Below are 53839 nucleotides of genomic sequence, written 5' to 3' on the forward strand. Positions count from 1 at the left end.
CACGCCGAGCGAGCCGCGCACCGCCACCACAGTGCCCAGGTGTTCGCCACCTGACGGAGCGTTCGACAGCGCCGCGGCACCGGCGGTTCCGCCGTCGACCGCGCGCCGCGAGTACACGTACGTGCGGGATGACACCCCGCCCGAGCCATCCGTCGCGGCGGACAGTGTCCACCCGGACAGGACTGTGGGGATCGTCGCATCCCAGGTGGTGATGATCCAGACCAGCAGATCCCCGGCCTGCACCCCAGATGGCGGGACCGCCGACAGTGAAGCCGTCGTGGTCGAGGCGGCGAGCGCACCAACATACGTCGGCACCACGCCGGGAAGCGCCTGAACGGTCGGCGGACGTGCCTGCCACGTGCCGACCGCTCGGTCTGCGGCGGTGTTCGCGCTCCATGACGTTTGCTCACCGCCGGGGAACACCCCATCGCCGGGGAACGTCGCGTTGCTGGGGTAGGGGGCGACCGACACCATCGGCTGATGCACCCGCCACACGCCCGCCGCGCGCGGAACCCGTAGGCCCTCGCCCGAGACGACCGGGCGATGCCCGGCGAGCGAGCTGTCAGCGCGAGTCGGGGTGACCTCCGCGCCGCCGGTGACGGTCGGCGCGTACGCCTGCCCGAACCCGCGAGACTGCGACACTGGCTCCGGGAACGCCTCGGCCAGCAGCTCTGGCGGGCGGGCCACCCACGCGGACGCGGCACGCCCGGCGAGGATCGTCCCATCGGACAGGAACCCGACATTCGCCGGCGCGATCGCCGACCCGGACCATGCTGCGCGGGAGACGAACACGTTCGCGTCCGCTGTCACCACCGGGACATGCCCTGACTCGACCAGCGAGGCCCGCGGTGGTGTGACCGTCGATCCTGCCGAGGCGGCGAGCACGTTGTGTGCGTGCCCGTAGCCTTGCGCCTTCTTGGCGACCGTGGCGGCATCCGCACGCATACCAGGGACGAACGCCTTCCCGGCTGATCGGGCGCGGGTGACGGTGACGATCTGTGACACCGTGCCGTCCCACACCAGCTTGTCGCCGAGGAACACGCGCGTGACGTGGTGTGTGCCGAGCCGGATCGCGGTCACCGCCCGACCGCGCTTGTAGATGCCCGCCACGGCCACCTCCTATCTCAGGGTCGAGCAGGTCAGGATGCAGTCAGGCCGATGATGCCGTTGGAGTCCCACGTGATCTGGAACGTGCCCGCCGTCGTGGACACGGGTCCGCCGAAGTCGATGTAGCAGATCAGCGGCCTGGTCTGGTCGGTTCCGGGGGAGGCGTCGTAGACGACCGCGTAGTAGGCGGTGACCGTCGATGCCGGCCAGGTGACGTTGTCGGCCTTCAGGTTCAATGTGTTCGAGGCCGCGTCGTAGGCGAGGGAGACGTTCGCCAGGGTCGCCCCGCCGGCGGTGTACCCGGTGCCCGACACCTCGCCGGTGACCGAGTTTTTGTACTGGTGGGTGTCCTGGTCCGGGGTGTAGCTGTTGCCGACCAGCATCATCTTCAGCGTGTCGGTGGTGAGGTTGAGTTCCTTGTTCGCCATCGACTTGGCGAACAGGCCGTACAGCTTGGCGGTGGATGCCATGGGTTGCCTCCTCGGGCATGACAAGGCCCACCTCGCTCGAGGTGGGCCTTCGGTAGATGGGTGGGTCAGGCGGTGGGGTCGACGATGAAGTAGAGGCTGTCCGGATCGGGTGTCGTGATCGCCGCGTACTCGGTCGAGGTGAGTGCCTGGCCGCGGGCGATGCCGCCGCCATCGCGGATCCACCCGGTGCCGGGCGGCAGCGCCGCGGGGAGTGCGGCGTCGATCAGCGGCCACAGCCGGATCGGCGCCGTCGACTCGGGGATCACGACGTCGTAGGCGTGGGGTCCGATCTGTACCCGCGCTGGGCCCGGGTCGAGGTCGGTGGTCGTCAGCAGCCCGGCGACGACCAAGAACGAGTGCCGCCTGGTGGTCACGGTGCCGGTGTGGGTGTCGTTCTCCCGCAACACCGTTGTCCAGAACGTCACCGTGCCGGTTTCAGGAACGCCAGCCAGGTCGGCGATCCGCTCCGAGATGATCGTCACGCGATCACCCGGCCGAACTGGAACAGCGCCACGTAGCGGAGGATCTTCCACATCACAAACACATCAGGTCTCCGATCAGCTGAGGGTGCCGCCGTCGGGAACGGTCGGCTGGTAGTTGACGTGGTTGACGTCGCGGGACCAGCGCGACGCGTAGAGGCCGGACTTCTCCGTGCCGCCGAGGAACTTCCCGAACGAGTCGGAGAACAACGAGTTGGGCTGGGCCACGCTGGTCCACTGCGCCGAGACCCGCACATAGCACCAGTGGTTCGGGGCGTCGGGATCGTCCTCGGGCGGCATCTCCGGCACCACGAAAGTGGTGCTGAACGCGTTCGATTGCGACCTGGTCGGCGAGCCGCCAGAGTCCTTCGCCCACCAGTTCGTCACTGCCGAGGTGCCCTGGAACACCTTCGGGGAGAACACATTCCCTTGGGAGTCAAGGACCTCGATCGTGTACGACGGGGTGACTGTCTTCTCGTAGTCGTAGGTGTGGACGATCATCGGCCCACCGGGGTACAGCGGCTCGAGTGTGACCTGTCTGGTGAACGCCTGGTAGCGCAGCGACAGAAGAGCATCGACCCGCCACAGACCGCCGGCCTTCAAGCACAGCCGTCCGTGGTACTGGTCCTCACTGACGATGCTCACGTGCTTGGTCGGGCCGACCTGCCGGTCGAACGGCATGACGACCATCGACCCATGCGGCAGCTGCCAGTTCCGGCCCATCACCGCGCACCCATAGCCGGAGACGTTCTTGAGCAGGTCGGTGCGGCCATTCAGCGCGAGCTGGCCGTCCTTCATGTTGGCGATCGACGACCGGTACTGCTCGCGCCATTCGCGGAATGAACCGGCCGCGGCCTCGTACGCGGTTCGCCCGGGCCGCGTCATCAGCTCCTCAGCTGAGGCCTCGGTGATGTCCTGCCCGTATCGGGACCCAACCACCCACGCACCGTCCGGGGCGTGACCACCCGGGGTGGTCATGTCAGCGTCCCGCCGTCAGGGACGGTCGGCAGCACCAACGCATTGTCTACGCCGACCGACCACTTGTTCACCGACAGCGCGCTGCGGGTGGTGCCGCCGTAGATCCATGCGCCGGACTGCTGGTGCTTCAGCTCGAGGTGCACGGAGTAGTTCGGACCCGGCAACACGAATGTGTGGGAGAAGGCCGCCGTCTCGGCGCCGGCCGACGTGATGACGATGTCGAATGTCTTGCGGGAGAACTCGTATCCGCCGTTCATCACCACGATCGACAGCTGCGCCAACACGTACGTCGTCGACCCGAACCATGAGGCCGGCGGCGGGTAGAACGTCACGTGGGCATCCGCTCGCCACAAGCCCTGCGAACCGAACACAATCCCAGCACCGGAGTACGGGCTGGCACCGACGTTCGGCCCGAGTTGCGTGTCGAACGGCAACACGATCCAACGCCCGCCCGGCACGTTCCAGTTCCGCGACATGAACAGGCAGCAGTAGCCTTGCGCGCCCTCGAGCAGATCGACCCGGTCACCCAGGCCGATCTGCCCGTCGCGGACGGCGTCGAGATCGGCAGCGAACTTGTCGATCTCGCCTTTCCAGTGGTCGTCGGCTGACTCGTAGCCGGGCGCGCCCTGGCCGCGGATCATCGCCTTCGCCGACGCTTCGGTGATGTCCTGCCCGTACCGGCTGCCGTACTGCCACGCCCCATCTGGTGCCGCACCGCCTGGTGTGGTCATCGGCTACACCTCCTGGGCGTCCTTCAAGGCGCGGATCTCATCGAGGGCCTTGTCCAGCTGGCTGCGCACGCCGGCGAGTTCACGCGCGTATGCCTCGGCGCGAGTGCGTTCCTCGTCGCGTTGCCTGGTCAGCTCCTGCCGTTGCGCGGCGATCTCGGCGGTGAGGCCGTCGATCCGGTCGAGCAGGATCCCGACACGCTCGTCGTGGAGCAGCCGTGCGTCGGCTTCGATGCGGATTTGCCGTTGGATTCGTCGGTCGTGCCGGTTCACCCACCACTCCCATCCGGGCGAGACGATGGCCGCGAGTTTGCGGCTGCCGATCGCGATCAGCAGGACCGCGATGACGAGCACCGCGGCCCAGATGACGATGGGATGGTGGGTGGCCTCGTCGGGGACGAGCTGGTCCTCACCCACCGGTCACCGACCGAGTTGCTGCTCGAGTTCGCGGCGCGCAGCATCGACCGCGGCGGCGCCCAGGTTGACCGCCACGGTCGCGCGCGGGAACTGAGCGGTCATCTTCTGCCGGATTCGATCCTCGAGCTGGTACAGGTCCAGGCCCGGGTCGACGTTGACCGTGTGAATGGCCGGGGGCTGCATGGTGGGTGCGGGCTGTGCGGCCTTGACCGCGGTGGTGATCACGTGCGCGAGACCGTCTTCGGACAGCGGGGCCGGTTTCGGGCCGCGGTCCACGTGTAGACCGGCGACGATGAGGCTTGCTGCTCCGAGGATGGATGCGGTGGCGGCGAGCAGCTGGTCGGTCTGGTCGGCGGTGACCAGACCGAATCCGCCGGCGACCGCGAGCACCGCGGACAGGACACCGTAGGTGGCCTGGCGGATGGCTGGCCACTTCGCGATGAGGGTGTTCACTGGCAGTCCTCCTGACGGGCGATTGCCGCGTTTGCCCAGTACATGGCCTCTTCGACCTTGGTGAGTGCCAGGGCCTTCTCACGGCCAACGGGCACCTTCGCCTCGAGGAACAATGCGAGCGCTTTGCAGCCCTCGCGGATGCTCTCGTGCGCCGCCCGCCGGTCCGCGGTCGCCGCGGGATGGAAGTCGAACCGGTTCTCGATGTCGCTCACGCCGTCACTCCCAGCTTCTTGGCGATCTCGGCGACGGTCCGCTCGGTGCGGTAGGTGGCGGCGTCGGCGCACTGCACGAACGTCGGCAGGTCGAACTGTGCGGGCGGGGCCCCGTCGGTGGGCTTGATGAGCGAGGGCCGCGGTGCGCAGAGTGCGGCGTGGATCGCGCGGGTTTTATCGAGCAGTTCGCGCTGCTCGGCGTCGGACAGGGCCATCAGTGGACCTCCTGGTGTGGGGGATGAGGTGGTGCCGATACCGCACGCGGCGGCAAACCCGGCGGGGTCGAGGCCGTTGGCGGCGTTCATGTCGCAGTTCCCGAACGGCGGCGCGCCCTCGGGTAGGCCTCCGCCGTAGCCCTGGCCGTCGGTGTACTGGTGCGCGACCATGCCCGGGTAGTCGGGTTGCTGTCCGTATCCGGCGACGACCAGGCGGATGCCGTCGGGCTTGGTGCGCCACAGGGTGTTCAGGTCGTAGGTGTTGCCGTAGCCGATGACCCGCCGCTTGTCGCCGAGCCAGTCGGCGATGGCCCAGTAGGCCTTGTTGATTCCGTCGGACTGGTCGCCACTGATCTGCCCGCCCCACGACTCGACGTCGATCATCACGGCCATCCGCGAATGCGGGACACCGACGTTGGCCTTGAGAGCGTCGACGGTCTCCTGCCAGTTCGGGCGCCACACGAAGTACACGATGAAGAACTCGAGCCTGCCCGAGTCGCACGCGGCCTCGCACCAGTTCAGGTTCTGCCACCAGTTCCGATCCCGGTAGGTGCCATCGTTCGACCGGATGCACAGCACCCGGTGCGGGTAGGAGTCGTTGACCGGTGCCTGCCATTCGGAGACGTCGGCGTAGAGGGTGTCTGTCACGGGAGTGGTCCTTCCAGGATCATTCGGCTGGCCATTTGCGGAGGATCTGGTCGCGATGCTTGCCGGTCATCTCCACCGCCAACACCCGGCGCCGCTCCTGCTCACCGGCCGCCATGAGGTAGCCGTTGACGGTCGAGGGGGAGTGATCGGTCGGGTTGAACTGGTCGCGTGGCGGCATAGCGACCTTCGCGAGATCGACGGCCGGCGGCTTGTCCTTCACCACGCCGGTGTAGCGGAGTTGTTCGGCGACGACCTCTTGCTCATGGGCGGTGTACTCGGCCATGTTCGGGATCGGCGGCGGCTCCGGGTCGTCGTCGTTGATCGGCACCCACGACCCGGACGCGTTCAGCGCGTGCTGCTGGCCCCGCCACGGCGCCCGGTACTTGATTTTCTGCTCGGGCAGCTGGGAGACGTGGATCATCCCGTTCTCGTCCGCGAGCTTCGCCAACGATGGTCCGTGCACGAACGCAAGGTCGTGGAAGTGCTTCGACCAGTCACCGCGGGTGTCGTGGTGCATCGTCATCCCTTGACCGGGACCGAACGGCAGCGCGACGAGCGCCCACTGGAAGGCGTCGCGCGGATCGTCCGGGTCGCACGTATCGAGGGTGGGAAGGCGTTGTGCCACTACATCACTCCTAGGTCGTGGAGCATGCCCATGAAGTCCTGGGCGACGGAGAACAACTTGATGACGGGGTCCTCGAATTGCCGCGCGCCGACGGTGATCTTCCATGTCGGGCAGGTGTCTCGATCCCACGCCAGCACGAGTTCGGAGACCCGGTCGACGAAGATCTGGCCGGGCATCTCTCGCACGGTCGTGCCGATGCGGTCGCCGAGGAAGAAGTGACCATGGCCGCGTTCACCGATCCGCCACGGACACCCGTCGACGACGGTGACGGTGTGGCTGGTCGTTCCCCGGGTCTGCCACATGCCGGTGCGCATCGCGAGGAGCCACGACAGCGTGTAGGCGCGGTCCCCGCCGGGTGCGATGCCTTCGTGGTAGTGCGACCAGCCGAGATCCCTTGCGCGGCCGGTGTCCTTCCACTTACCCCACGCGGCGACCGTGTCCCAGTACAGGGGCTTCAAGACCGCGTCCACTGCGGGCCCGATCTGGGATTGGCCGAACAGGGAACCGAGGAACCCACCGATGCCGATGATCGCGGCCGAGATGGCCTCGTTGACGCCCGGCGCGGACTTACCGCCGGCGACCATGCCGACGTCGGTCGCGGGTTTGATCGAGAACTGCGCGGACTGGATGCCGGTGTGTTCGCCGTCACGGAAGACGACCGCGGGCATCGACGGGATCGTGCCCTTGAACCCGGGTTGCCGGTACTGGTCCGGGATGTTCGGATCCGGCACCGTCTCAACGGTTTCGGTCATGCCGTCGCCGCCGATGTTGATCAGCTCACGGATCAGCCCACCGAACAGGTCGCCACCGAACGATGTGCCGGTGTTCCACGCGGACTTGTCGACCAGGTCGAACACCAGGCAGCCAGGCCGGAGGTTCGCGCCCGGCCACGGCGGCGGGTCACCGGCGAGGTAGCGGCGCGCCTCCCACGACAACTGGGCGTCCGCAGCGGTGTGCTGCGACGTCTCGTGCATCGTCTTGAACCGTGAGTGCACGATCGCCGGCACCGACCGGTCTGGTTCGGTGTCGGGCTTGACGACCATCGACCAGGTGGACTGGTCGAAGTTGAACCAGCCGTTCGGGTTCATCGGGTCGTCGGGCAGCATCCACAGCGACGCCTCGAGCCGCATGATGTTGACCAGCAGCGTCGTCTTCAGCGCCCACTTCGCCGGCCCGAACAGCACCCACAGCTTCGGGAACTGAATCTCCGCCGGCAGGAACGGATTCGACCACACGAGGATGTGCTTGAGTTCCTCGTAGTCGTGCTTAAACAGGATCCGGACGACACGTTCGCCCTTGTCGTTGTGGACGATCAGGCATTCGTCCATCCGGCCCGACCAGCGGGCCCCGTCCTTGTCGACGGTGATGTGGATGTTCGTGGTCTTGCGTGCCTTGACCTGGTACGCCCACTTCGCGAGGAAGTAGTCGACTGGCATTTCGAGCGCGCCGGTCCCGGTCTCGTTGTCGAGGAGCTGGAAGTTCGCCGAGTTCTCCCGCTTGCAGATCCCGCGGAGGTTCCAGTCGCCGTCCCACAGCCGTACCAGCGGCGGCACGATCCGGGACGCCTGGTCGCCGCGCAGCTGCTCGGTGATCTGCTCGAACGCGGCATCGAAGTCGACCTGAGGGTCGAGTACCGGCGCCGTCATGACTGCAGCCCCCACGGCCGCGACCACGGCCGCCGGCACCGCACCTGCACGGACCACCCGGCCGGTGCGTTCGATACGCCCACGGGCACCTGCACCTCCGGTGTGTACGGCGGGAGCGGGTACACGAACGCGATGCCGCCCATCTGCGCCCACAGCGGCTCACCGGAGTTCGGCTTGCCGAGCCTGCCGTCGGCGGCCTGCAGGAACGTCACGACCTGCCCGTCGATCGCCTCCGGGTCGGTGTCGACGAGGATGCGTTGACCCGCGATCGACGGGGCCGGCATCCAGATCTGCCGCTCGGCATCCTCGTCGGCCCGCTCGAACTCGTCGCTACCCCAGGAGAAGTCGGGCAGCAGCGTCTTCGCGCCGGGAACCGACTGCGGTTGCCACACCAGCCAGATCGGGTTGTCCGTCGGGTTCGACACCGGGATCGTGTCGATCTCCACCTTGTGGCCGGTCTCCGACGATGCGTCGACCGGCTGGGTGTCCGTCTTCGACGTCCACGTGGCGGTGACGTCGTCCTCCCACCACCAGGGGTTGTAGGCGCGGACCGTCATGGTGACCTGCCCGTACTCGTTCAGACGAGGGTCACGGGCAGGTTTGAACCGCGGCTGCTCCGACAGGCGCACCCGCAGGAACCGGCGCGACTCCTCCGTGGTGATCCACAGCTTGCAGTCGTGGTCGTACGACCACGCCTTGCGCCACTCGGAGTCGGCGAACTCCCACGACACCTGCTTGCTGCCGAACACGTTGACACCGAACACGATGTCGCGGTGCAGAATCCGCTTTCCGCCGTAGCTCGCACCGGTCTGGAACGCCGCCGCCAACAGGATCGTCTTCACCGGCGCGTCGTAGAGGCCGTCCGGATCGGTCGCCAACTCCACACCCCGGTTGCCCATGCCCAGGCCCGAGAGCGTGAACATGGTGCCGTCCACGCCCTCGAGCTCAATCAGTGCAGCCTTGCCCACCACGTCACCCCCTCCTCGGCGCGAACGTCAGCGCGTCTTGCTTCTGTCGGGTGCGTTCCTTGCGGATCGCCTCATCCATGTCCGCGACGTGGTAGTGGACGTGCTCCTCCACCGCCCGTTGCGGCGACGCCGCTGTGGCCTGCTGGGGAACCGACACGCGCGCGGCGAGGACCCCGCCGGCCGCCATCTGCGCGGATCCGGAGTTGATCGCCTCGAGGAGCGGCATGTTCGCGCGCGCGGCGAGCGCGTTGACGACGAACTCACCGTTCGACAGCAGCGCCGGGATCGAATCCGACGTGCCCGTCCCGGGTCCGATGACCGGGCCGCCGGTCGCATAGCCGGCGGTGGTCGGCCACACCCCGGCAATGCCGCGGCCCCCGAACTTCGGATCCGAGATGACGTAGTTCGCGGCGGCGTAGATGTTCGCCGCCGGGTCCCGCTGGTCATCCGGGTACTGCGTCGACCGGTACGACTCGAACGTCGACCGGATCACCTGCAGCAGGCCGACCGATGGGTCGGCGGCCACTGCGTTGCTGTCGGTGTTGTTCTGCGCGTTCGGGTCACCCGAGGACTCGATCTGGATCTGCCCGATCACCGCGTTCACGGTCGGCTTGTCGCTGTTCCACCCGGCCTGCTCGAACACCGACTGGACCAGGCCACGCCACTGCTCGGCCCCACCGGCGGGGTCGTACTTGACGACCCCGGCCTCCGACGGGTCGGGGGTAGCGGCGCCGAGCTTTGGTGCCTCGTGCGGCGTCCACGCCCCGCCACCACTTGGTAGTGCTGGCGCGGTGCCGGCCTTCGGGAGCAGCGGTGCCGCGCCGGGCGCGTACTGGCCCGACCCGCTGTCCTTCGGTGCCGGCGGCGGGGTGCGGTACTTGCCCTGCAGTAGCCCCGCACCGAGTTGCACGATCGGCGGCACCTCATCGTTGACGCCGACCGTGCCGAGCGCATCGGAGATCTGGCCCGTCACGAACGCCTTCGCCGCGTTCCCAAACGCATCCGAGATCGACCCCGACAGGTCCGGACCGCCCGTATCCGTTCCAGTACCGGCACCAGCAGTGGTGGGACTGGTGGACGGGTATCCGCCCGGTGCCGGCGTGTATCCGCCGGACGGCATCGACACCTGAGAACCGCCGGTGCCGCCGTAGTTCCCCGGGGAGGGAACACCCTTGAGCCCGGCGACACCGCCGTCGCCGCCGGTGTCCGGCGGACTCCACAGGTTCCGCGGCAGGAAGTAGTGCAGCTCGAATTGCGGATCGTCCGCGCCCGCAGCGCCCGGGCCGTAGTGCACGCCCGCGCCCGACGACTCGACGTTGACACCGGCTAATGTGCCGGCCATATGCGAGTTCGGGCCGCCACCACCGCGGTGGATGCCGATCGACCAGCCGTCCTTGTCGCTGCCCTCCTGGAACCCGAGCTGCGGGAAGTCCGACTCGGTGTTGAACAGCCGCACGCCGGGGTCGCGGTCGAGTAGCGCGGCGGTGACACCCGAGGTGTAGAGCGAGCAGTCGACACCGCCGTTCGCGCCGCCGTAGTCGTAGTCCTCACCATCGTGGGACTGCGCATACGCCTGCGCCCGCGATAGTGCGACCCGGCCGCCGTCGGCGAACCGGTTGCTGTTCAATGCCTCGAGCAGCGGCAGGTTCCGGGACGTCGCGGCTGCGTTGACGACGAACTCGCCGTTCGACAGCAGCGCCGGGATCACATCGTCTCGCGGGCCGCCAGGGCCCACGATCTTCCCGCCCGACGCCTTCTTGTTCGCCCAGTCGACCAGCGCGTTACCGAGGTCGTGGGCCTTGTCCGAGCCGGGGATGAACCCGGGCACCTTCTTCAGCAGGCCACCGACCGTGCGGACTGCGTTACGGATCGTGTTGAGGATCCCGTCCCAAATCCGGCCGATGGTGTCGGCCACGGAGTGCATCACCGAACCGACACCGGTCATCCCGTCCTTGAGGGCGTCCCACGCTGGCTTGATGACGCGATTCCACGCTAGGTCGATCGCCGACGAGATCTTGTCCCACACCGGCTTGACGACGTTGTCGTACAGCCACGAGAACACCGGGCCGACGCCGTTCGTCAGGAAATCCTTGAGCGCCCGCAGTGTCGGCATGACGACCTTGTCGATCGCCCACGAGATCAGGTCTGCGAGCTTCTGCGCCACCGTCGCGACGATGTCGCCGAGTTTCTCAATGACCGGGATCAGGATCGGCATCAGCAGGTTCACCAGCTGGGTGAAAATCTGGATCGCCGTCACCACGACCGGGAACAGCGACTGGATGATCTGGACCAGCGGCGGCAGCAGCTTCATCGCGAGGTCCAGGATCGGCGGCAGAAGCGGCATCAGCGCGGTCAGCAGCTGCGCGAACAGCGGACCGATCTGCACCAGCAGCGGCGAAAGCGCCTGCAGCGCTTGCACAAGCACCTGCGCGAGGACCTGCGCCACCTGCCCGATGATGGGGATCAGCACCGCGAGGACGGGCTGCAGCGCGTTCGCGAACTGCTCGATCACCGGCTGCAGGGCCTGCGCGATCGTCGTCAGCGCCGGCGCCAGGGCCTCGACCAGCTTCCCGATCAGCTCACCGGCCAGCGGCAGCAGCGGGGAGATCGCGTCGACGATCGACACGATCGCCTGGGCGAGCGGCCCGATCGCCGGCGTCAGCGCGACAATGGCGTCACCGAGCGCGGTGCCGATGATCTGCAGCATGTCCGACAGCGGCGGGATCAGCGGCATCAGCGCGGTGCCGAGTGCCGTCAGCAGCTCGCCGATCACCGGCAGCACCGGAGCGAGACCGGAAGCCAGCGAGGAGATCAGCTGAGCCAGCACCGGCATGACGGGTGTGAGGGTGTCGGCCAGCGACGCGCCGAGTGTCCCCAACGCCGGCGCCATCGTCTGCAGCGCGCCGCCGAGCGACGCGAACAGCGGCCCCAGCGACGGCAGCACCTGCCCGCCGAGGTCGGTCAGCGCGGTGACCACACCGGTCAGCAGCGGCGCCATACCTTGCAGCGCCTGGTCCACCCCGGCAGTGAGCTGCGCGAACGCACCCGAGTTACCCAGCTGCGTCAGAGTGGCGTCGAGGGAGGACACCGAGTCCTTGACCGCGCCGTTGATCGACGTCGCAACCGAGCCGAGCACGCCGCCGAGCAGCGGCAGCTGGTTCGTCGCGAGCGTCGTAACCGAATCACCGAGCCCGGCGAACAGGTTGTCCTGCACCGCCATGCGCAGGTCTTTCCACTGCGGGCCCAGCGCCTGCATCGACTGTACGAATGCCTGCGCGTTCGGCGACAGGTTCGCCATCGCGTCGGCGAGACCGTTCGCCGCCGACTGGCCGGACTCGATCGCGTCGGCCACGCCCTGCTGGGCGCGCGAGACCTGCTTTGCCGCATCCGAGTTCGACTGAGCCGCCTCGGTCTGGGTCGTCTTGAGCTGGTTGACCGCGTCGCGGGACTTCTCGTCGGCGTCGGCGATCTTCTGCTTCGCGTCGAGGACCTGCTTCGATCCCTCGACACCAGCGGTGTTCGCTTCCTGCGTCTGCTGCTGCAACTCCTGGGTGCGCTTGCGCGCTTCCTGCAGGTTCAGCACCGCACGCTCGTAGTCGACGTTCGCCTGCTTCTGGTCCAGGCCAGAGGAGCCGTCGCTGCGCGACTTGACCATCGCCTCATAGGCTCGCTGGACCGCGATCTCCGCTTCCTGCTCACCCAACGCCGAGGAGCGCAACGAGTCGTTGAGCGAGTCGATCTGTGCCTTCGCGTCCTTGCGGGCCGTGGACAGGTCACGCTGCGCCTGAATCGAGTTCCGCTGCGCCGACTGCACATTCCGCTCAGCCGACTCGATCTGCTGCTGGCCGCGCACCTGGGTGCGGGCCGCGTTCTCCATCGCATCGGACAGCGACTCGTTCGCCGACCGGACGGCCTTCGCGTTCGACTCCTGCGTCGACGTCGAGGTGTCGGACGCCTTCTTCATCTCGCTGAACGCGTTGACGACACCGGTCGAGCCGATGACACCGGCAGCGCCGATCGCGCCGAGGCCGGCGGCCGCGCCGCCCGCCACCCCAACGAGACCACCGAGCGCCGCGATGAGCGAGCCGACGGCCGCGATGGTCCCACCGAACTTGATGGCCGACAGGCCACGCATCGACTCGCCCGCACCGTCGGCAGCGCCGCGCGCCGAGCCAAGGTTGTTCGTCAGCTGCGAGAGCACCGAATGGTCCACATCGACCCGCATACGGATCGTGCCGCCGGCCTGCCGCAACTGCTCGAGCTGCACGCGCGCCGCAGCCTCGTCGACATTGATGCCAACCGTCATGGTCGCGTTGATAGCCGCCAGCTCGGTCCGCAACCGCTCGGCGAACCCTGACAGGTCAGGAACCACAGAGACCGGGGCCTCCGCATTGATCCGCTGTAGATCAGCCTTGAGCCGGTCACCGAACCCGGACAGGTCCGGAACCACTGCGACGGGCACCTCAGCGGTGATCCGCTGCAGGTCCGCCTTCAACCGCTCCGAGAATCCCGCCAGATCCGGCACCACCGACACCGGCGCGTCGGCATTCACCCGCCGCAACTCGGCGGTCATCGCGCGTTGGAACCCGCGGAGGTCCGGGCGGATCGTGACAGCCGCGCTGCCGGCCGAGTAGGTGGTCACCGGAGGGCCTCCCTTGTCAGATGCCGAGGAGCAGATCCACGAAGTCGTCGAGCGCTTCCGCGTCGAGTTCGCGGCGCACGAGGTCGACCTCGGGCTTCGGTCGGGTGATGTCGGGCACCTTCCGCGGGTCTGCACCCGCGGTGGTGGCCTGCAGCTTGAGCACCGCGTCGAGCAGGTCATCGAGTCGCGACATGAGCGTGGTGTAGCCGCGCAGCCGCGGGGGCCCGGGCTCGGGCTCGGGGAGGTGCGCCGCCTGCTCGGCGAGTTCACGGTCCGACAGGACCGCGGAAAGGTAGGCGGATCCCTGCTCGAGTTCGAGCTGGTCCTTCAGCTCGTACAGGTCCCGCCAGTCACGTTCGCCTCGTAGCCACTCGTTCAGGTCCAGGCCGAGCAGACGGTGCAGATCCCACCGCAGCGCCGGCCCGAACCTGCCGAGCATGTCTACGAGGCCTTCGAGCCCCCCGGCACATCGCTGGCTCCCTTGCCGGCGAAGTGGTCGGTGATGTCCTTGACGATCTCCACCAGCAGCGCGTCGGCGTGCGGATCGTCCTTGATCGCCGCCTTGATGCGGTCGTAGTCGTCGTTGCCGACGAACTCGCGGAGCAGACCGAACGCGTCGCCGCCCCGGTTCAGGTAGAACAGCGTCTCCTGCTTGTCCAGGTCCGGCTTGGCGATGACGATCGGCGGGTCGAATCCGTCGTCGACGCCGAGGACGTAGTTGTCGGTGACGGACGGCTTCCCGGTCGCAGCGGCGCGCTCACGCAGCTGCTCGAACCGGCTGATCTTCTTTCGGGTCTCACTCACAACAACACTCCCTGTCCTTCTGTGCCCCTGTGGAATTGGCGAAGGAGCCTCCCCGCGCCGCGCAGGGGGTGTCCACGGCGCGGGGAGACGACGGTCAGGACACGGTGATCGCGCAGCTGGCGGTCTTGCCCTGGTAGGTGGCGGTGATCGTGGCCGACCCGGTGGCGACACCGGTGACCAGACCGCCGGCGGTGACGGTGGCCTTCGCCGGGTCCGAGGACTCGTAGGCGGCCAGCGCTGTGCGGTCGACGTTGTTCGAGTCCTTCACAGCCAGCTGCTGCGTGGCAGCCGCGGCGAGGGTCTTCGTCGACGGGGTGACGGTGATGGCGGTGATCGGCTGCCCGAATCCGGCCTGATCAGCGATCGCGATGTTGCCGCGACCGGCCATGCCGTACGCGACGTACGAGCCCTCCGGACCGAAGGTGGGATCCTCGTAGGCGTTCAGCGAGATGGGGAACTCGAGCGCCTTGGCCATCTCCAACGAGACCGACCCGGACGAGCTGGCCGACATCTTCGGGAAGATCCAGTACGGGAATACCTCGAGGGCGCCGCCGCCGTCCCGGCCGATCAGGATCACCGAGTAGTACATGATGTCCGCGGCCGCAGACTTGTAGGCGCGCCACTCGCCGTTGCCGTCGACCTGCACATCGGACAGGTCCTGACCGAAGAACAGCTCGTAGTTCAGCTTCTTGAGCTCCTGGCTGGAGAAGTTGAACTGCATCGACTCCTCGGTCTTGATGACCCGCCGCGGCACCATCGAGCCGTAGCCCTGGATGCTGTCGGTCTTACCGTCCATCGCCAGCTCGGCCTTCTCGCGGCTGATCTGGCCAGCCTTGGACCAACCGGCCGGCAGACCGACCAGACCGGTCGCGTCGGTCAGCGCGGCGGGGATGGGGGTGCTGTAGGGGGCGACGAGCACCGCCAACTGGCGGGGCACGATGACCAGGTTGTCGTTCTTGTCGACCAGCGACGCGTACGTCACGTTCGCCATGTCATCCTCCAATGTTGTTGCGCCCGAGCGGGCATCACGAAGTGCCGCGGGCTCGGGCGAGCACGCGGTAGATCACAAACGGGGTGTCAGCGGGGCAGACGGGCCGCCACGTGGAACGTCATCTGCACTTCACGTTGGTCGGGGTTGAGCTGCGGAATCTCCTGCGGCCCCACCTGCTCGGCCATCTCGATGACGACCTGGTCGTCGATGACGCAGCCGTGCTCGGCGGCCTTGACCGCGCGCCGCACCTGGTTCATCACCTGCCACGACTGGGCGCGGGTCGTAGCGGTGACAGCGACGACCATCGGTGCGACGTCGACGATCCCGTCGGGAGAGCCGCCACCGGCCCGCTGCACCAGAACGACCGGCAGCATCGACTCGAACACCGACGGATCCGGGTACTCGGTGCACGTGTTCCCGAACCGGTCGAGGTACGTGCACATCAGCGCCTCGAGGTCCGCCCACGCCGGGATCGGGTCGAGGTCGGGGAACTCATTCACCGCGACCTCAGCTGCTCGAGCACCGCGGGCCAGTCGTGCGCACCCTTCTGCGGGCGCCGGCCATCCGCGCTGGTGCCGAACTCGTGGGACGCGGCGTGCGGCGCGAACGCAACTACGCGTGCGCACCACCGGTCTTTGCGGCGGCCGCCGATGAACGTCTCAACGCGCACCATGCGGGCCAGGTCACCGGTCCGCTTCGCGACCCGCTGCCGGTACAGGGCCTGTGCAACGGTGCCGCGCTCGGCCATCAGGCGCCGCATCTGCGGCGACCGCAGCAGCCCGGCCAGCCCGTTCGGATCTGACCGTGGGGTGGGCTTGTAGTCCATCAGGCTCCGCCCTTCACCATCTGCAGGGGCACCGAGATGCCGGGCCGGCGGCCCGTGAACGGCGACTGCCACACACCCGGCTTGCCGTGGACCGCGTACTTGTCGCCATCGGGGAGCCGGACACGGTCACCGCCGCGGATATCGGAACCAGGCGGCAGGTACAGCACGACGTCCGACACGAGCTGTTCGCCGTGGCCGTTGTTCAGGCTGGTACCGGACCAGTCGATAGCCACGTTCTCCACCTGGTGCTCACTGTCAGTGCCGACTGGATCGCCGAACTTGTCCTTCGGCGCCGGCCGGATCACGACCACCTTCTGTCCGCGGCGCCACATCACAGCCCGCCAGGGGCGTTCATGGACACCGCGCCACCAGCAGAGAGCCCGAGCAGCCGGGCCAGCAGATCTCGCTCGGCGGCGAGGATGTAGAGGTTCCCGTCCGGGTTGCGGTACGCCACCTGGTACGCGAACGGGCCCACCGTCTCACTGTTGGACGCCTGACCCTCGGTGTCCCCGTTGAGCAAGGCCCGCTTGACCATCGAGCACGACACCATCAGCAGCGCCTGCGCCAACTCCGGGTTGGTCTCGGCGGCGGCCGCGGCGCCCGGGAACCATGCGGAGAGCCACAGCGCGGCATCCACCAACAGTTCCTCGGCGACCTGCCCGTCGGCGGGGTTGTAGCCCCGCCAACGCTTCTGCAGGTCGTCCGTAGTCGCGAACGACTGGCTCATCGTCAGGCAGTCGCGTCGAGGCCGGTGACCTTGAGCACCGAGTACGGGTTCGTCACGGCGAACACCGGACGCACCGAGGACTGCACCCAGGTGCGCTCGGTGGCCTCCTCGCGCCACGTCTCCGTCGACAGGGGCTTCTCGAGCAGCATCTGCCCGACCTGCCGCTCGGCGACCACGTAGGCGCTGCCGGCAGTGACGATGTTCGACGGGATCATGTCGACGTTCCAGTTCGCGAGGACGTTCTTCCAGTTCTCGCCGTAGAACATCTGGAAGTTCGACATCTCCTGCGGGTTGACAATCCACAGGTTGTAGTCGATGCCCAGCTCGAGCTGCTCGGCCTTGAGCTCGACAGCGGAGAAGTTCGCCGTCGGGTCGGTTGCCGCGGTCTTGTCCACGGACTTCGTGGTGGTCGCCTTCTTGAACGACACACCGGTCACCTGGACGTCCGCGCCCGTGTCGGTGATCGACGCCTCGAGGGTGGCCAAGGCCCGCTTGTGGATGCCCCGCTGGATCGCGTTGGCCAGCTTGGTGCCCTCCTGCTGGATGGCGAGCGGGTCGTTGCGGTCACGGGCCTCGTCGGTGACGAAGAACTTGCCACCGAACTTCTCGACCTGCGCGACCTTCGGGGCCTGCCGCGAGCTGGTGACGATCGGGAACTCGCCGCCCGGCTCGACGTTCTGCACGTCGCGGTCCGGGAACAGGTCGTTCTTCGTCAGCTGCGAGTAGACGACCGCACCACCGGTCAGCGCGCCACCGTTCGCGAAGATCCGGTCCGCGAAGTACTTCTTCAGCGTCAGATCCGACAGGTAGCGGTTGATCCGGGTCGGCTCCTTGAGCATCAGGTCGACCGTGATCGCCGTACCGGAGACGGTGGGCGCACCGAGCGGGTACGAGGTCGGGTTGTCAGCCATGGTGAGAGTCCTTTCCTCAGTACAGCTCGATGAAGGCGTCAGCGTTCGCTGCGCCAGCGGTCAGGGCGCGGCCGACAGCAGTGCCGGACGCCAACTTGACGGCCTTCGCTCCCGCGCCGACCTCGACCTCGTCGCCGACGGCGAACGTGCCGCCCGCAGCGACGGGGATGACGACCTTCGCGGACCGGATGACGGCGACACGGCCACCGGACGCGGCATCGCGGGCGGCGACACCGAACGCCTTTCCGGCGGCGGTGGCCGGCGATACGGTCAGAAGGGCACCGGTGGTGGCGTTGAGTGCGCCGGTGATGTCGACGAACGTCTTCCCTGTGATGGCGGCGCCGGCGGTCGCGGTCACGTCCTGGCCAGGCCGGTACAGGGGAATGCACTCATTGGTCATGAGCTGGTTCTCCTATCAGTTGCCGCGCCCTGGCATCCAGGACGCGGGGTACTCCTCCGAAGGGGCCTCCGGAGATTGCGGCGAGGCACCTGGCCTCAGGTGTTCGATCGGACGATCGGACGGCGGCGCCGCCGGGGCGCTCACCTGCGCGGCCTGCAGCATCTGCGCGATGCCGACGGCCGCTTCCTCCCGCTCCTCCGCCGTGTCACCGACGAGGTAGCGGAAGTGGGATTCGGGGATGGCGTACTTCGCCGCCAGCTGCGCGGTTTGCGCGGTGCGTTCGGCCGTCGACAGCTGCGACTCGGCCGCTTCGGCGCGTTCGATTGCCCGTTGCAGCTCGGTCTTGTTCGCGTCCTCCGCAGCGCGGGCGGCCTGGGCGAGCGGTTCGAGTTCCCGCACCTGAGTGCGGTACTTCGCGGCGTCCTTGCGGGCCTTCGCGAGCGCCGCGAGGGCCTCCTCGCGCGACAGGCCACCCTCGTCGGCCGGCTGCTCCGGCTCGGGGGCCGGCGACGGGGCCTGGGTGGCCGTCCCGGCGCTCGTCTGCGGCTCCACAACCGTGGGCGCATCGTTCGGGGTGGGCGCGACGATCGGTTCGGGGGCGGGGGAGATTGGAGCGGACATGCGAAACAACCCTCCTGGGGCGTCGTGATTGACCCACACCACCAGGGCGCGGGCATGAAAAAACCCCGCAGCGTGTGCTACGGGGTCAGATGTGCGGTCAGCGCGGTTAGCGGCGGGCGCCGCGTACGACACTGCCCGGACGCAGGCGGCTGATCGCCTCCGTCAGTGCGTCAACATCGTCAGGATCGGCATCATCGCGGTTGATGATCAGTTCGGTTGCGGCATCGATGAACTCATCGGCCACAGCGACATCATTTTCGACCGCGAACTCGAAGCCATCAACAACCGTGAGCTGATACTCGCCGGCACGATAGGAGCTGAGCGGGTCATCCCAATCGCCTTGGACGGGAAAGTGGAGACCCGACGCGACCATGGCGTCTGCGAGCTCCCGAACCGTCCTCATGCGCCCCACAATACCTGCCCCTTGCCCTTCTTGATCGACTTCAATGCGTCCCAACTCGGGTAGGCGGTACGCAACGTCGGGGTCGGCTTTCGCGCATCGACCCGTGCCTCCACGGGCACTCCCTCGACGAGCCGGCGGAAGTACAGCGTTCCGCCCAAGCGCTGCACTGACACCGGATCAGCGAGCGTGCGGTCGACCGCCGCCATGACCTGCTGGTCAGACCATCCAGTGAACTCCGACTTACCAAGGCCCGCGCCGTCGCCATGTCCTCCGCCGCTGCTATCGCCGACCAGAATGTGCTCACGCTTCGACTCAACGTCCGGCCGCTGCTCCGGGGTGAAGTGGACCTTCCCGCCGCCGATGATCTCTGGGTAGTCCGCGGGCACCTCATCGCGTGGCACACGCCAGGACGGCTCATCGTCACCGCTCGGCGATGCCGGCCGGCCACCACCAGCTGGCGGGTCGACCGGCGGCAGTCCGCCCACTCCACCGACCCCGGGCGCTGTGTCCGGTTGTCCGGCCGCGGACTTCGTGGTGAACGCCTTCCCGAACGCGCGCATCGCGTCCTTGCCGTACACGCCGGAAGTCGACGTGATCCACAGGTGCTCGAGCTCGTCGTACTGCTCTCGGCCCGGCCAGTCGCGGCCCTCCACCACGAGGACGACGTCACAGTCGCAGTGGTCGTGGTACAGCGTCGGGTTCCGGATGTCCGAGCGGTCCGATCCGGCGAACTTCGCGGTCTTCTTCGTCTTGTAGACCGGCCCGCGGGAGGCGAGCATCGCGCAAAATCCGCAGTTCTCGGCGCCGGTGAGCACCCGGGCCCATCCGATACGTCGCCCCGCGGGCTCCTCGTCGGCCGGTGAGCTGTGTTGGGCGGCGCGCTCACCCAATTGGGCCTTGCGTTCGGCGATCGCGGGCGCGTTGCGCTCGACCGCACCCGCGTTGCGTTCTGCCGCGGCGGCCAGCGCGCGTTCGCGGGCCGCGCCCAGTCGATCGACGGTGTCGCTGATCGCTTCGCGCGCCGGCATCCGCGCGTGCCGCTGCGCCGCCGCATCGACCTTGTCGGTGATGACCTTGACGACCTTCGGGTCGAACCGGTTGCGCTCGGTCACCTCCACGGTGGCCTTCCGTGCCCGGCCAACCTGGGGGTCGAGGACCTGGACCGACACTTTCGGTGCCGTATCGCGCACCGCGCTGTCGGTGACCGTGACCGTCCGGCCGGCGCGCGTTGCCGCGCGGTGGTCCGTGACCCGCACGGTCGGGGCCGGGTCGTCGACCCTGGTTGCGTTCTCCAACAACGTCACCAGAGCGGACTGGTTGTAGCCGCGCATCGGCGCAGGCTTCGGCGGTGTGATGCCGGCACTACGGGCCTGCGCTGCGAGGAGCGACACGCCGAGCTGGTAGGCCTTGCGTCGCGCCCGCTGCATGTGCGGAAACAGTGCGCTCGCGACCGTCTGGCGCTGCGTGTCGGTGACTGGAACGCCGTACAGCTGCAGGAGTCGGCGGACTTGGCGGGAGAGGGTTTGCAGGACCGCCTTGAGCACCGCCCGCATCCCGGCGAGGCTCACAGCTGCCCTTCGGCACCAGCCGCAGCGTTGGGGGCCGGGTCAGGTTCGGGGAGCTGGTCGCGCGCGGTCGCCATTGCCAGCGCCCGCTGCACCCGCTCCCGCGTCCAGCCCGGGATGTCCTCCCACAACGCTTCCGGCGGGATGTCGAGCATCTGCGAGAGCTTCCCGAGACCGTCGACGGTCTGCGCGAACGACCGTGCCGTCGCGTCCCGCCACTTCACCTCGGACGCGAAGTCGGCGGCGGACTCGGTGTCGCCGGTGATGTGGGCCGCGGTGCGCAGCACCTGCTCCCACGATTCACCGAACGACGTCTCGATCTCGCTGGCCTTGCGTTCCTTGCCTGTCTCCAACGCGGCCAGCGCCGCCTCGGAGATGTTGCTGATCCCGTCGACGCCAAGGTTCTGCGCCGGGACCTGACCGATCGCGGCCAGGTCCCGCAGCGCCGAGCCCTTCGACTCGAGGTAGTTCTTCAGGTCGGTGGCCTCAAACTGGCCGACGCTGACGTCCTTCTCCTTGAAGTACCACGTGTTCGATGCCGCGTGCTTGAGCGCTGCCTGCTCCGTCTCGGGCATCCAGCCCATGACGTAGCGCTGCTTGAACGCTGAGAAGTACTGGGCGATCAGCATTTCGAACGTCGTCTCGTCGATCCTGCGTTGGATCGACAGCAGCGGCTCGATGATGCCCCACTGCTCCTCGCCGGCGAGGAGCATCCGGTCCCGGAACCGCACCACCGGACACACACCGACGTCGTGCGTGCGGCCCTCGATGTACTCGAAGTTTGACGCCTGCGAGTACATCGGGTCCTTCCACCCGAACTGCGACTCCGGCACCGCGCGGGCCCCGATGAAGTGCACCGCCTGCTCGTCGTACAGTCGGATCATCGAGCCCTTCACCTCGAGCGCCATGATCGGCCAGTCGTCATCGACGGGCTCATCGACCCGTGGATCCCATTCGAGGGGTTCGCCGTACAGCGCGGTCATCTGCCGCGGTGACGCGCCGCGGAGGAACGCGGCCGGCGCCGTTGGGTCGATCAGCGAGGGCAGCACCGTGACGTACGCGGCACCGTAGTGCAGGGCCGCGCGGTGCACGCCGGACTGGCGGGCATCGAACTTGTTGCGCTGCCACCACTGCCACGGCTTGGCCGTCGCGTTCCCAGCACCGGACAGGTAGTTGTCGACCTTCATCGACTGGCCGAACACGTCGAGCACCAGCGGCAGGAAGTTCGTCTGCGCCTTGAGCGCCAGACCCGACAGCGGATGCCGATCCAGGTCACTGCCCGCGGCCTTCACCTCGAGGTGACGGATCGCATCGGAGCGCGTCCACGGCTTCATCGCGGCCGCGAGCTGCTCGAGGCGGGGGGCCTCGGCCGCGCGGGCCTGCAGCATCATTCGTGCCGCGTCGATCGCCGCATCCTTACGCACCCGCCACCACCTCCCAGCGTCCGTTCACACGAACATCGCGTCGTTCGACCGTTCCTTCTCCTTGCCGGAGGTCAGAACGATCCTTCGGGCCATGCGGGCGCCGATCAGGCACACGCAGGCGTCGATCTTGTCGGCACTGTTCGGGGTCTCCTTGCGCACCGAGATGCCCCAGCGGCCGTCTCGGCGGCGGGCGTTGCGCACGTGTCGCGACAGGTCCGCGTTGCCGTCGTGCGTGAACGCGGCCTCGCGGATCTCGGCCTCCACCAACTCGGCGGCCATCGTGAAGTCGTAGTCGTGCGACCGCATGTCCCACGCGATCGGCTCCTGCGCCTTCCCCGACGGCATCGCCCACACCGACAGCCGGTCCCGATACCGCCCTGGCCAGGTGACCTTCGCGAACCCCTCCCACTCCTTGACGTCCGCGAAGAACGCCGCCACCTGGTAGGTGTCGAACGCCCACTCGACGCGCGCGTCCACAGCCTCCACGTCGACCACAGGGGTCTGGTCTTCGCTGCTGTGGCTGTTCGTCGGCGACCACACGCCGAGGGTGAACACGTGCCCGTCAGAGATCCGGCAACCGATCAGCGCGGTGTCATCGCGGGACTTCGAACCGTCGAAGAACATTGCGATCCGCTCCCCCGGAGCGACCTCGACGTCCGGGTCGGCGAGGGTGGCCCACTGCTGAGGGTCTGCCCACGCGTCACCGGGCGCGGTCGGCCAGTTCAGGTACTTCCGCTTGCTGTCGTCCGGCCTCGACTTCGGCGACCAGATGCGAGTGATGATCGCGTCGATGTTCGCCCACGGGCAGTCCGCGTACACCCACTCGAGGCCGCGGCGCAGCGACTCCTCGTCGGCCAGATCCGTCTCTGGTGGCGCGATCCGCGCGTCGAGGAGGATCTGCCGGTCGTCGCGGGTCTTGCCGTCCTCCTGCTTGCACCAGGAGTCGAAGGTGTCCTCGATGACCGATCCCTTACCGGGCTTCGGTGCGTTCGCGGTCTCGAGCATCCGGTTGCCCGACTTGGTCAGGTTGTCGATCAGCGTGGACGCCAGCTCCGGGCCGCCGTTGGCCGGCAGCCAATGCTCGGTCTCGTCCGCGATCACCGCGGTGGCTTCGGCGCCCTCGGCCGTCGCAGCGGATGACGTGATCACCTGCAGCGTGCCCTCGGGCAGCATGTTGTACTGCATCCGGCCCGGGTCGAGCTGAAAGTCCGTGACGATGCGGGAGCCCTTCGTGGCCATCGCCCGCACCTGCCGCATCGTGTTCGCGGTCTGGTCAAGCGACGTCGCCGCGATCTGCACCAGCGGCATGTCGACCCGCCGGCCCTTACAGCCGCCCGGCAGGCTCGGGTCGAAGTCCCGCAGCCGGACCGGCCCGCAGAACTCCGTGAGCGCGTACGCGGCCGCGAACGGCGACTTCCCGGAACCCTTCGAGAGCCGCCGCGCACCGTGGTAGTACAGCCACCGACCGTTCTCGTCGACCGCGTACCACCACAGCAGGAACCGGGCCTGCCCTGGCGTGTACTGCCAGCGCTGGCCCGCGCGGATCCCGTTCGGGTGCCGCAGGTACTTCGCAGCGAACGCGAGCGCCTCCCAGCCCAACGTGAGCTTCGGGACACCATCAGGCAGCGTGCACAGCCGGTCAGCAGCAGCAGTCGACGCCTCAGCCGCCGAGTTCATCGCGGTAGGCCTGCATCATCGTCACCGTCGCATCCACATCAGGGTCACCAGAGGTGGTGCGCGCCAACTCAACTCGGACTCGTCGCCGGGACGCCTCCGTGGTGAGCAGGTCGCCCATCATCGCCCAGATCTGCTGCACCATCCCCGCCCGCAGCGACGACGCATTCAGGTGCTCGGTCATCACGTGCGCGCACAACCGTGCGGCCTGCCAGTCCGACGCCTCGAAGAACTGCGCCTGCCCGGACTGCTTGAGCGACCGGTACCAGCCCTTCGCGATCGGATGCCACCCGCGGTCCTCGGCCGGCGCCTTCACAGCGCCGCCAGCGATTGGAACGACGTCGACGTCGACCGTGTCCTTGTTGCGGCGGCGGCGCTGCGAGGAACGCTTCGGGGGCGGACCAGGCATCGTGACACCTCCTCGAGTCAGGCGGTCAGCAGTCAGCGGCGGCAGCAGCGCGCCGGCGGGCCCGATGCGCGGCGACTCGACACCGCACCCCGCAATGCCGGGCGGTGCGCCCGCGCGCGCCATTTCGCACGATCCGGCACCCACACCACACACACGCCACCCGAACCCACCTGCCCTGTAACGAATTACGCCCCTGACCAGCAACAACCATGTGTTGACGGGCCGGGCCAGACGGCCCGCAGGATCGTGGTCGCCGGGTCAAAAACCCCTCCACCAGCGCCGATAGACCGGCACCGGCCAACTGGTGGCGCACCCCCTCTGACCTGCCCGTTTCCCTTGTAACCCGTACACACTCTGGAGCGCTATGCGTAGCGGGGCCGCTGGGGGTCGGGTCGTGGGTGCACCCCCACCCCGGTCACTCGCCGGGCGGTTTCAGACCCGGGTGAGGGGTGGGCGGCAGCCGCCGCCGGGCGGCGCGTTGCTTGACGGACGCGGCCTGCTCGGCCTCGGTCTTCAGCTTGTGGCACGGAACGCATAGCGTGACGAGGTTGTCGAGGTGGTGGGTGCCGCCTCGATGCTGGGGCACTGCGTGGTCGGCGTGCAGATCACCCCGGCCGGCACCTTCGTAGCCGCAGCGCCGGCAACGGTGCTCATCGCGATCGAAGCATGCGCGCTGCACGGCATGAGGGACATGCCTGGTGTTGCTGTTCTTCGCCCATGCCATGGCGTACCTCTCGGGTGAGTCTCTAGTGGCCGCTGGTCTCTTGCCCGGCGTAGACGCCGAGTGCCCGCTTGTGCAGGAGTTGGCAGTAGCCTTCGGCGCGGCCGGGCATGTACTTGTCGAGTTCGGTGACGCAGCGGTCGAAGTCGTGTGGTTGGCCCCATCGGATCTTGGCGGCGCCGGCGCCGTGGGTCCAGTACTCGCGGAGGTGTTCGGCGGCGGCGACGTCTTGGGGTGAGGTCTCAGCCATGTTCACCTCTCGTGATCGTGGCTCTCTGGTCGCGGAGTCGGTCGATCAGGTGCGGAATGTCCTTGCGGTGCATCCGATACCCGTGGGGGTCGAACCCGGCCTGGGCTTGCCGGATCAGGGTGTCGATGCGGGCGATGGTCTCGGCGGGGGTCATCGCTTGCGCCAACCAGCGCGGGGGATGGGGTCGTGGTGGCAGTGCACGTGCACGGTGATCGGCTCGGCCAGCGCGGCGGTTGGGTTGTCGATGCTGTTTGCGATGCGTCGCAGCACGGCGGCGGTGATGCTCGTGATGGCGGAGATCGGATCCACGCTGAACCTCCACGAGTGAGAGGGAGTCTGAGCCGGGTTGGGTGACCCGGGCCGGCGGGCCGGGCCCGCGTGCGCTGGCAAGCTGCAACGGCGGGAGCCTGGGGTCAGGACAGGCTGGTTGCGATGGGGAGCAGGTCGAGTGCGAGCTTCCCGAGTGCGGGGAGGAACTCGACGAACGCGGCGAGTGCGGTGGTCAGCATGTGGTCACCCCCTCTCGATGCGAGCGCCGGCGGGGGGATTCGGCCACCGATCGGGGCCGGAAACGAGAAGATCCGCCAGCCCTTGGGCATGGCGGATCGCTCGGGGACATCATACCTGTGGATAACTCGGATCGCAAGCTGTCCAGCAGAACCCGCGTGTTACTGCATCCAGTCGTCGAACGGGCCGAGCGGTGTTGCCCACTCGGCGCGGTAGTCGGGGTGGTCGACGTACGACATGGCGAGGACGTGGAAGGTCGAGCACTCGTCCGGTTCCATGCAGTACCCGGGGCCGTAGTCGTCGTGGTGTATCCATGGACCGGGATGTCCCGTGCACTTCCCGTCCCATGTCCGCGAGATGAGTTCACGCTTGGCTGCGACCTCGCGCAGCACGCGCGCCGGATCATGCCTGGCGATGTGTGCGGCAGCGGCGCCAAACCGCTGGGCGGTGCTGTCGCCGGTGCGGCCGTACCAGCTGACATTCGGGTGTGGCCCAGACGCTATCCACTGGGCGGCGGCGGTCGCCGCATCCTCGTCCTCTTGCAGCCTGGCGAGTATGAACTCGACGATGTTCGGCATCATGCCAGCCTTCCATGCCTGGGCGGCACCGGAGCTGACGTGACCACGGTGCAGGTCGTCGTGACCTTTCCTCCCGTGACTACGGTGGTCGACTCGGTGAGGTAGCCGCGGACGCAGGTGCCGTCCATGAGGTCGATGATCACGGGCAGATCTGGGTGGCGGACGACAGTGGTGGGCGTAGTGAAGTCATCTGGCTCGAGCGGCAGTCTCATGCCGTCCTGCTTTCGGTGGCGGGTGCGGTGAGCTGGGAAGCGAGCCAGTCCCATTCGCGGCGGGGCCATGCCGGGTGTCCGTGCCAGCGCTGCCCGCACGCCGATGACGGCGGGCCGCAGTTGGTGCCGAAGCACACGATCAGCTCATCGGGGTCTTCGTCGTCAGCGCGCGCGGAGGGGTGGTGGACCTGCAGGGTGCGGCAGCCGGTGGTGCCGTCGGTGCTGCGGCCGGCGCACCACGGGCAGATCGCGTTGAGGGCCTGGCCGTCGCGGATGTCTCCGAGCAGTCGGGCTGCGGCGGCGACCGGTGTCCGCAGTTGCTGGGCGACCCACGGCGCGGTGCGGTCGTCGTCACGGTGCGCCTGCGGCATCCACGCGATGACGACGGCCAGCCACGGCCGAGGATCTACCGATGCCGGGGCATCTGGGAGGAAGTCGGGGCCGAGGTCGACGACCTCGCACACGGTGCGGGCCAGATCGTCGGCGACGGTGGCGATCTGCCACAGCAGGTCGAGCACGTCGACGTCGGCCGGTGCCGGGCGCGGGACGCCCGCGAGGCCGAGCTGGTCCGGCTCGACCGGTGCGGTGATGGTGTGGGGGCGTGGGCGTTCGACCCAGGCCCGTGCGGTTCCGGGCAGTTTCAGCGTGACCAGGTTCGGCCATGCCGCCTCGAGGTAGTTCAGGTCAGCGATGATCCGGTCCACGGTGCTCATGCGTGCCTCTCGGTTCGGTGCCGGCGCTTGCGGTTGCGCTGGTAGGTGCGTTCTCCGCGGACGGTCCAGCTGTCGCGGTCGCCTCGGGCGTAGGCGGCGTGCGCGAGCCGCAGTTCGTCCTCGTCGTGCGGGTGGTCGGGTTCGATCCAGTCGAGGAGCTGGCCGACGGTGCGGTCGGGGTCGACCATCGCGGCGAGCGAGATCGCGAGCGCCGCAAGGTCGACCGGGTCGAGGCCGGCCACGAGTTGGCGCACCTCGGCGGGGTCGCGGTCGCGGACGGCACCGACGAGCGCGACCGCGGTCTGGTCGATGCGGGCGATCCGGTCGTCGTCGATCGGGGGATCAGGGTCGGGGATCACGGGTTCTCCTGATGGTGGTGGCCGGTGGTGTGGCGGCGGCGGGAACGGCGACCTCTGCCCCGGTGTGTGGGGGAACGAGATGGGGACGGCATGTCACCGAGGGGTGGGGTAGGGCTGGGCTCCCGACCCGACCCGTCCCGTCCCGTCCCGTCCCGACCGGGCCTGACAGGATCCGTACCCTCGCGTCTTGTCGGGTCTTGCGGTTTCCTGACGGGGTCCTGACAGGACGCGGGTTTGTGCTGGTCATCGTGGGTGGCGTTCCCCGGCTGGGTGTCGGGCCGCACGGGGTTGGGGGCGTGGTCCGACTGGCTGTCGGGTCGCGTTGACGTCAGGTTCGGATTCTGGGCGTTCTCCGACTGGGTGTCGGGCCGCTGGGCCTGTGCCGCCGGGCTGGCGGACACGGGGGTGGATCCGGTCGAGGCACCGTGGTGGGTGCGCGCGTTCCGCGACTGGGTGTCGGGCCGCTGTCCTGCTGTCGTGGCGCCGGGTTCGTGGCCGGGCGCCGGGTTTCCGGGGGTGATGACCTTCCGCGGGCGCGGAGGGACCGTGCAGCCGTTCGTTTTCCGCCACGCGTTCGCCTCGAGCCAATCGCAGCTGTACGGGGAGAAGTACGGGCGGACCGGGACGGGCAGCAGCTCGCCGGCCGCACGGGGGTGGCTGCCGTCCTTGCGGGAGCTGTTGCAGCCGCGGCACGCCACCACATAGGTGTCGACGGTCGCGGGCGAACCCGGCACAAGGTGGTCGTAGGTGCCCGAGCGGGCGCCGGTCTTCGCTGCCCAGTTGACGACCTTCCCGCACCAGCGGCAGCCATCGCCGTCCCGCAACCGCACCGGCACGATCAGCGCCGGATTGGAGTTGTCGGTGCGGCGCTGGCGTTCCCACTCGACCTCCGCGCGCAGGCGCAGGTGCAGGAACTCGGGGTCGTCGTCGACGAGCTTGTAGGCGGTGCGGCCGTCGACGGTGACCTCGGTGAGGTAGCCAGCGGCGGTCGCGACCGTGAGGAGCACGTCCACGCGGGACGGTCCCGCGCACAGCACCGCGGTGCCGCGGGTGACGACATAGTCGGTCAGGTGGGCGCCGGCCTGCGCGGCGCAGCGGGTGATGAACCCGTGCACCTCGTTGACGAGCCGGTCATCGCACGCCTCGTGCTCGAGGACGGTCAGCACGATCGGGTGGTTCGCGGACGTGTCGCCCCACCGCACCCACGCCACGCTCTACGCCCCGATCCGGTGGGCGGCGGCAACTCGATTGGTGAACACGTAGGACCTCCACGATCTCGAACACGGTGGGCGGACAGAGCGGGTGGGCGGCGGGCGGGGCCAGCGCGGCGGGGCAGTCACGATCCGCTGCCGAGCATCGGGTTCGGCCAGAGCTGGACCACTCGCAAGGCCTCGTAGGCGTCGATGCGTTCTGCTGGCCGGTGAACGGCTCGCCCGGACCAGAGCTGGTGCGCGCCACACCCACACGAGCACACCTGGTCCTCGGTGACGTTCACCTCCCGGTGGCGGGCGACGGCCTCCTCGAATGTGCGCGGGTCACGATCCGGGTCGGCCGACGACCACAGCAATTCGAAGCCGTTGTCCCACAGCCGCACCACGGTCTCGACTGGTGCGGTCAGGTCGTGTGGACGCTGCTCGGTCACGAGTGATTCCTCCCGCATCCACACGTCGGGCACGCGGGCGGCTGCTTCCACGGCATCCGGACCGTGCACGCGCATTCCTTGCTACCAACCGAGTTCGGGCATCCGGCGTCGTCGCCGGCGCGATGACGGCCGGGCGCGTCGTATGCCCACCGGTCGTGGTGGTGGATGCCACGCTGGCACGATCCGCACACTCTCACTGGTCAGCCTCCCGTGTGCGCCACCACTCACGGGCGCCGATCGCATAGGCGGTGCCGTAGCCAGTGGCGGACAGGATGAATCCGAGTTGATGGGTTGTGAGCGCGTAGGCGACCCACAGCAGTTGCGCGGCCAGGCCGATCGCGAAGCCCCACCAGAGCCTCCGGATCGTGGGTCGCCGGACGAGTTCGCACACCTGGCATCCCATTCGGAGATGTGTCCAGGCCCGTCCGGCCGGTCCGGGTCGGGCAGCCTCACGACCGCGTACCCGCCGGCTTCGAGCGCGGCGAGGGTGGAGTCGGCGAATCGGAAGCACTCGCCCTTGTCGATGCACGCCGGCACCACAGCATCGGCCGGGCAGACTCCCGTGTGCATCAGTCCTGCCAGCGCGTAACGGGCACCGATCAGCTCGGCGGGGGTCTGGCCGGTCACGGCAGGACCTCGGTCCAGGGTGCGCACGACTGGTCCACGTTGAGGAAGCGACCGGCCGAGCGGTCGCCGCGGACCCAGTCGTCGTCAGCCGTCTCCCAGAACCACTCATCACCGTCACGGTCACGCACAATCATGTTGCGTGGCACGTATGCGAGCCGGTCCCAGGTGCGCGGAATGCGTCCGCCGACGGCGAAGTCGCGGCCGTGCGACTGTGGCTCACCGTCCGGGATTGCCTCGTTGATCCGTTTCAGGGTGTCGGTTCCCAATGCACGAACCTGGGCTGCGGTGATTACCTTCTCTGTTTCGTGCTTGTCGTCGGCGAGCCAGGCGCGGACTGTGGCGCGGGCGAGTGCCACGTCGATCGTGCCCTCGGCGCCAGACGTGCACAGTCTGGACACCGCCTCGATCACGTGCGGGCCGATGATCCGTGACCCGGCGGGGAGGATGTGGGCGTGGGCGGCGCGGGCGGCGCGCATGAACCCCTCGCGGTTCATGCCCATTCGGTATGACCAGCAGGATTCATCGCCACACCCGCAATGCGCATCGCCAATCGCCCGCGCCAGGTCCTCCGTCTCCCGGTCAGCGGCAGCGAGGGCGGCCTTGTGCGCGTCGTCGATGACGTCGCGCATCGAGTCGATCGTGGTCCGCGCCAGGGTCGCTGAGTCGGCGATGCCGCACGCGGTGAACGTGGTCTCAAGCGCGGCGTAGATGGCGGCGCGCAGTTCCTCGACGGTCGGGGTGTTGGTCATCGGTTGTCTCCCTTGCGTAGTCGTGCGATCTCGTCTGCGCTGGGCCCGGCGAGGAGCCGTTTGACGGCTGATTCGGCGAGCACCGCAATGTCGTTGCGCACGGCGGCCGGGATGGTGTCGGCGTTGCGGATGGCCCAGTTGGCGATGCGGTTGGCGGCGTTGGCGTCGGTGATCCTCACGGGCGGACTCCGGTCGTCAGCCAGCTGATGAGCTGGGCGAGGGTGATGTGCATCGGTGCGGGGTGCACGGTGTGGCCGCAGGTGGCCCAGGTGCCGGAGGGCTCGTGGAGGATCATCGGCCGTACCTCTTGTAGATCCCGGGGCCGGCCTTCGCGATCTGCACGAGTGGTTCCCCGCTTCCCTCGATGTTGATGACTGAGGTGCGGGTCATGCCCGGGTCGACCACCCGCGTTCCGGGCTGCCAGCCGAGTTCTATGACCTTGTCGAGTGCGGCGGCCGCGTGGGCGCGCCATTCGCGGCGCCGATCGGCCGTCAGTGCGCCCCACGGGATGCCGCCGGCCATCTTCTGCATGTGCCGGGCGATCTCGTCCACTCCGGGGTCGATCTGCCGTTCCTGCTTGTGGGCGTGCTCGAGGTCCTTCGCGGCTGTGGTGAGTCCGTAGGCGCGGAGGAGTTTCGCGGCGTCGCGGACCTCGGCGGTGGTGTGGAGTCCGGTCATCGTCAGTCCTTGGTGGTGTCGAGGATTCGGGTGGTCGGGCAGGGGTGGGGGGCGCCGCAGGCGTGGCAGATCTCGCAGCCCTCGGCGCACGGCTGGTGCAGGGTGCGGATCTGGTCGACCGCGCGGCACAACACTGCGAACATGTCGGGCGGCGGGGTGGTGTCGGCCATCAGTGGGCGCCGCGGCGGACTGCGAGGGCGCGGAAGCATTCGGCGGTCGCGAGGGCGTCACCGTATGCGGAGTGCGCCTCGAGGTTCTCCACGCCAAGCAGGTCGCAGCAGCGCCGCAGACCGGGAAGGTGGGCCGGGTCGATGCCGAGGGCGCCGGCGGTGATGCTGGTGATGTCGGCGAGGCGGAAGTGCCACGGCTCGGTGTCGACGCCGATCCATGCGCGGAGCGCGCCGTGGAGTACGGCGGCGTCGTAGCGGGGGTTCGCGCCAGCGAGGGTGTTGCCGGACAGCATCTTCGACAGCTGCAGGTATCGGGTGGTGGTCAGCTGGGTGTCGAGGGCGCCGCGGAACACCTTCCGCTCGAAGTACCGGTTGACGGCGAGGGCTTCGGGGTCGGCGGCGGCGAGCTGCTCGGGTGTGACGGCGGGGACGAATGCGAGTTCCTCGCCGGTGGTGACGTTGATCGCGGCGACCTCGAGGATGACGGCTTTGCTGGTGTCGAGGTGTGTGGTTTCGAGGTCGACGACGATCAGCTGACGGTCACTCATGGGGTGCGCTCCTGGGGTGTGGTGGGCCAGCGGCGGACGATCTCGCCGCGCTGGTTCTCTGCTTCGTGGTCGTGGGGTTTGTGGCCGGCGTCGCGGGTGCACCGGTGCCCGCCGGGCCCGGGTGCGCCGCACACCGGGTCTGGGGCGGTCACATCGGCCACCGGTTGCGGTCGAGGCGGGTCGCGAGGGCATCGAGGGTCAGGAACACTGCGCACGCGATACCGGCGGCGGTGACACCGACCGCGGCGGCGAACGCGGCGAGCTGGCGGGCGGTCACGCGGCGGTCCGGTAGGGGTGGGCGTTGACGGTTCGCAGGTTCTTCTCCGCGGCGCCGCGGTCCCACCAGGAGCGGTGGGAGGAGGCGACGATGGTGCCGTTGGCGGCCTTGCGTTCCCACCACCAGCCGCGTGTCCCGCGGTGCAGGGTGATGACGTGCCGGGTGTCGCGTCTGCGTGCGGTCATCAGATGGGCTCCTTGGCGTATCGGTGGGCGACGATCATGGCGATCGCGTGGCGGGTGGGGCCGAAGGCCGATACCTCACGCCACGGGGAGCACGCGGTGGCGCGGTGGGCGACGATCCAGCACTGGATGCGGCCGTTGGCTGAGCGGATCGCGCGGACTCGCCAGCTGCGTGGCGCGCGCGTCACGCCGTGGCCTCGGCGGTCGGGTCGGTCAGGCGGCGTGTCCACGCCTGCGCCCACGCGCGGGTCTCGGCGTACTCGGACTCGGACAGCGGCACCGGCATCAGCGCGCCGAGGAACGATTCACCGCACCGGAACAACACGGACCGGATGCCGGCGCGGGCTTCGATGATGACGGGCTTCTGGTAGGCGGCAGCGGCGGTCTTGAACCGGGCCAACAGTTTCCCGTTCACGGTCATGTCCTCGATGAGGATCGGGGCCGAGTGGACCGAGCGGGCAAACAGGCGGGGCACGTCGGTGAACGAGTCGTCGACGTCGAGGCGGGGCAGCTGCAGGGCGCGGCCGTCGATCATGCCGGACGAGTCGGTGATGGTGACGTGCTCGCCGGTGGTGTCGATGCGCAGCAGGTACTGCGGCTCGTCGCCCTTCTCCGGGCCCGCTTTGAACAGGGCGAGGATCTTTCCGGCGTCGTCGACGGTGAGGTCGATCGCCTCGAGCTCGGGGGCGAGGTGGGAGTGCACGGACACGATCGCGAGGCCGGCGGAGAACCGGTCGGTTGCGGTGACGGTGACGTTTTCGGGGCCGACGTCGAGCCGGATCCGCGCGAGTGCGGGCAGGTCTTTGTCGGTGCAGGCGTGGATCAGGACTGAGGCGAGGGCGGCGCGGAAGTCGCTGGTTCCCACCAGGATCGACACCATCGTCAGGACACCTTCTCTCGGTTGAGGGGGAACAGGGCTTGCTGCCCGCGCACGGGCGCATGGGGCTGGTCGGGGCCGCCGGTGATCCATTTCCAGATCTGGACGCGGCGTTCGTCGGGGAGCTGGTGCCACCACGCCTCGGCCGTGCGGGCCAGCTCGCCCGGGCTGGTCACCGGCGGGCCCGGGCGGGCAGGTCGAGGCGGATGTGCGCGGGGCGCGGGTTGTGGGGCTTGTGGGCAGTGCAGGTGCGGGCGTGGAGCATGAACAACATCTCCCCGTCGGCGTGCGCGGCGGTGAGGCGGTCGCCGGTGAGCAGCTCGGCCCACAGCGCTTCACGTCCGGTGGCGGGGTGCGGGGCCGAGAACACGCGCGCGGTGCCGTGGTCGCTGTCGGGGGACAGGTCGATCGGCACGCGGGTGCCGCGGCCGCTGGTGAGGACCCAGCGGACCGGGCTCCCGCAGTCCCTGCACTGCCCAGCCATCAGCAGTCCTCGAACGCGGCCATAGCGGCGAACGCGACCATCGCCGAGGCCAGGTCCACGACCTCGGCCGCGGTGAACCGGGTCCCACGGTCGACGACCACACGGACCCGGCCACCGTCGTCGAGCACGACGCCCGCGGTTTCCTCCGCGTTCCACCACACCTTGTCGGCCGGGACCGGCGGCAACGCGAGCAACGCTTCCTGCGCCCGCAACGGCCGCGTCGTACCGCGCTCGGCGAGGTGGCCGGCCAACTGCTCGAGCACCACCTTCAGTTCGCCGAGCACCCAGAACCCGCGGAAGCCTTCCTCGCGTTGAAAGGACTTCGACACGGTGTCCCGCAACCGCTGCGCCTCGATGATCAGGTCGATCGTCGTCGTCATGCCGCCACCGCCTGCGCCCGCTTCGCGTCGATGCGTTGACGTTTCGTGCACGTCGCGCACTCGTGCCGCGACGTCGCCGCGACGGTGCCCGGCCAGTCCGCGGCGCGACCGCCGCTGGGGCGCATCATCTTCCCGCACCCACACGGCCGGGGCCACTGCACCGACGTGTTGTAGCGGCGCGGCGCCACGTCCTGCTCGCCGAGCATCACCCGCAGGGCATCAGTGCTACGCCGGCCTTCGATCTCCACCCCGGCCACGATCATCCCGGTCTCGGGAGTGATGAGGGCCTGGCGGATGCACGCGGTCTGCACATCGACCGGGCAGCCGAAGCAGCGCTCGCGGGCCGCGTCCGGGCGCTTCCGCCCCGACGGCAACGAATCGGCGCACCACAGCTCCGGATCAACACCCGGGGTCGCGCACTTACCGCGCAACCGCCAATCACGTTCGGTCACTGGGCACCTCCGGTGTAGCGGACGAACAACACCTTGCTGCGAACAGCAGTCTCGAACCCGGGCCCGAACCCGGCATTGCCCTTGCGGGCCGACAGCGCGAGCGAGGACGGCGACTTGAACGGATCGCCGGCGCTCGGGAGGTACTTGATCCACTGGCCGCGGTGCGCCTTCGCGAACTCGATCAGCTGAGCGCGCACCTTCGGGATCGTGGAACCCCGGCCGGTGAACGATTCGGGAAGATCGCCGACCAACTCGAACGGCGCGGGCCCTGTAAGGCGCGTGACCATGTCGGCTGTGATGCTGTCGACGGCCGCGGCCTGGCGAGTTGTGGGTGTGGAGTCCGGGTCGGTGAGGGTGGCGGTGAGCTTCGCTCGGGCTTCCTCACGGGCCAGCTCACGCTGGTACCGGCGCTGCTCGCGGTCGTCGAGCTCGTCGAGGCTGCTCATGCGATCACCCACCAGATGCCCCACGCGATGACGAGGACGAGGGTCGCGGCGGCGAGTGCCTTCTGTAGCCACGTGATCCAGGAGCACGCGGTCAGGTCGAGGGTCGGGCGGGCGACGAGCTCGCCGCGGTCGACGATCGCGTAGGGGATCGGCTCATCGTCGGCGACGTTGCAGGCGTCGAGGGTGCCGAGCACGTCGATGCTCGTCCAGCTGTCGGGGACGTATCCGCACCTCATGCGATCACCAGCCCTGCCATCAGCAGCACGGCCGCGATCAGGACCATGCCGGCGGCGATGGAGGCCACGTCGGACAGGGTCAGCGACTGGAACGTCGGCTCGAACTCGTTGGCCCGGGCCACCGGGGAGTCGACGGCATCCCCGGTGGCCGGCGTCTGCACCGCGTAGTAGACGGTTCGGGCGGCGACGGATGCACTCAGTTGGTGAGATGAAGTACAGTCGGTTACTGACATTGAAAGTTCCCCTCTTTGTCGTAGGCCTCGTTGGCGGTGGTGCGCTGGCGGGGCCATTTCTTTTGGTCAGGATGCAAGTTGCTGCGGCGCCGGTGCGGCCCGGAAGGCTGCCTTGACCCGGTCGAGCTGCTCAACTGTCAGAGGTGTTGCGCGCGAGAGGGCCTCGTCGACCCAGTCGGTCATCGCTGGCGTCCAACTGGTCATGCCGCCTCGATGTCGAGCAGGCGATTTGGGTGACAGTCGAGTGCATTGCAGATGCGGATGATGTCGTTGGCGGTGAACTCGCGCTTGCCCGTCATCCGTCGCGAGAGTGTCCCTTCACGGATGCCGGACATACCTGCCAGCACCTTCTGCGAGAGCCCGCGCTCGGCGAGGACCACGCGCACGTTGCGGGCGATGCGTGGGGTGTGGTCTTCCATGCGGAACACATTACGTTCCATTTGGAACGGCCGCAACGCGAATCTCACAGGGAGTTTCAAGGATGTAAGTTTGGGCCGTAGTCCATTTGGGCACTACAATGTTCCAAATGGACACACAGCGGGAGTTGAGTGTTGACGCCGTGCGGGCCGCCATCGGCACCGAACTCCGGGTGCTGCGCGCGCGTCAGGACCTGAGTCGAGAGCAGGTCGTCGAGGCCACCGGCATCAGCCTTTCCGCAATCCGGCGACTTGAGAAGGGTCTACGGGACCTTGACATCCCGCAGCTGATCGCCCTAGCGGACGTACTCCAGACAACGCCGGCAGCGTTCATGGAGGCTGTCCAGAACGCGCTCACTCGGGCCGGCGAATAGACGCGGGCACTGGGTGACCTCGCGAAGCGAAATCCGGTGCGCGGCTGACGAGGTGATGATGTCGTTCACCGTGATGTCGTCGATCAGTGCGGGGATCTCATCGCGACCGATCCCTCTGTCACCCGCCACATGGTCGCACCACATCAGATCGGTCCCCGACGTCTGCATCGCCACACCACTCTCCTATCGGCCGTTCGGTAGCAAAGGACAGTAGCGCGGTGGTGTGACACCTCACAGAGGTGAGGGTAAGTCGGGCTATTCATCGACCGACATGATCTCGCTGAGCGGGACACTTGGTCGCGTGAGCAATCACAACCAGTCGATGCGCACGAACTCTGGCCGAAACACCTTGCCCCGCGGCTGCCGGCAGATCCGCACCGTCGCCAGCGACCGTACAACCTCGCGGCGGGTGACGATCGACATCCCATCCCACCGGCCGCGCGCTGTCGGGCCGAGGAGTTCGAGCACAAGCGGTGACACCGTCGACTGCGCTCGCCGCTCGGCAGCGAGAATCTGCGGCAGCAGCTTCGCCTCGATCCGAGCTAGCGCGGCCGGCGACAGTGACCCATCGGCGGCCTGATCGACGAACCCGTCCAGGCGGGCCCGCAGCGTGCGGGCCTCGATGAGCGCGTCGGCCGGGCCCGTCGCCTCGAGCTCGTCGGGCGCCGATAGCGATTCACACCTGCGCAGGATCACCTCGGTCACCAGCATGTCGACCGGCTCCATCTTCCGGCTGACGCACCGGTCCTCGCACACGTACGAGCCGCCACCGTTGGACTTCATGCGCCACACGTACTTTCCGCACTCGTCGCACGTCGCGATTCCGGTCAGCAGGTGCTTCGGCTCGACGCCGCGGTGCGTCTTGCGGCCCGGCGCATCGAGCAGTGTGCACAGTCGCATGTGGTCGTCGCGCGTGATCAGCGGCTCCCACTGGCCTTGGGTCAGCTCACCATGATGCGATCTGAGGCCGGCATAGGTTGGTCGGCGGATCATGTCTTTGACCTGCTGTGGCCGCCAGGTTTCCCCGCCCGTGGCCGTCGGAACTCCACGCGCGGTCAGATCCCGGGCAACCGACCAGATGGAGTCGCCGGCTAACAGTCGGTGCGCGACCTCGCGGACGACCGCGGCCTGGTTCTCGTGCGGGACCCGCTCGACGATCCGGCCGGTGGTGATGTCGCGGACCGCGCGGTAGCCGTAGGGGATTTTCCCGTGTGGCTTGCCGGCGGCAGCGTCGGCCCGCAGTGCGCGCAGCACTCGCTCGCGGATCTTCTCCGCCTCGTTCTCGGCGAGCAGCGCGTCGAGGCCGGTGCGGAACCGGTCCTCGCCGCGGCGCAGGTCAAAGGTGTTGCCGGAGTAGGACCACAGAACGCCGCGCTCGGCGCACAGCTCCCGCAGCGCGACGTACGCGGCGAGGTCACGTTGTGCGCGCGACGCCTCCCAGGTGACGAGGATGTCGCCGGCCTGCAGGGCATCGGCGAGACGCTCATACGCTGGTCGGGCCTTGCCGGAATGGCGGCTCGCGCCGATGTCGTTGTCGGTGAGGACTTCCGAGACCTGCCAGCCCTCGCGGGCGCAGACCTGGCGGCATTCCGCCTCTTGCTCGGCGACGGACCTGCCCCGGCCTGTAGGGTCAGACGACACTCGGCAATAGATGATCGCCTTCATGCCGCACGACCGTACACGGTCGGCTACGCTTCATGACTCAGTAGAGCCACCCCATCGTGAATCCGGCCCATTCGCCGATGCCGATGCGGGCGTACTCCGAGAACGAACCGCTCGCCGGGACCGCGGCCCCCATCTCGCCGAGCATGCGCATCACCGAGATCACGATCAGCCCGGCGATCAGGTACGAGATCAGGACCGCGGGGCCGGCCTTGGCGATGCCGACCCCGGTGCCGAGGAACAACCCGGCGCCGATGGCCGAGCCCAGGCCCATCATCGTCAGGTGCCGGACCTTCAGCCCGTTGCCGAGCGGTGCCGGGACGCCGTCCGGACGTGCGCCGTCGGGACCGGTGGTGTCGGGTCCGGTCACCTGCGATGGGTTCATGCGTTTCTCAGTCGGGGTCGGGTCGTGCAGAGTCAGTCGTTGGCGTGCAGGGCGGCGTTGAGCTCGATGCCGGTGCCCGCCTTGGCGACCACCTCGACACCACCGGTCAGTGAGTTGCGGCGCAGCAGCATGTTGGAGCGGCCGCTGAGGTCCTTGGCCTTGACGACGGTGCCGTCCGGGCCGGTGACCTTGGTGCCGGCGGTGACGTACAGGCCGGCCTCGACCACGCAGTCGTCGCCGAGGGAGATGCCGATGCCGGAGTTGGCGCCGAGCAGGCAGCGCTCGCCGATGGAGATGACCTCCTTGCCGCCGCCGGAGAGGGTGCCCATGATCGACGCGCCGCCGCCGACGTCGGAGCCGTCCCCGACGACCACGCCGCCGGAGATCCGGCCCTCGACCATCGAGTTGCCCAGCGTGCCGGCGTTGAAGTTGACGAAGCCCTCGTGCATGACGGTGGTGCCCGACGCGAGGTGCGCGCCGAGGCGCACCCGGTCGGCGTCGCCGATCCGGACGCCCGACGGCACCACGTAGTCGACCATCCGGGGGAACTTGTCGACGCCGTAGACCGTCACCGGCGCGTGCGCGCGCAGCTTGGCGCGGACGGTCTCGAAGCCCTCGACCGCGCAGGGTCCGTAGTTGGTCCACACCACGTTGGCGAGCAGCCCGAACATTCCGTCGAGGCTCAGTCCGTGCGGGCGGACCAGCCGGTGCGAGAGCAGGTGCAGTCGCAGGTAGAGGTCGTGGGTGTCGGCCGGGACGTCGGCCAGCGAGGCGATGGTGGTGCGCACCGCGACCTTTTCCACGCCGCGGTTGGCGTCGGTGCCGACCAGTGCGGCGAGGTCGGCGGGGATGTCGGCGGCCTCGAGCCGGACGGTTCCGGCCGGGCCGAACTCGCCCAGCGCGGGCGCCGGATACCAGGTGTCGAGGACGGTGCCGTCCGTGGTGATGGTTGCGATGCCTACGGCTTGTGCTCCGGTGGTCTGTGCGCTCACGACCGTCCAGGCTACCGGCGCTCCGCGCCCGTGCGCACTTTGCGTGGGCCCGACCCCGCATCGCACTCACAGGCCGCGCAGCGGCCTAGGCTCGGCCGGGTGAGCATCGCACTGGATCTGAGCGCCGACCCGATCGAGCTGACCGCCGCGCTGGTGGACATCCCCAGCGTCTCGCAGGACGAGGCCGTGATCGCCGACGTCGTCGAGGCGGCGCTGCGCGAGCAGACCACCGGGTTCGAGGTGATCCGCAGCGGCAATGCGGTGCTGGCACGCACGAACCGCGGGCTGCCGACCCGGGTGATGCTCGCCGGCCACCTCGACACCGTCCCGATCGCCGACAACGTGCCGAGCCGCCGGGTCCGCGGCGACGACGGGGCGGAACTGCTCTACGGCTGCGGCACCGTCGACATGAAGTCCGGGGACGCGGTGTTCCTGCACCTGGCCGCGACCGTCGCCGACCCCGCCCACGACCTGACCCTGATCTTCTACGACTGCGAGGAGATCGCCGCGAAGTTCAACGGTCTCGGCCGGATCGAACGCGAACTGCCCGAGTGGTTGCGCGCGGACGTGGCGATCCTCGGCGAGCCGTCGGGCGGGTTCATCGAGGCGGGGTGCCAGGGCACCCTGCGGGTGCGGCTGACCACGGCCGGCACCCGCGCGCACTCGGCGCGGTCCTGGCTGGGCGACAACGCCATCCACAAGCTGGCCCCCGCACTGGAGCGGCTCTCGGCGTACACGGCGCGGCAGGTCGACATCGACGGGTGCGTCTACCGGGAGGGGCTGCAGGCGGTGCGGGTGGCCGGCGGAGTGGCCGGCAACGTGGTCCCCGACGCCGCCGAGATGGACGTCAACTTCCGCTTCGCGCCGGATCGCCGCGCCGAGCAGGCGTACGCCCACGTGCTCGAGGTGTTCGACGGACTGGACCTGACCGTGGAACCGACCGACTCGGCTCCGGGCGCGCTGCCCGGGCTGGCCGACCCCGCCGCGGCCGCGCTGATCGAGGCCGCGGGCGGGCGGGTGCGGGCCAAGTACGGCTGGACCGACGTTTCCCGATTCGCCGCGCGCGGCATCCCCGCGGTCAACTACGGCCCCGGCGACCCCAACCTGGCGCACAAGCGCGACGAGCACGTCCCGGTCGCCCAGATCACCGACGTCGCCGCCGTGCTGCGCGCCTATCTGACAGCCTGATTCCGCGCACCCGATAGCCTCGTGGCCATGGCACCAGAGCGGAATTCGCGACCACCGATCCGACACCGCGGTCCGGTGATCATGCGCGGCGAGCGCACCGCCGAGGACACCACCACCGACCAGCGGCTGCTCGATCAGCGCGGTCCGGCCGACTGGGTGCACAACGACCCCTGGCGGGTGATGCGGATCCAGGCGGAGTTCGTCGAGGGCTTCGGCGCACTCGCCGAGGTGCCGAACGCGGTGTCGATCTTCGGATCCGCACGCACGCACCGAGACTCCCCGGACTACGAGCAGGCCCGGCGCCTCGCCGCCAAGCTCGCCGAGGCCGGCTACGCCGTGATCAGCGGCGGCGGCCCCGGCATCATGGAGGCCGCGAACAAGGGCGCCTGCGACGCGTCAGGCTATTCGATCGGGCTGGGCATCGAGCTGCCGTTCGAGCAGGGCCTCAACGAGTGGGTGGACCTCGGCATCAATTTCCGGTACTTCTTCGTTCGCAAGACGATGTTCGTCAAGTACTCGCAGGCGTTCGTGTGCTTCCCCGGCGGCTTCGGCACCCTCGACGAGCTGTTCGAGGCGCTGACACTCGTGCAGACCGGCAAGATCACCCGTTTCCCGATCATCCTGTTCGGCTCGCAGTTCTGGTCGGGTCTGACTTCGTGGATCGAGAACTCGCTGCTCGAGAGCGGGAAGATCGCACCGGCGGACGTCGGCCTGCTGCACGTGACCGACTCGGTCGAGGACGCGGTGCAGGTGATCCTCGACGCGGAGACCACCCGCCATCGCCGGGCCGCGGAGCAGGCGGCGCAGCTGGCCGCGCAGCAGGCGTCCGAGAAGGCGACGGAACTGTGGTGACCCGCAGGTCGTGGTCGGTGTGCGTGTACTGCGCGTCCGGCCCGGTGACAGCCGAGTACGAGGAACTCGCCGCCGCCGTAGGCGCGGAGATCGGCCGCCGCGGCTGGACGCTGGTCTCCGGCGGCGGCCGGGTCTCGATGATGGGTGCGGTCGCGCGCGCCGCCCGCGAGGCCGGCGCCCGCACGGTCGGGGTGATCCCGCGCGGGCTGCTCGACCGCGAGGTCGGCGACGACGACGCCGACGAGCTGCTGGTCACCGAGACCATGCGTGAGCGCAAGGAGCTGATGGACGCGCACGCCGACGCGTTCCTGGCGTTGCCCGGCGGACTGGGCACGCTCGAGGAGCTGACCGAGGTGTGGACCTCCGCCTACCTGGGCATGCACGACAAGCCGGTGGTCATGCTCGATCCCGTCGGTCACTATCGGGGACTGCTGGACTGGCTCGGCGGGCTCGTCCCGACGGGGTTCGTCACGCAGGCCTCGCTGGACCGGCTGCCGATCGCGACGGCCGTCGTCGAGGCGCTCGACCGCTGCGCGCCGGTGGGGGAGCCGCAGCCGTGACCGAATCGAAGCGGCCCGAGCCCACCCTGTGCGGCCGACCGGTCCCGACCGACCGCGCACTGGTGATGGCCATCCTCAACCGCACCCCCGACTCGTTCTACGACCGGGGGGCCAACTTCACCGATGAGGCGGCGCTGGCCGCTGTGCACCGCGCGGTCGACGAGGGCGCGGATCTGGTCGACGTCGGCGGCGTCAAGGCGGGCCCCGGCAGCGAGGTCGACGTGCACGAGGAGTGCGACCGGGTGGTGCCGTTCGTCGCCGAGGTGCGCCGGATGTACCCGGAGCTGTTGATCAGCGTCGACACCTGGCGCGGTGAGGTGGCCCGCGAGGCCTGCGCGGCCGGGGCCGACCTGATCAACGACACCTGGGCCGGAGCGGATCCGCATCTGGTCACGGTGGCCGCCGAATGCGGTGCGGGACTGGTGTGTTCGCACACCGGTGGGGCGACGCCACGGACGCGGCCGCATCGGGTGCGCTACGCGGACGTGGTCGGCGAGGTGGTCGCCGACCTGACCACCGCGGCCCGGCGGGCCGAGCAGGCCGGCGTCGCGCGCGACTCGATCCTGATCGATCCGACGCACGACTTCGGCAAGAACACCTTCCACGGGCTGGCGCTGCTGCGCCGCGTGGATGCGTTGGTGGACACCGGGTGGCCGGTGCTGATGGCGTTGAGCAACAAGGACTTCGTCGGCGAGACGCTGGGCACCGGGCTCGAGGACCGGCTCGAGGGCACGCTGGCGGCGACCGCACTGGCCGCCGCCGCCGGCGCGCGGATCTTCCGCGTCCACGAGGTCGCCCAGACCCGACGGGTGGTGGACATGGTCGCGTCGATCGTCGGCACCCGCGCGCCGGCCCGCACGGTTCGGGGGCTGGCGTGAGCGGACAGGGCATCGCGACCTGGGATCGTCCCGGATGGTCGGTGGCCGAGTTGGTCGCCGCCAAGCGGGGGCGCACCGTATCGGTCGTGTTGCCGGCGCTGAACGAGGAGGCCACGGTCGCCGGCGTCATCGACTCCATCGCGCCGCTGCACGGCGGACTGGTCGACGAACTGGTGGTGCTCGACTCCGGCTCGACCGACCGCACCGCCGAGCGGGCGCGGGCGGCCGGTGCGCGGGTGGTCGGCCGCGAGGAGGCCGTCCCGGGGCTGCCGACCCGGCCGGGCAAGGGTGAAGCGCTGTGGCGTTCGCTAGCGGCCACCACCGGCGACCTGATCGTGTTCATCGACTCCGATCTGATCGATCCGGATCCCGCGTATGTGCCGAACCTGTTGGGGCCGCTGCTGACCGTCGACGGCATGCACCACGTCAAGGGGTTCTACCGGCGACCGCTGCGGATCAACGAGACCGAGGATCCGCGCGGCGGCGGCCGGGTGACCGAGCTGGTGGCGCGGCCGATGCTGGCGGCGCTGCGACCCGAGTTGACCGGGATCCTGCAGCCACTCGGCGGTGAGTACGCGGGCACCCGTGAGCTGCTGTGCTCGGTGCCGTTCGCGCCCGGCTACGGGGTCGAGATCGGGCTGCTGCTCGACACCTTCGCGAAGTTCGGGACCTCCGGTCTGGGGCAGGTGAACCTGTCGGTCCGCAAGCACCGCAACCGCGACCTGATGGACCTCGGGGTGATGAGCCGCCAGATCATCGGAACGATGTTGCGGCGCTGCGGCATCGACGATTCCGGCGCAGGGGTGACGCAGTACTTCCCGACCGCCGGCGCCGACGGTGACGAGTCGTTCACGCCGCGCACCACCGACGTCGACCTGGTGGACCGGCCGCCGATGGACACCCTGCGTCCGCGTCCCTGAGCGCCGGTTGTCGGGGGTCCGTGACACCATCGACGCATGGTCACGGTTCTGCTCTACGTCGTGGTGGTCGCGCTCGTCGCCGGCCTGCTGTTCGTGGTGGCCTCGTACGTCTTCGGACGCTCGGAGGAGCTGGCGCCGATCCCGGTGGGGATGACGGTCACCAAGCTGCCCCGTGTGGACGTCACCGGTGCGGACGTCCGCGCGCTGCGCTTCCAGCAGGTGGTGCGCGGCTACAAGGCCGCCGAGGTGGACTGGGCGCTGGACCACCTCGCCGGCGAGATCGACCAATTGCGCACCGAACTCGCGCGGGTGGAGGCACACGCGCTCTCGCTCGAGGCCGAGGCCGAGGCCGAGGCCGCCGGTCGACGGGACGAGGACCGATGAGCGAGCCGTACGCCGCCGCGGCCATCGAGGGCGGGCCGGTCGCCGGGGCGGATGCGCTGGTGCGTTGCCCGTGGGCGGCGGGCTCGCAGCTGTACCGCGAGTACCACGACACCGAGTGGGGCCGGCCGCTGCACGGCCGCGACGCGCTGTACGAGCGGCTGTGCCTGGAGGCCTTCCAGTCCGGGCTGTCGTGGATCACCATCCTGCGCAAGCGCGCCGCGTTCCGCGCCGCCTTCGACGGCTTCGATCCGGAAGTGGTCGCCGGGTACGGTCCGGCGCAGATCGACCGGCTGCTCGCCGATGCGACGATCGTGCGCAACCGCGCGAAGATCGAGGCGTCGATCGCCAATGCGCGCGTGATCGTGGAGATGGACGAGCCGGGGCTCGACGCCCTGCTGTGGTCGTTCGCGCCCACCGGCGCGCGGCCCCGGCCCACCGCGGTGGCGGAGGTCCCCGCGGTCACCCCGGAGTCGACCGCGATGGCCCGCGAACTCAAGCGCCGCGGGTTCCGTTTCATCGGTCCCACCACGGCATATGCACTGATGCAGGCCACTGGGATGGTCGACGATCACCTGGCCGGATGCTGGGTCGGCGACGCGTCCGAGGCCGGCAAAGCGGCGTCAGCTTTCCGACGTACCGGGCGATAGGGAACAATGGACGGCGGAGCCGCCGCAGTGCGGCTCCGGAACACACAACGGAAAACAGACCAGGCCACGAGCGACAAGCTGGCCAGAGCAGATCTGGAGGGAGCACACGATGGCGGCCATGAAGCCCCGGACCGGTGACGGTCCCCTCGAAGCGACCAAGGAGGGACGCGGCATCGTCATGCGGGTCCCGCTCGAGGGTGGAGGCCGGTTGGTCGTTGAGCTCACCCCGGAAGAGGCTGCGGCACTCGGGGAAGAGCTCAAGGGTGTGACCAGCTAGTCGACTCGATTGCGAGTCCGTCCGGGACCCCGCTCGCCGATCGTTCGGCGGGCGGGGTCCCGGTCTCTGTGAAGAACCCGTGAGGTGGAGGGTCCCGATGCTGAGCGACGCGCTCGACGTGCTCGCCTGCCCGCTCTGTGCGGGTGCGCTGGAACTGGACGGGCGGACGCTGGCGTGCGCGCTCGGCCATCGCTTCGACGTCGCCCGCCAGGGTTATGTGAGCCTGCTGGCCGCGCCGACCAAGTTCTCCGGCGACAGCGCCGACATGATCGCGGCCCGTGAGCGCTTCCTCGGGTCCGGGCACTTCGCGCCGCTGATCGACGCGGTGGCCGCCGCCGTGGGGTCCGCGTCCGCCGGTCCGGTCGTCCTCGAGGTCGGCGCGGGTACCGGGCACTATCTGGCCGCGGTCCTCGACTCCGTTCCGGACGCCCGCGGTGTCGGCATCGACGTCTCCAAGTACGCCGCGCGCCGCGCCGCCCGCTGCCACGCCCGGGCGGCCTCGGTGCTGGCCGACGTATGGGACCGGCTTCCGGTGCGCGACGGCGCCGTGGACGTGGCGCTGTCGGTCTTCGCCCCGCGCAACGCGGCGGAACTGCAGCGCCTGCTGGCGCCGCGCGGGGTGCTCGTGGTGCTCACCCCGACCACCGGCCATCTGCGGCAACTCGTCGACGGCCTGGGTCTGGTGCACGTGGACGAGCGCAAATCCCAGCGCCTCGACGAGACACTGTCCGGCCGCTTCGAGCGACTGGAACGGCGCCGGGTCGAATTCTCGATGACGTTGTCGCACAATGACGTCGAGGCAGTCGTCGCGATGGGGCCGTCGGCTCGGCACCTCGATGCGAAGCGGCGCGCCGAGGCGATCGCCGCGCTGCCCGAGCCGCTGAGGGTCGACGCCTCCGCGGAGGTCGCGGTGTACCGCCGGCGGGACGCCGCCGCCGGTGACGTTCAGCCGGCGCAGACGCGCTCGTAGATATCCAGCGTCCGGCGGGCGATCCGCGACCACGAGAAATGGGCGATCGCGTGGGCGCGTCCGGCGTCGCCGAGCCGGCGCGCGCGGTCGGGCTCGAGCACCAGCGCGTTGACCGCGTGCGCCAGCCCCGACTCGAATGCCTCGGGGTCGGATGCGTTGTAGTGCACCAGGATTCCGGTCCGCCCGTCGGCGACGACCTCGGGGATTCCGCCGACGTCGGAGGCCACCACCGCGGTGCCGCAGGCCATCGCCTCCAGGTTGACGATGCCCTGCGGTTCGTAGACGGACGGGCACACCAGCACCGTCGCCGCGGCGAGGATCTCCCGGATGTCCTCCGAGGGCAGCATGTCGCGGATCCAGTGCACCCCGGACCGGACGACGTGCAACCGCGCGACCGCGGCCTCGATCTGCGCCCCGAGCTGCGGTGTGTCGGGCTCGACCGCGCACAGTACGAGCTGGACCGACGGCGCGAATCGGTGCGCGGCGGCGAGCAGGTGCCACAACCCCTTCTGCCGGGTGATGCGGCCGACGAAGGCCACGATCGGCCGGTCGGGGTCGACGCCGAGTTCGTCGAGCACGGACGGGCCGCCCAGGCGCGGGCCGGGCCGGAACACGTCCGTGTCGACCCCGTTCGGGATCACGTGGACCCGCCCCGGGTCGATCGCCGGGTAGGTCTCGAGCACGTCGGACCGCATCCCGGAGCTGACCGCGATGACGGCGTCGGCGTGCTCCATCGCCTCCCGTTCGGACCACGAGGAGATGCGATACCCGCCGCCGAGCTGATCGGCCTTCCACGGTCGGCGCGGTTCGAGCGAATGGGCTGTCAGCACGTGCGGGACCCCGTACATCAGCGCACTGAGGTGCCCGGCCATGCCGCTGTACCAGGTCTGCGAGTGGACGATGTCGACCCCCGCCGCGGCCTGGACCATCCGCAGCTCGGCGGACAGGGTCTGCAGCGCCAGGTTGGCGTCGGCGAGCGCCGGGTCCGGGGTGACCGCGAGCGCCTCGGCCCGCGGCGCGCCGATGCAGTGCACGTCGACCTCGCAGAGCAGGCGTAGATTGCGGACCAGCTCGGTGACGTGCACTCCGGCGCCGCCGTACACGTCGGGCGGGTATTCCCGCGTCATCATCGCCGCCCTCATCCAGCACACGCTAGTGACCGCCGGCGCCCGGTGCCAACGGCGGGCCGTCGTGTCACGGCTGGTGAACGGGCCGGACGGCCGATAGGTTGGAATCGTGAGGAGGCAGCCGCACGTCCTCGGGATCGTCCTCGCCGGCGGGGAGGGCAAACGTCTGTATCCGCTGACCGCGGACCGGGCGAAGCCGGCGGTGCCGTTCGGCGGCGCCTACCGGCTCATCGACTTCGTGCTGAGCAACCTGGTCAACGCCGGGTATCTGAAGATCTGCGTGCTCACCCAGTACAAGTCGCACTCGCTGGACCGGCACATCTCGCAGACCTGGCGGCTGTCCGGGCTGTCCGGCGAGTACATCACCCCGGTGCCCGCGCAACAGCGGCTGGGACCGCGCTGGTACACCGGCAGCGCCGACGCCATCTTCCAGTCCCTCAACCTCGTCTATGACGAGGATCCCGAGTACATCGTCGTGTTCGGTGCGGACCACGTCTACCGGATGGATCCCGAGCAGATGGTCGCGCACCACATCAACTCGGGCGCGGGCGTGACGGTCGCCGGGATCCGGGTCCCGCGGGCCGAGGCGCGGGCCTTCGGCTGCATCGGCGCCGACGACTCGGGGCGGATCACCGGCTTCCTCGAGAAGCCGCTGCACCCGCCCGGTACCCCCGACGACCCCAACACGACCTTCGCGTCGATGGGCAACTACGTGTTCACCTCGAAGGTGCTGGTCGACGCGATCCGCGCTGATTCGGAGAACTCCGACTCCGATCACGACATGGGCGGGGACATCATCCCCGCGCTGGTCGACGCCGGTCACGCCGCCGTGTACGACTTCGCGGACAATGCCGTGCCCGGGGCGACCGGCCGTGATCGCGGCTACTGGCGCGACGTCGGCACCATCGACGCGTTCTACGAGGCGCACATGGACCTGGTCTCGCCGCGGCCCGTGTTCAACCTCTACAACCAGCGCTGGCCGCTGCGCGGCGCCACCGAGAACCTGCCCCCGGCGAAGTTCGTCGAGGGTGGGCTCGCGCAGGAGTCGGTGGTCGGCGCCGGCAGCATCATCTCCGCCTCGACCGTGCGCAACTCCGTGCTCAGCGCCAACGTGCAGGTCGCCGCGGGGGCCAGCGTGGAGGGCAGCGTGCTGATGCCGGGGGTGCGGATCGGCCGGGGCGCGGTCGTGCGACACGCGATCCTCGACAAGAACGTGGTCATCGGCGAGGGCGCCATCGTCGGGATGGACCACGAACTCGACGCCGAACGCTTCTCGGTCAGTGCCGGCGGGGTCGTCACCGTCGGCAAGGGCGTGTGGGTCTGACCGGCCGCCGCCTGCCGGCTGCGACGGCGTGCGTCAGCGGCGCACCGCGCACAGCAGCCCGTCGCCGAGCGGGAACAGCAGCGGGAGCAGTTCCGGGTTTTCCGCCACCAATCGGGTGGCCTCGCGCGCGGCGACGGTCTCCGGATCGCGCTGCGCGGGGTCGGTCACCCGGCCGCCGCGCTGCGCGCCGTGCACGACCAGCGCACCGCCGGGACGAAGCAGCCTGATGCCCTCGGCCACGTAGCGCGGGTGGTCGATCGGGGCGGCGTCGACGAACACCAGGTCGTAGGAGTCGTCGGCGAGCCGCGGCAGGACCTCCAGCGCGTGCCCGTTGATCATCCGCGCGCGCGAGGCTGCCACGCCCGCACCCAGGAACGCGCGCTTGGCGGACCGCTGGTGCTCGGGTTCGATGTCGATGCTGGTCAGCACGCCGTCGGGCCGCATCCCACGGAGCAGCCACAGTCCGCTCACCCCGGCGCCGGTGCCGATCTCGACGACCGTCCGCGCGTCGAGCATGCGGGCGAACATGCTCAGTGCGATGCCGGTGGACGGACCCACCGCGTCGATGCCCAGGTCCGCGGACCGTTCCACCGCCTCGGCGAGGGCGGAGTCGACGGCATCGGTCGCCCCGCGGCCGTCGGACTGCGACCGGTTCCAGGTCGCGGCGAACTTCTCGGCGTGGGTGAGCATGGCTTCGGCATCGTTCGACACGACGTGCAGATTATCGTTCCCGCCGCGCTGGCGCGCCATGGCACGCGCGCCGCCGCACTTCTCAGGCTCTGCTCAGACTTCTCATAGTGTCGGCTCACCTCGGCAGGAGAGAGTGAGGGCGTCGATGATCGGCCGGCCGCGCGACTCGTCGATCGGGGATCGTTCCCAGCCGGGAACAAACCGCTGCATCCTGGCGTTCGTCCAGGAGACAATGGTTGTTCCGGTCTGGTCACTCCGGTCTGAAGTGACCTGCGCGGCCATGAGCAGGAGGCACACACCATCTCGTTGCAGACCGCCCACCGCACCCCCGCCGACCGACCGCTGTCCGCACCCCGAATCGAGGAGGGTGGCGCGATGAAGAACCAGTCAGGCCCCGAACTCTCCGCTTCCGACGCCGAACCCGCCGTGGCCGAGCCGCTCGGCGGCACCGCGGCCTTCGACGCGAGCGGCGACCGCAGCGTCATGCCCAGCTGGGAGGAGCTGGTGCGCGAGCACGGCGACCGGGTCTACCGGCTGGCGTACCGGCTCGCGGGCAACGCGCACGACGCGGAGGACCTCACCCAGGAGACGTTCATCCGGGTGTTCCGGTCGTTGTCGAGCTACCAGGCCGGCACCTTCGAGGGCTGGCTGCACCGCATCACCACCAACCTGTTCCTGGACATGGTGCGCCGGCGCAACCGCATCCGCATGGAGGCGCTGCCGGAGGACTACGACCGGGTGCCGGCGACGGATCCGGATCCCGAGCAGATCTATCACGACGCGAACCTGGACCCGGACCTGCAGCGCGCGCTGGACGCACTGGCGCCGGAGTTCCGTGCCGCGGTGGTGCTGTGCGACATCGAGGGTCTGTCCTACGAGGAGATCGGCACCACGCTGGGCGTCAAGCTCGGTACCGTACGCAGTCGGATCCACCGCGGTCGGCAGGCGCTGCGCGAGCACCTGGCCGCGGCGGGCAAGATGGAGTCACGACAGGTAGGTGTGGTCGAGTGAGTCTTCGCCCCGCGGGCGAAGACTCGCGGGCTCGGTCGCGCCGGTGTGCCGCCGCGGCGGGGACCGGACAGACGGGTACTCGACAGGACCGTGCAGCAGTTGAGGAGGTAGGGATGTTCGAGCCGCAGCGTCCGGGGCGGCGCTCGTCAGCTCGCCGGTCGTCCTTCGTGGCGCAGCCGGTGTCCCCGCCGCCCGTGCGCCGGTTCGGTTCCACCGAGCATCTGGCGACCGAGGCCGTCGCGGCATACGTCGACGGCGAGTTGCGGATGTCGGCGCATCTGCGCGCCTCGGCCCACCTGGCCGCCTGCCCCGAGTGCTGCGCCGAGGTCGACGCGCAACGGCAGGCGCGGTCCGCGTTGCGGCAGGCGGACCCGGTCACGATGCCCGCGGCGCTGCTGGGCCTGCTCACCGACATCCCGCAGCACCAGTCGCTCGACGACGTCCCACCGGATTCGGCAGGTCTGGGGATCCACGGTAGGCCGTGGCTGCGCCGGCGGCGTCACTGACGGCGCGTGGCGGTCGGTTGTCGTGACCGAGCGTGGATACTGGTCGGCGTGACCGACGTCTACGAGGGGTGCGCGAGCGCGTGAATTCGGAAACCTCCAGTGAGCCCGTGCCCGGCGGTCCCGACCGTCCCCGGCTCGACCCGCGGCCGCTGCGACGGCCACACGTCGACGATGCGTCCGCTCACGCGTTCTCCCGGCCCCAGGGCGCGCCGGGGCTCGCCCGCCCGGACGGCGCCGAGCGCGGCGACGGGCGGCCCGAACCGCAGCCCGCGGCGCCTGATCCGGTGCTGGCGGAGGCGTTCGGCCGTCCCGCCGATGCCCCCACGTCGCTGCAGCGCGACCCCGACGCGGCCGCGGGGGCGCCGCCGCCGGTGCCGGAACAGTCCGATCCCTGGCGGGACCCGGAGGCGGCGGCGAGCCTGGGGCGCCCGGCAGCCGCGCCCCACGCCGTTGCGTCGTTGCCGCCCGGGCCGAAACTCGGTGTGCGCGAAGTGCTCTTCGGCGGCCGGGTGGCACCGAAGGCGCTGGCGGTGCTGGCCGCGCTGGCATTGGTCATCGGCGTCGCCGGCGGCCTGATCGGCCGGGTCACCGGCGAGGTCTCACAGTCGTTGACCAGCTCGAAAGTGCAACTGTCCCAGTCTTCCCCGGTTCAGGACCGGGCGGTCGGGCAGTCCATCCAGGTGGCGAACGCGGTGCTGCCCGCGGTGGTGGCGGTGCAGGTCACGCTCGGCGACCAGGACGGCACCGGCTCGGGCGTGGTCATCGACGGCAAGGGATACATCGTGACCAACAACCATGTGGTCTCGATGGCGGCGAACAATCCCGGCAGCGCGGTGCTGCAGGTGGTCTTCAGCGACGGCACCACCGTCCCGGCCCGGGTGGTCGGGCGCGACACCAAGACCGACCTGGCGGTGCTCAAGGTCGACGGCGTCGACAACCTCAAGGTCGCCGAACTCGGCAACTCCGACGCGGTCCAGGTCGGCGAGGACGTGGTGGCGGTCGGCTCGCCGCTGGGCCTGAACCGTACGGTCACCAAGGGCATCGTCAGCTCGCTGCACCGGCCGGTGCGGCTGTCCGGCGAGGGCACCGACACCGACGCCGTGATCGACGCCATCCAGACCGACGCCGCGATCAACCCCGGCAACTCCGGCGGCCCGCTGGTCGACGCCCACGGGCAGGTGATCGGCATCAACTCGGCGATCCGCACCCTCGGGCAGGACGGCAGCGGCTCGATCGGGCTGGGCTTCGCCATCCCGGTCAACGAGGTCGTCCGGGTGGCGCAGCAGCTGATCCGCACCGGGCAGATGCACCATCCCGAGATCGGGATCAACGCGCGCAGCGTGAGCAACGACCGAGTCACCGGCGCCCAGGTGGCGAACGTCGTGGCCGGCGGGGCGGCGCAGCAGGCGGGTGTGGTCGAGGGCGACGTCATCGTGAAGGTCGGCGACCGGACGGTCTCCAGTGCGGACGAACTCGTCGTGGCGGTGCACCAACTGCAGATCGGCAAGCCGGCGCCGCTGCAACTGGTGCGCGACGGCCGCACCGTCGACCTCACCGTCACCCCGAAGTCCGACTGACCAGGGCGACGAGCCCAGAGTAGGATGTCCGCGTGTTCGGCAACATCGGTTGGGGCGAGTTCGGGATCCTCATCATCGCAGCCTTGGTGATCCTCGGTCCCGAGCGGCTTCCTGGCGCGATGAGCTGGGTGTCCAAGTCGCTGCGGCAGGTCCGCGACTACGCGGCCGGCGCCCAACAGCAGCTCAAGGACGAGCTGGGACCCGAGTTCGACGACCTGCGCAAGCCGCTGGCCGACCTGCAGCAACTGCGGGGCATGTCACCGCAGGCGATGATCACCAAGCATCTGCTCGACGGCGATGACTCGCTGTTCACCGGCAACTTCGACGGCTCCGCACCGTCATCGTCCGGCCCGCAGCCCCCGTCGGTCACGCCCGCCGTCACCCAGGCGCAGCCGCCGCGGGAGGAGCCGCAGCTCGGCATCGGGGAACGACCCCCGTACGACCTCGACGCCACCTGAGCGGCGCCACTGATCGACGGCGGTCTCAGCCGGCCTCGCGCCCCGACCGCGCGTCCCGTAGAATGCCGCGGACGAAGTCGACCGCCAGCATGATCGCCTCGCGTGCCTCGGGCAGCGCGGCGCCGAAGGCGGGGAAGGCGTGGATCTGGCCTGACCACACGTGCGTCTCGACGGTCCGGCCGGCCGCCGCGAGCCGCTCGGTCATGTCCTCGATGTCCGGGTACAGCGCTTCGTCGTCGCACGCGGTGAAGAACACCGGGGCGTACACCTGACCGACGGCGTCGAGAACGCTCACGTTGCCCTCGAGGGTGCTGCCGGCGGGGAGCCAGAACGGACGCAGCCGGGTGATCCGGCGCAGCGGCAGGTAGGCGTCCCGCTGCCGCGTCGCGCGCGCCCACTTTTCTGGATCCTGGTCGGGGAACAGGCTCAGCTGCGGCGAGAATCCCAGCACGGCCAGCGGTTGCTGGAGCCCGCGCTCCGTCGCGAGTTCCGCGACCTTCACGGACAGGTATCCGCCGGCGGAGTCGCCGGCCACGACCACGCGGGTCGGGTCGGGACAGGTGTCGAGCACCCGCTCGTAGGCGGTCATGGCGTCGCGCACCGAATCGGCGACCGAGCCGTTGGGCACCTGCGTGTACTCGGCGGAGATCACGGTCGCGCCGCTGCGCTCGGCCAGCAGTGCGCACGCGCCGCGGTGCGTGCCGATCCCGCCGAGGACGAACGCACCGCCGTGGAAGTAGAGGACCGTGGTGTCCTCCAGCGGCAGGGTCGGCCGGCGATGCGAGGTGACCACCTCGGCGGGGATGCCGCGCAGGGTGGTCTTGCGGTAGTCGCACCCCTCCGGCCGCCACACCGCGGTGGCCAGCGAATCGATGTGCCGCAGCGTCCCGACCCCGCCGGGGGTCAACGGCCACAGCCGGAACACCGGCTTGAGCACGGCCCGCGCCGCCGTCCGCATGGCCCGCGACTGGGCGCTG

The 53839-nt window shown here is 69.3% G+C and carries 74 protein-coding genes and 1 pseudogene (1 of these 75 cut by a window edge); 15 read left to right on the forward strand and 60 right to left on the reverse strand.

Annotation, left to right across the window (positions count from 1 at the left end; all coding sequences use genetic code 11):
* The 54 genes from G4X40_RS20300 to G4X40_RS20565 form a co-directional block, all read right to left on the reverse strand.
* Positions 1-1110: hypothetical protein (locus G4X40_RS20300; RefSeq protein ID WP_277835231.1), on the reverse strand; the 1110-nt coding region annotated here is incomplete at its 3' end.
* A 29-nt stretch (positions 1111-1139) separates the two neighbouring features.
* Complete coding sequence (locus G4X40_RS20305; protein ID WP_277835233.1) at positions 1140-1577, reverse strand: hypothetical protein; 438 nt, start codon at positions 1575-1577, stop codon at positions 1140-1142.
* Between the two features lie 65 nt (positions 1578-1642).
* A complete protein-coding gene (locus tag G4X40_RS20310) occupies positions 1643-2059 on the reverse strand; it encodes a hypothetical protein (protein ID WP_277835235.1) in 417 nt (138 codons plus the stop codon).
* Positions 2060-2134: 75 nt separating this feature from the next.
* Positions 2135-3034 carry a hypothetical protein gene (locus G4X40_RS20315; RefSeq protein WP_277835237.1) on the reverse strand — a complete coding sequence of 300 codons (900 nt, stop codon included), beginning with the start codon at positions 3032-3034 and terminating at the stop codon, positions 2135-2137.
* Positions 3031-3765, reverse strand: a complete 735-nt coding sequence (locus tag G4X40_RS20320) for a hypothetical protein (protein ID WP_277835239.1) — start codon at positions 3763-3765, stop codon at positions 3031-3033. The genes G4X40_RS20315 and G4X40_RS20320 overlap by 4 nt, the downstream gene beginning before the upstream one ends.
* Before the next feature lie 3 nt (positions 3766-3768).
* Positions 3769-4179 (reverse strand): hypothetical protein, encoded by a 411-nt coding sequence (locus G4X40_RS20325; RefSeq protein WP_277835241.1) that lies wholly within the window; start codon positions 4177-4179, stop codon positions 3769-3771.
* Positions 4180-4182: 3 nt separating this feature from the next.
* Complete coding sequence (locus G4X40_RS20330) at positions 4183-4632, reverse strand: hypothetical protein (RefSeq protein ID WP_277835242.1); 450 nt, start codon at positions 4630-4632, stop codon at positions 4183-4185.
* Positions 4629-4844 (reverse strand): Acb2/Tad1 domain-containing protein, encoded by a 216-nt coding sequence (locus G4X40_RS20335; RefSeq protein WP_277835244.1) that lies wholly within the window; start codon positions 4842-4844, stop codon positions 4629-4631. Before G4X40_RS20335 ends, G4X40_RS20330 begins: the two co-directional genes overlap by 4 nt.
* Complete coding sequence (locus G4X40_RS20340) at positions 4841-5707, reverse strand: hypothetical protein (protein WP_277835246.1); 867 nt, start codon at positions 5705-5707, stop codon at positions 4841-4843. The genes G4X40_RS20335 and G4X40_RS20340 overlap by 4 nt, the downstream gene beginning before the upstream one ends.
* A 19-nt stretch (positions 5708-5726) precedes the next feature.
* Positions 5727-6332, reverse strand: a complete 606-nt coding sequence (locus tag G4X40_RS20345) for a phage gene 29 protein family protein (RefSeq protein ID WP_277835248.1) — start codon at positions 6330-6332, stop codon at positions 5727-5729.
* Positions 6332-7978, reverse strand: a complete 1647-nt coding sequence (locus G4X40_RS20350) for a Gp37-like protein (RefSeq protein WP_277835250.1) — start codon at positions 7976-7978, stop codon at positions 6332-6334. Before G4X40_RS20350 ends, G4X40_RS20345 begins: the two co-directional genes overlap by 1 nt.
* On the reverse strand, positions 7975-8949 hold the full coding sequence (locus tag G4X40_RS20355; RefSeq protein ID WP_277835252.1) for a phage tail protein: 975 nt from the start codon (positions 8947-8949) through the stop codon (positions 7975-7977). Before G4X40_RS20355 ends, G4X40_RS20350 begins: the two co-directional genes overlap by 4 nt.
* 1 nt (position 8950) lies before the next feature.
* On the reverse strand, positions 8951-13588 hold the full coding sequence (locus tag G4X40_RS20360; protein ID WP_277835254.1) for a transglycosylase SLT domain-containing protein: 4638 nt from the start codon (positions 13586-13588) through the stop codon (positions 8951-8953).
* 16 nt (positions 13589-13604) lie between these two features.
* Positions 13605-14027: a hypothetical protein gene (locus G4X40_RS20365; RefSeq protein ID WP_277835256.1), complete on the reverse strand. Its 423-nt coding sequence runs from the start codon at positions 14025-14027 to the stop codon at positions 13605-13607.
* Positions 14028-14029: 2 nt separating this feature from the next.
* Positions 14030-14392, reverse strand: coding sequence for a hypothetical protein (locus tag G4X40_RS20370; RefSeq protein ID WP_277835258.1), 363 nt, complete (start codon positions 14390-14392; stop codon positions 14030-14032).
* A gap of 94 nt (positions 14393-14486) precedes the next feature.
* Positions 14487-15383, reverse strand: a complete 897-nt coding sequence (locus tag G4X40_RS20375) for an Ig-like domain-containing protein (protein ID WP_277835259.1) — start codon at positions 15381-15383, stop codon at positions 14487-14489.
* Positions 15384-15469: 86 nt separating this feature from the next.
* A complete protein-coding gene (locus G4X40_RS20380; protein WP_277835261.1) occupies positions 15470-15883 on the reverse strand; it encodes a phage tail termination protein in 414 nt (137 codons plus the stop codon).
* A complete protein-coding gene (locus G4X40_RS20385; protein WP_277835263.1) occupies positions 15880-16209 on the reverse strand; it encodes a hypothetical protein in 330 nt (109 codons plus the stop codon). Before G4X40_RS20385 ends, G4X40_RS20380 begins: the two co-directional genes overlap by 4 nt.
* A complete protein-coding gene (locus G4X40_RS20390) occupies positions 16209-16520 on the reverse strand; it encodes a hypothetical protein (protein WP_277835265.1) in 312 nt (103 codons plus the stop codon). Before G4X40_RS20390 ends, G4X40_RS20385 begins: the two co-directional genes overlap by 1 nt.
* A 20-nt stretch (positions 16521-16540) precedes the next feature.
* A complete protein-coding gene (locus tag G4X40_RS20395) occupies positions 16541-16936 on the reverse strand; it encodes a Gp19/Gp15/Gp42 family protein (protein ID WP_277835266.1) in 396 nt (131 codons plus the stop codon).
* Positions 16937-16938: 2 nt separating this feature from the next.
* On the reverse strand, positions 16939-17847 hold the full coding sequence (locus G4X40_RS20400; protein WP_277835267.1) for a major capsid protein: 909 nt from the start codon (positions 17845-17847) through the stop codon (positions 16939-16941).
* A gap of 16 nt (positions 17848-17863) precedes the next feature.
* Positions 17864-18247, reverse strand: a complete 384-nt coding sequence (locus G4X40_RS20405) for a capsid cement protein (RefSeq protein ID WP_277835268.1) — start codon at positions 18245-18247, stop codon at positions 17864-17866.
* A 15-nt stretch (positions 18248-18262) separates the two neighbouring features.
* Complete coding sequence (locus G4X40_RS20410; protein ID WP_277835270.1) at positions 18263-18868, reverse strand: hypothetical protein; 606 nt, start codon at positions 18866-18868, stop codon at positions 18263-18265.
* A gap of 106 nt (positions 18869-18974) precedes the next feature.
* Positions 18975-19271 (reverse strand): hypothetical protein, encoded by a 297-nt coding sequence (locus G4X40_RS20415; RefSeq protein ID WP_277835272.1) that lies wholly within the window; start codon positions 19269-19271, stop codon positions 18975-18977.
* The gene (locus G4X40_RS20420; RefSeq protein ID WP_277835273.1) at positions 19268-20839 is read right to left on the reverse strand and encodes a VG15 protein; all 1572 of its coding nucleotides are present in this window, start codon (positions 20837-20839) and stop codon (positions 19268-19270) included. Before G4X40_RS20420 ends, G4X40_RS20415 begins: the two co-directional genes overlap by 4 nt.
* Positions 20836-22260: a phage portal protein gene (locus G4X40_RS20425; protein WP_277835274.1), complete on the reverse strand. Its 1425-nt coding sequence runs from the start codon at positions 22258-22260 to the stop codon at positions 20836-20838. Before G4X40_RS20425 ends, G4X40_RS20420 begins: the two co-directional genes overlap by 4 nt.
* A 24-nt stretch (positions 22261-22284) precedes the next feature.
* The gene (locus tag G4X40_RS20430) at positions 22285-23937 is read right to left on the reverse strand and encodes a terminase (RefSeq protein WP_277835276.1); all 1653 of its coding nucleotides are present in this window, start codon (positions 23935-23937) and stop codon (positions 22285-22287) included.
* Positions 23921-24343 carry a phage terminase small subunit gene (locus G4X40_RS20435; protein WP_277835278.1) on the reverse strand — a complete coding sequence of 141 codons (423 nt, stop codon included), beginning with the start codon at positions 24341-24343 and terminating at the stop codon, positions 23921-23923. Before G4X40_RS20435 ends, G4X40_RS20430 begins: the two co-directional genes overlap by 17 nt.
* A gap of 415 nt (positions 24344-24758) precedes the next feature.
* Positions 24759-25067: an HNH endonuclease gene (locus G4X40_RS20440; protein ID WP_277835279.1), complete on the reverse strand. Its 309-nt coding sequence runs from the start codon at positions 25065-25067 to the stop codon at positions 24759-24761.
* Positions 25068-25089: 22 nt separating this feature from the next.
* Positions 25090-25314: a hypothetical protein gene (locus G4X40_RS20445; RefSeq protein WP_277835281.1), complete on the reverse strand. Its 225-nt coding sequence runs from the start codon at positions 25312-25314 to the stop codon at positions 25090-25092.
* The gene (locus G4X40_RS20450; RefSeq protein ID WP_277835283.1) at positions 25307-25468 is read right to left on the reverse strand and encodes a hypothetical protein; all 162 of its coding nucleotides are present in this window, start codon (positions 25466-25468) and stop codon (positions 25307-25309) included. The genes G4X40_RS20445 and G4X40_RS20450 overlap by 8 nt, the downstream gene beginning before the upstream one ends.
* On the reverse strand, positions 25465-25623 hold the full coding sequence (locus G4X40_RS20455) for a hypothetical protein (RefSeq protein WP_277835284.1): 159 nt from the start codon (positions 25621-25623) through the stop codon (positions 25465-25467). The genes G4X40_RS20450 and G4X40_RS20455 overlap by 4 nt, the downstream gene beginning before the upstream one ends.
* Before the next feature lie 359 nt (positions 25624-25982).
* On the reverse strand, positions 25983-26402 hold the full coding sequence (locus G4X40_RS20460; RefSeq protein WP_277835286.1) for a DUF6221 family protein: 420 nt from the start codon (positions 26400-26402) through the stop codon (positions 25983-25985).
* 205 nt (positions 26403-26607) lie between these two features.
* Complete coding sequence (locus tag G4X40_RS20465) at positions 26608-27324, reverse strand: hypothetical protein (protein WP_277835288.1); 717 nt, start codon at positions 27322-27324, stop codon at positions 26608-26610.
* Entirely contained in the window at positions 27321-27683 is a 363-nt protein-coding gene (locus G4X40_RS20470) for a hypothetical protein (RefSeq protein ID WP_277835290.1), read from the reverse strand. Before G4X40_RS20470 ends, G4X40_RS20465 begins: the two co-directional genes overlap by 4 nt.
* Positions 27680-28894 carry a hypothetical protein gene (locus G4X40_RS20475; protein ID WP_277835291.1) on the reverse strand — a complete coding sequence of 405 codons (1215 nt, stop codon included), beginning with the start codon at positions 28892-28894 and terminating at the stop codon, positions 27680-27682. Before G4X40_RS20475 ends, G4X40_RS20470 begins: the two co-directional genes overlap by 4 nt.
* Before the next feature lie 125 nt (positions 28895-29019).
* A complete protein-coding gene (locus tag G4X40_RS20480; protein WP_277835292.1) occupies positions 29020-29325 on the reverse strand; it encodes a hypothetical protein in 306 nt (101 codons plus the stop codon).
* Between the two features lie 193 nt (positions 29326-29518).
* Complete coding sequence (locus G4X40_RS20485) at positions 29519-29716, reverse strand: hypothetical protein (RefSeq protein ID WP_277835294.1); 198 nt, start codon at positions 29714-29716, stop codon at positions 29519-29521.
* Positions 29717-29948: 232 nt separating this feature from the next.
* Positions 29949-30581, reverse strand: a complete 633-nt coding sequence (locus G4X40_RS20490) for a hypothetical protein (protein WP_277835296.1) — start codon at positions 30579-30581, stop codon at positions 29949-29951.
* Between the two features lie 116 nt (positions 30582-30697).
* Positions 30698-30880 (reverse strand): hypothetical protein, encoded by a 183-nt coding sequence (locus G4X40_RS20495; RefSeq protein WP_277835297.1) that lies wholly within the window; start codon positions 30878-30880, stop codon positions 30698-30700.
* A 112-nt stretch (positions 30881-30992) separates the two neighbouring features.
* Positions 30993-31379 (reverse strand): hypothetical protein, encoded by a 387-nt coding sequence (locus tag G4X40_RS20500; RefSeq protein WP_277835299.1) that lies wholly within the window; start codon positions 31377-31379, stop codon positions 30993-30995.
* Positions 31380-31381: 2 nt separating this feature from the next.
* A complete protein-coding gene (locus tag G4X40_RS20505; protein ID WP_277835300.1) occupies positions 31382-31549 on the reverse strand; it encodes a hypothetical protein in 168 nt (55 codons plus the stop codon).
* Positions 31549-32097: a 3'-5' exonuclease gene (locus tag G4X40_RS20510; RefSeq protein WP_277835302.1), complete on the reverse strand. Its 549-nt coding sequence runs from the start codon at positions 32095-32097 to the stop codon at positions 31549-31551. The genes G4X40_RS20505 and G4X40_RS20510 overlap by 1 nt, the downstream gene beginning before the upstream one ends.
* 148 nt (positions 32098-32245) lie before the next feature.
* Positions 32246-32374, reverse strand: a complete 129-nt coding sequence (locus G4X40_RS20515; RefSeq protein ID WP_277835304.1) for a hypothetical protein — start codon at positions 32372-32374, stop codon at positions 32246-32248.
* Entirely contained in the window at positions 32371-32559 is a 189-nt protein-coding gene (locus G4X40_RS20520; protein ID WP_277835305.1) for a hypothetical protein, read from the reverse strand. The genes G4X40_RS20515 and G4X40_RS20520 overlap by 4 nt, the downstream gene beginning before the upstream one ends.
* A 181-nt stretch (positions 32560-32740) precedes the next feature.
* The gene (locus G4X40_RS20525; protein ID WP_277835306.1) at positions 32741-33436 is read right to left on the reverse strand and encodes a hypothetical protein; all 696 of its coding nucleotides are present in this window, start codon (positions 33434-33436) and stop codon (positions 32741-32743) included.
* Between the two features lie 169 nt (positions 33437-33605).
* Complete coding sequence (locus tag G4X40_RS20530) at positions 33606-33917, reverse strand: hypothetical protein (protein WP_277835307.1); 312 nt, start codon at positions 33915-33917, stop codon at positions 33606-33608.
* Complete coding sequence (locus G4X40_RS20535; protein ID WP_277835308.1) at positions 33917-34297, reverse strand: hypothetical protein; 381 nt, start codon at positions 34295-34297, stop codon at positions 33917-33919. Before G4X40_RS20535 ends, G4X40_RS20530 begins: the two co-directional genes overlap by 1 nt.
* Positions 34294-34749, reverse strand: coding sequence for a WhiB family transcriptional regulator (locus G4X40_RS20540; protein WP_277835310.1), 456 nt, complete (start codon positions 34747-34749; stop codon positions 34294-34296). Before G4X40_RS20540 ends, G4X40_RS20535 begins: the two co-directional genes overlap by 4 nt.
* Positions 34746-35195, reverse strand: a complete 450-nt coding sequence (locus G4X40_RS20545) for a hypothetical protein (protein ID WP_277835312.1) — start codon at positions 35193-35195, stop codon at positions 34746-34748. The genes G4X40_RS20540 and G4X40_RS20545 overlap by 4 nt, the downstream gene beginning before the upstream one ends.
* Positions 35192-35431 (reverse strand): hypothetical protein, encoded by a 240-nt coding sequence (locus G4X40_RS20550; RefSeq protein ID WP_277835313.1) that lies wholly within the window; start codon positions 35429-35431, stop codon positions 35192-35194. The genes G4X40_RS20545 and G4X40_RS20550 overlap by 4 nt, the downstream gene beginning before the upstream one ends.
* Positions 35428-35664 (reverse strand): hypothetical protein, encoded by a 237-nt coding sequence (locus G4X40_RS20555; protein ID WP_277835314.1) that lies wholly within the window; start codon positions 35662-35664, stop codon positions 35428-35430. The genes G4X40_RS20550 and G4X40_RS20555 overlap by 4 nt, the downstream gene beginning before the upstream one ends.
* 66 nt (positions 35665-35730) lie before the next feature.
* Entirely contained in the window at positions 35731-35868 is a 138-nt protein-coding gene (locus G4X40_RS20560) for a hypothetical protein (RefSeq protein ID WP_277835315.1), read from the reverse strand.
* On the reverse strand, positions 35865-36083 hold the full coding sequence (locus G4X40_RS20565; protein ID WP_277835316.1) for a helix-turn-helix domain-containing protein: 219 nt from the start codon (positions 36081-36083) through the stop codon (positions 35865-35867). Before G4X40_RS20565 ends, G4X40_RS20560 begins: the two co-directional genes overlap by 4 nt.
* 107 nt (positions 36084-36190) lie before the next feature.
* Between G4X40_RS20565 and G4X40_RS20570 the strand changes: the two genes are divergently transcribed.
* Positions 36191-36454, forward strand: a complete 264-nt coding sequence (locus tag G4X40_RS20570; protein ID WP_277835319.1) for a helix-turn-helix domain-containing protein — start codon at positions 36191-36193, stop codon at positions 36452-36454.
* 309 nt (positions 36455-36763) lie between these two features.
* Here the strand turns inward: G4X40_RS20570 and G4X40_RS20575 are convergent, their stop codons facing one another.
* From G4X40_RS20575 to dapD, 3 genes and pseudogenes are all read right to left on the reverse strand, one after another.
* Entirely contained in the window at positions 36764-38119 is a 1356-nt protein-coding gene (locus G4X40_RS20575) for a recombinase family protein (protein ID WP_277835321.1), read from the reverse strand.
* 40 nt (positions 38120-38159) lie between these two features.
* A pseudogene (locus tag G4X40_RS20580) lies at positions 38160-38393 on the reverse strand (amino acid permease); the annotation flags it as partial.
* Positions 38394-38533: 140 nt separating this feature from the next.
* Positions 38534-39493: a 2,3,4,5-tetrahydropyridine-2,6-dicarboxylate N-succinyltransferase gene (gene dapD, locus G4X40_RS20585; RefSeq protein WP_277835323.1), complete on the reverse strand. Its 960-nt coding sequence runs from the start codon at positions 39491-39493 to the stop codon at positions 38534-38536.
* A gap of 105 nt (positions 39494-39598) precedes the next feature.
* Between dapD and dapE the strand changes: the two genes are divergently transcribed.
* The 9 genes from dapE to G4X40_RS20630 all read left to right on the forward strand — a co-directional run bounded on the left by dapE (position 39599) and on the right by G4X40_RS20630 (position 46169).
* Entirely contained in the window at positions 39599-40681 is a 1083-nt protein-coding gene (gene dapE / locus G4X40_RS20590) for a succinyl-diaminopimelate desuccinylase (protein WP_408642269.1), read from the forward strand.
* Between the two features lie 27 nt (positions 40682-40708).
* The gene (locus G4X40_RS20595) at positions 40709-41533 is read left to right on the forward strand and encodes an LOG family protein (RefSeq protein WP_277835327.1); all 825 of its coding nucleotides are present in this window, start codon (positions 40709-40711) and stop codon (positions 41531-41533) included.
* A complete protein-coding gene (locus tag G4X40_RS20600; RefSeq protein ID WP_277835329.1) occupies positions 41530-42093 on the forward strand; it encodes an LOG family protein in 564 nt (187 codons plus the stop codon). The genes G4X40_RS20595 and G4X40_RS20600 overlap by 4 nt, the downstream gene beginning before the upstream one ends.
* A 65-nt stretch (positions 42094-42158) precedes the next feature.
* The gene (folP, locus tag G4X40_RS20605) at positions 42159-42971 is read left to right on the forward strand and encodes a dihydropteroate synthase (RefSeq protein WP_277835695.1); all 813 of its coding nucleotides are present in this window, start codon (positions 42159-42161) and stop codon (positions 42969-42971) included.
* Positions 42968-43891, forward strand: coding sequence for a glucosyl-3-phosphoglycerate synthase (locus G4X40_RS20610; protein WP_277835330.1), 924 nt, complete (start codon positions 42968-42970; stop codon positions 43889-43891). The genes folP and G4X40_RS20610 overlap by 4 nt, the downstream gene beginning before the upstream one ends.
* A gap of 36 nt (positions 43892-43927) precedes the next feature.
* Positions 43928-44275, forward strand: a complete 348-nt coding sequence (locus G4X40_RS20615) for a DivIVA domain-containing protein (protein WP_277835331.1) — start codon at positions 43928-43930, stop codon at positions 44273-44275.
* Positions 44272-44922: a DNA-3-methyladenine glycosylase I gene (locus G4X40_RS20620; protein WP_408642263.1), complete on the forward strand. Its 651-nt coding sequence runs from the start codon at positions 44272-44274 to the stop codon at positions 44920-44922. The genes G4X40_RS20615 and G4X40_RS20620 overlap by 4 nt, the downstream gene beginning before the upstream one ends.
* A 109-nt stretch (positions 44923-45031) precedes the next feature.
* Positions 45032-45199 (forward strand): DUF3117 domain-containing protein, encoded by a 168-nt coding sequence (locus tag G4X40_RS20625; protein WP_003936084.1) that lies wholly within the window; start codon positions 45032-45034, stop codon positions 45197-45199.
* A 97-nt stretch (positions 45200-45296) separates the two neighbouring features.
* Complete coding sequence (locus G4X40_RS20630; RefSeq protein WP_277835332.1) at positions 45297-46169, forward strand: putative RNA methyltransferase; 873 nt, start codon at positions 45297-45299, stop codon at positions 46167-46169.
* On the opposite strand, the gene glgA is transcribed toward G4X40_RS20630, so the two are convergent.
* Positions 46145-47311 carry a glycogen synthase gene (gene glgA, locus G4X40_RS20635; RefSeq protein ID WP_277835333.1) on the reverse strand — a complete coding sequence of 389 codons (1167 nt, stop codon included), beginning with the start codon at positions 47309-47311 and terminating at the stop codon, positions 46145-46147. The genes G4X40_RS20630 and glgA overlap by 25 nt on opposite strands.
* A 94-nt stretch (positions 47312-47405) precedes the next feature.
* Here glgA and glgC point away from each other — a divergent pair, with 94 nt between their 5' ends.
* Entirely contained in the window at positions 47406-48620 is a 1215-nt protein-coding gene (gene glgC / locus G4X40_RS20640) for a glucose-1-phosphate adenylyltransferase (protein ID WP_277835334.1), read from the forward strand.
* Positions 48621-48653: 33 nt separating this feature from the next.
* Here the strand turns inward: glgC and G4X40_RS20645 are convergent, their stop codons facing one another.
* Positions 48654-49331: an O-methyltransferase gene (locus G4X40_RS20645; RefSeq protein ID WP_277835335.1), complete on the reverse strand. Its 678-nt coding sequence runs from the start codon at positions 49329-49331 to the stop codon at positions 48654-48656.
* 285 nt (positions 49332-49616) lie between these two features.
* On the opposite strand from G4X40_RS20645, the gene sigE reads away from it, so the two are divergent.
* The 4 genes from sigE to tatB all read left to right on the forward strand — a co-directional run bounded on the left by sigE (position 49617) and on the right by tatB (position 52862).
* Positions 49617-50321, forward strand: a complete 705-nt coding sequence (gene sigE, locus G4X40_RS20650; protein ID WP_408642264.1) for an RNA polymerase sigma factor SigE — start codon at positions 49617-49619, stop codon at positions 50319-50321.
* A gap of 113 nt (positions 50322-50434) precedes the next feature.
* Complete coding sequence (locus tag G4X40_RS20655) at positions 50435-50827, forward strand: cupin domain-containing protein (protein ID WP_277835337.1); 393 nt, start codon at positions 50435-50437, stop codon at positions 50825-50827.
* A gap of 80 nt (positions 50828-50907) precedes the next feature.
* Entirely contained in the window at positions 50908-52404 is a 1497-nt protein-coding gene (locus tag G4X40_RS20660; protein WP_277835338.1) for a S1C family serine protease, read from the forward strand.
* Between the two features lie 32 nt (positions 52405-52436).
* Complete coding sequence (gene tatB, locus G4X40_RS20665) at positions 52437-52862, forward strand: Sec-independent protein translocase protein TatB (protein WP_277835339.1); 426 nt, start codon at positions 52437-52439, stop codon at positions 52860-52862.
* A 25-nt stretch (positions 52863-52887) separates the two neighbouring features.
* Here tatB and G4X40_RS20670 read toward each other — a convergent pair whose 3' ends face one another.
* On the reverse strand, positions 52888-53839 hold the 3' portion of the coding sequence (locus tag G4X40_RS20670; protein ID WP_277835340.1) for an alpha/beta hydrolase. The gene runs 62 nt beyond the window's last position; 952 of the gene's 1014 nt are visible here — the last part of the coding sequence; its start codon lies beyond the right edge, outside the window; its stop codon occupies positions 52888-52890.

Origin of the sequence: Speluncibacter jeojiensis (assembly GCF_029589495.1) — a bacterium.
Taxonomy (GTDB): Bacteria; Actinomycetota; Actinomycetes; order Mycobacteriales; family Mycobacteriaceae; genus Speluncibacter; species Speluncibacter jeojiensis.

Excerpts from the sequence above, each read along its gene's own strand:
- G4X40_RS20305 (WP_277835233.1), bottom strand. The coding sequence starts at position 1,577 with ATGGCATCCACCGCCAAGCTGTACGGCCTGTTCGCCAAGTCGATGGCG.
- G4X40_RS20315 (WP_277835237.1), bottom strand. The coding sequence starts at position 3,034 with ATGACCACCCCGGGTGGTCACGCCCCGGACGGTGCGTGGGTGGTTGGG.
- G4X40_RS20320 (WP_277835239.1), bottom strand. The coding sequence starts at position 3,765 with ATGACCACACCAGGCGGTGCGGCACCAGATGGGGCGTGGCAGTACGGC.
- G4X40_RS20350 (WP_277835250.1), bottom strand. The coding sequence starts at position 7,978 with ATGACGGCGCCGGTACTCGACCCTCAGGTCGACTTCGATGCCGCGTTC.
- G4X40_RS20365 (WP_277835256.1), bottom strand. The coding sequence starts at position 14,027 with ATGCTCGGCAGGTTCGGGCCGGCGCTGCGGTGGGATCTGCACCGTCTG.
- G4X40_RS20375 (WP_277835259.1), bottom strand. The coding sequence starts at position 15,383 with ATGGCGAACGTGACGTACGCGTCGCTGGTCGACAAGAACGACAACCTG.
- G4X40_RS20385 (WP_277835263.1), bottom strand. The coding sequence starts at position 16,209 with ATGGACTACAAGCCCACCCCACGGTCAGATCCGAACGGGCTGGCCGGG.
- G4X40_RS20395 (WP_277835266.1), bottom strand. The coding sequence starts at position 16,936 with ATGAGCCAGTCGTTCGCGACTACGGACGACCTGCAGAAGCGTTGGCGG.
- G4X40_RS20400 (WP_277835267.1), bottom strand. The coding sequence starts at position 17,847 with ATGGCTGACAACCCGACCTCGTACCCGCTCGGTGCGCCCACCGTCTCC.
- G4X40_RS20405 (WP_277835268.1), bottom strand. The coding sequence starts at position 18,247 with ATGACCAATGAGTGCATTCCCCTGTACCGGCCTGGCCAGGACGTGACC.
- G4X40_RS20410 (WP_277835270.1), bottom strand. The coding sequence starts at position 18,868 with ATGTCCGCTCCAATCTCCCCCGCCCCCGAACCGATCGTCGCGCCCACC.
- G4X40_RS20415 (WP_277835272.1), bottom strand. The coding sequence starts at position 19,271 with ATGAGGACGGTTCGGGAGCTCGCAGACGCCATGGTCGCGTCGGGTCTC.
- G4X40_RS20430 (WP_277835276.1), bottom strand. The coding sequence starts at position 23,937 with ATGAACTCGGCGGCTGAGGCGTCGACTGCTGCTGCTGACCGGCTGTGC.
- G4X40_RS20435 (WP_277835278.1), bottom strand. The coding sequence starts at position 24,343 with ATGCCTGGTCCGCCCCCGAAGCGTTCCTCGCAGCGCCGCCGCCGCAAC.
- G4X40_RS20440 (WP_277835279.1), bottom strand. The coding sequence starts at position 25,067 with ATGGCATGGGCGAAGAACAGCAACACCAGGCATGTCCCTCATGCCGTG.
- G4X40_RS20445 (WP_277835281.1), bottom strand. The coding sequence starts at position 25,314 with ATGGCTGAGACCTCACCCCAAGACGTCGCCGCCGCCGAACACCTCCGC.
- G4X40_RS20450 (WP_277835283.1), bottom strand. The coding sequence starts at position 25,468 with ATGACCCCCGCCGAGACCATCGCCCGCATCGACACCCTGATCCGGCAA.
- G4X40_RS20460 (WP_277835286.1), bottom strand. The coding sequence starts at position 26,402 with ATGATGCCGAACATCGTCGAGTTCATACTCGCCAGGCTGCAAGAGGAC.
- G4X40_RS20465 (WP_277835288.1), bottom strand. The coding sequence starts at position 27,324 with ATGAGCACCGTGGACCGGATCATCGCTGACCTGAACTACCTCGAGGCG.
- G4X40_RS20490 (WP_277835296.1), bottom strand. The coding sequence starts at position 30,581 with ATGCGCGACGTCATCGACGACGCGCACAAGGCCGCCCTCGCTGCCGCT.
- G4X40_RS20500 (WP_277835299.1), bottom strand. The coding sequence starts at position 31,379 with ATGACCGGACTCCACACCACCGCCGAGGTCCGCGACGCCGCGAAACTC.
- G4X40_RS20505 (WP_277835300.1), bottom strand. The coding sequence starts at position 31,549 with ATGGCCGACACCACCCCGCCGCCCGACATGTTCGCAGTGTTGTGCCGC.
- G4X40_RS20510 (WP_277835302.1), bottom strand. The coding sequence starts at position 32,097 with ATGAGTGACCGTCAGCTGATCGTCGTCGACCTCGAAACCACACACCTC.
- G4X40_RS20520 (WP_277835305.1), bottom strand. The coding sequence starts at position 32,559 with ATGACCGCACGCAGACGCGACACCCGGCACGTCATCACCCTGCACCGC.
- G4X40_RS20525 (WP_277835306.1), bottom strand. The coding sequence starts at position 33,436 with ATGGTGTCGATCCTGGTGGGAACCAGCGACTTCCGCGCCGCCCTCGCC.
- G4X40_RS20530 (WP_277835307.1), bottom strand. The coding sequence starts at position 33,917 with ATGGCTGGGCAGTGCAGGGACTGCGGGAGCCCGGTCCGCTGGGTCCTC.
- G4X40_RS20535 (WP_277835308.1), bottom strand. The coding sequence starts at position 34,297 with ATGACGACGACGATCGACCTGATCATCGAGGCGCAGCGGTTGCGGGAC.
- G4X40_RS20545 (WP_277835312.1), bottom strand. The coding sequence starts at position 35,195 with ATGAGCAGCCTCGACGAGCTCGACGACCGCGAGCAGCGCCGGTACCAG.
- G4X40_RS20550 (WP_277835313.1), bottom strand. The coding sequence starts at position 35,431 with ATGAGGTGCGGATACGTCCCCGACAGCTGGACGAGCATCGACGTGCTC.
- G4X40_RS20555 (WP_277835314.1), bottom strand. The coding sequence starts at position 35,664 with ATGTCAGTAACCGACTGTACTTCATCTCACCAACTGAGTGCATCCGTC.
- G4X40_RS20560 (WP_277835315.1), bottom strand. The coding sequence starts at position 35,868 with ATGACCAGTTGGACGCCAGCGATGACCGACTGGGTCGACGAGGCCCTC.
- G4X40_RS20565 (WP_277835316.1), bottom strand. The coding sequence starts at position 36,083 with ATGGAAGACCACACCCCACGCATCGCCCGCAACGTGCGCGTGGTCCTC.
- G4X40_RS20570 (WP_277835319.1), top strand. The coding sequence starts at position 36,191 with ATGGACACACAGCGGGAGTTGAGTGTTGACGCCGTGCGGGCCGCCATC.
- G4X40_RS20575 (WP_277835321.1), bottom strand. The coding sequence starts at position 38,119 with ATGAAGGCGATCATCTATTGCCGAGTGTCGTCTGACCCTACAGGCCGG.
- G4X40_RS20595 (WP_277835327.1), top strand. The coding sequence starts at position 40,709 with ATGGCACCAGAGCGGAATTCGCGACCACCGATCCGACACCGCGGTCCG.
- folP (WP_277835695.1), top strand. The coding sequence starts at position 42,159 with ATGGCCATCCTCAACCGCACCCCCGACTCGTTCTACGACCGGGGGGCC.
- G4X40_RS20615 (WP_277835331.1), top strand. The coding sequence starts at position 43,928 with ATGGTCACGGTTCTGCTCTACGTCGTGGTGGTCGCGCTCGTCGCCGGC.
- G4X40_RS20620 (WP_408642263.1), top strand. The coding sequence starts at position 44,272 with ATGAGCGAGCCGTACGCCGCCGCGGCCATCGAGGGCGGGCCGGTCGCC.
- G4X40_RS20625 (WP_003936084.1), top strand. The coding sequence starts at position 45,032 with ATGGCGGCCATGAAGCCCCGGACCGGTGACGGTCCCCTCGAAGCGACC.
- G4X40_RS20630 (WP_277835332.1), top strand. The coding sequence starts at position 45,297 with ATGCTGAGCGACGCGCTCGACGTGCTCGCCTGCCCGCTCTGTGCGGGT.
- glgA (WP_277835333.1), bottom strand. The coding sequence starts at position 47,311 with ATGAGGGCGGCGATGATGACGCGGGAATACCCGCCCGACGTGTACGGC.
- G4X40_RS20655 (WP_277835337.1), top strand. The coding sequence starts at position 50,435 with ATGTTCGAGCCGCAGCGTCCGGGGCGGCGCTCGTCAGCTCGCCGGTCG.